Genomic DNA, 57,671 nt, shown 5'->3' with positions numbered 1-57,671 from the left:
CGCGTTACCGTATATTCAAATACTTCACTCAGTAATGGGCCCTGGCCTAATGAACTATTGTATTCATAACTGAAATTACCATTTTCATAGAGTTTGAGCTCACCATACGTCCCTTCGATAATGGTAAAGTTACCTCCCTCATCACTTAAATCGAAAGTTACTGGCTGCCCATTAATCTCAGTTAATACGCCACCCGCCCAATTATCCGCTTGTGTGCCGTCGGCTGAAGTTTCCTGAATATTGCCTGTTGCACGGTAGATTTCTCCATTGACTTCGTAGACTTCAGCAGTGGTTCCACCAAATAGCGTTAATGGATTACTTAAGGCTTCTTGAGCGATCAGGTCTATCAAGCCATCAACAGCTGGTAAAACATCATCCAGTCCTAAAGTACTCAGCAATGTATTTAATGATCCGAGTAAGGTATTTAAACCAGTCGTTAGGCCAGTTTCTTCAAGCACGGTATCTAGCAAAATATCGCTAACTAGTGGTTCAACCAGGTTATCGAATAATGCCTGGCCTGCACCATCTACCCCTTCTAAAATTCCATTTAGAAGCGCATCTAATGCTGTACCCAATCCTAAAGTAGTTAATAGGAATCCTAATGCCCCGCCTCCATTTCCTGCAAGTAAACTCCCTACGGAGGTATTGTATACATCACCTAATATTGGGCGAACTAGTATATTATCCAGAGCCAATGACAAAACTGAATCAACTGCTGTGGTTAAAGTATTTATAATTGGTACAGAAGAACCTGTAGTTAAATCCAATAACTCACGAAGTGTCAATTGCTCCAGAATTCCACGAGGATCAGCGTTTTGGCCAGTCAAGGTAGCTTCGAGTAAACCTAATACAGTTTCTGACACCAGATTGTTAACCGTGTTATCGCCTAAATTCGCTAAATCTATAGTGGTCAGGATATCTGCTAATTGTGAAGAATCACCATATACCGAGACTTCATAGTTTCCAGCAGGCAAGTCATTAATATCCAGTCTCAATCCTTGAGCATCTGCTACTCCACCCAGCAGCTCCAGTCCCAATGCACCAGCAACTAAGCCGCCTTGACTGGTATTTGCTGAAGCGACCTCAAATTCTTCGCCAGTGGTTGTATTACGTACCACGAAAGTAAAGGCATTCGCCAAGCTAACCAGATTTTCTTGCTGTACTGCAATCACCACGCTAGAAATATTTTCCTCAATCGTAAAATCGACCACGGCAACTTCCGAAGTGCCATTGAGCACGTCGATACCACTACTATCACTATATGTTTCCAATACAGTTGCATCTTGTGATCCTTCCAAAATTGCGGACACATTATCATCGGCAAGATTCAGTAAACGTTCTGAATTATTTACAACTCCATTTGGTAGATCCGCTGTAGTAAAGCTTGCGGCATCATTCCCTGCCAAGTCCTGAATTGCATTGTCATCATTTCCAGTAGTTGGATCAGTATATTCGACACTAACGGTCTGCCCAGCTGTAATCACTGGATTGGTAATCATCGTGAGGATATTTCCATCGGCAGCAATATTGATCACATCGACTGTAGTCTGATCTGGAGCTGTACCGATTGTAACGACTAGACTATCTAAAGGTGGTAAATTGTCTGCATCTAGAGTTTCATTAAAACTGAGTTCGATGTTACCGTCAGCATTGACTTCAGCATCAATTAATACAGGGGCTACAGTATCTTCTGCTGGTTGCTCTGAGTTATTGTCAACGCCACCTACTTCTACCGCATCGAAGCCATCCAGTACATTGCCACTGACATCACGGATTCCCTGACCCTCTCCCGGAGTACTGTCAGCGTAAGTGACTGCAACTTCCTGACCTTCAGTAATAACAGGATTGGTTACCAAGATAATTTCATTGCCGTTATAAACAATATCGGTCACCGGAATTTCTGTTCCATCTACGACTACTGTGAAATCAGCAGGTAAAGGATTCGAGGTCGAAACATCTTCATTAAAGCTGAGTTCGATATTACCGTCAGCGTTGACTTCAGCCTCGATTAATACAGGAGCAACGGTATCTTCTGTTGGCTGTTCTGAATTATTTTCAACGCCACCCACTTCTGCCGCATCGAACCCATCCAGCACATTGCCGCTGCCATCACGGATGCCCTGACCGTCTCCCGGAGTGCTGTCAGCATAAGTGACTTCTATTTCCTGACCTTCGGTAATGACTGGATCGGTTACCAGAATGATTTCATTGCCGCCATAGACAATGTCAGTTACCGGAATTTCTGTTCCATCTACGACTACTGTGAAATCAGCAGACAAAGGATTCGAGGTCGAAACGTCTTCATTAAAGCTGAGTTCGATGTTACCGTCAGCGTTGACTTCGGCATCAATTAATACGGGAGCAACAGTATCTTCTGCTGGTTGCTCTGAGTTATTGTCAACGCCACCCACTTCTACCGCATCAAATCCATCCAGCACATTGCCACTGCCATCACGGATTCCCTGTCCGTCTCCCGGTGTACTGTCGGCATAAGTGACTTCTACTTCTTGACCTTCAGTAATGACTGGATTAGTCACCAGAATAATTTCATTGCCATCATAGACAATGTCAGTTACTGGAATTTCACTTCCATCGACTATGACGGTGAAATCAGCAGGTAAAGGATTCGAGGTCGATACATCTTCATTGAAGTTGAGTTCGATATTACCGTCTGCATTGACTTCGGCATCAATTAATACAGGAGCAACGGTATCTTCTGCTGGCTGTTCTGAGTTATTGTCAACGCCACCTACTTCTATTGCATCGAACCCATCCAGCACATTACCACTGCCATCACGGATGCCCTGACCATCCCCCGGCGTACTGTCGGCATAAGTGACTTCTACTTCCTGACCTTCAGTAATAACAGGATCGGTTACCAGAATGATTTTATTGCCGTCATAGACAATGTCAGTTACCGGAATTTCTGCTCCATCGACCACTACTGTGAAATCAGCAGGCAACGGATTCGAGGTTGATACATCTTCATTGAAGCTAAGTTCAATATTACCGTCTGCATTGACTTCAGCATCGATTAATACTGGAGCAACAGTATCTTCTGCTGGCTGTTCTGAGTTATTGTCAACCCCGCCAATTTCTACCGCGTCGAAACCGTCCAGCACATTACCACTGCCATCACGGATGCCCTGACCATCCCCCGGCGTACTATCGGCATAAGTGACTTCTACTTCCTGACCTTCAGTAATAACAGGATCGGTTACCAGAATGATTTCATTGCCATCATAGACAATGTCAGTCACGGGAATTTCTTCTCCGTCAACTACCACCGTGAAATCGGCAGGCAGCGGATTTGAGGTCGAAACGTCTTCATTGAAGCTGAGTTCGATATTACCGTCAGCGTTGACTTCGGCATCAAGGAGAACCGGTGCATCAGTATTTTCTGCTGGCTGTTCTGAGTTATTTGCAACGCCACCCACTTCTACCGCATCAAAGCCATCCAGCACATTGCCACTGCCATCACGGATGCCCTGACCATCTCCCGGAGTGCTGTCGGTATAAGTGACTTCAACTTCCTGACCTTCAGTAATGACTGGATCAGTTACCAGAATAATTTCATTGCCGTCATAGATAATGTCAGATACTGGAATTTCTGTTCCATCTACGACTACTGTGAAATCAGCAGGCAGCGGATTCGAGGTCGAAACATCTTCATTGAAGCTGAGTTCGATGTTACCCTCAGTATTGACTTCGGCATCGATTAATACAGGAGCAACAGTATCTTCTGCTGGCTGTTCTGAATCATTGACCACCCCATTGGGTAGATCCACTGTGCTAAAGCTTGCCGCATCGTTCCCTGCCAAGTCCTGAATGGCATTCTCATCATTTCCAGCAGTTGGATCGGTATATTCCACACTGACAGTCTGACCTGCTGCAATCACCGGACTGGTAATCAGCGTTAAGGTATTTCCATCGGCAACAATATTAATCACATCGACCGTAGTTTGATCTGGGGCGGTACCCACTGTAACGACCAGACTATCTAAAGGAGGTAAATTGTCTGCATCCAGCGCTTCATTAAAGCTAAGCTCGATATTGCCATTGGCATTAACTTCGGCAGCTAAAAGTACGGGCCCACTAATATCCGGATTCTGCACTCCACCCACATCATCTGAATCCAGATCTTCTAATACATTCCCTTCTGAATCCTTAATTCCCTGATTATCATCAGGTGTACTATCCTGATATTCAACCGTAACTTCTTGTCCGTCCCGGATCTCTGGCTCTGTAATCAGGATAATCTTGTCATCTTGTACAATAATATCGGTAATGGGAATTTCTTCTCCATCCACAACCACTGTGAAATCTTCAGCGCGTGGATTTGAACCATTTATATTTTCATCAAAACTCAGTTCAAGCTGGCCTTCTTCATTCACAATGACGCCGGTTAACTTCGGCGGACTCGTATCCCGATTATCCGAACTATTTCCTGAAGATGAGCCTCCACCTGCCGCTGCCGCAATAGCTCCTAAAGCCAGTGCCCCACCCAACCAAGGTAAAACGCCCGCAGCTACGGTTCCACTCTCAGCCAGATCTCCTGTAAGCGGGTGATATCGAATCGTATCGAGCATTACCCCATTTTCATCAGTAAATTCCGCCCAGTACAATTGACCTTCATGCTCAAAAACGATTCGATTATCATTGACTGCATAATCAAAATAATTTTCGATCGTAATGGTTTCACCATTTTTAAAATAGATAACAGCCGAATTACCTTGACGCGTAATTTTTGCCACTTCATCAATCGTGGCATTTACCTTGATCACTGATTTTTCGGTTAAATTCACAATATTAGTATTAATATCTTGAATTAATTCTCCATTCTCTGCCGATAATATCTGTATATTCGCCATATTATTCCCATCCTTTTTTATAATTTATTTATTGCTTAATTAAACGTGAAATACATAGCATCAAAATCAAGAGATGAGAATCTGAAAAATGTTATCTTTAACTTGTTACTAAATATTGGAAACATAGTGAAATGAATGGATAAAAAATTTTATATGAAATTAAGATATTGAATTTTAATATTTTAATCAGATTTAAATAAATAGATATTAAAATATGGTAAATATGTTTTTGTGAATTATAATCAAATAGGTTCATTAAAATATGACATTGATCACATAAAATGCATTATTATATTTATGTAAGCATGAAAAATATTAGAACAAAAGTATACAAACAATTAATCAAGTTAACGCAATAAAACAGACTTCTATTCAAAAGGTGAAGTTAAAAATTATTGTTAATAATGAATATAAAAAATGCTCCTAAACATAGAAGCATTTTATTTTTAATGAAAATAAAAAATTATTTTAAATAGTCTAATAAATGACTAAAGTTCTCAATCGTATATTTAGGCTGTGCCTGCTGTAATTCAATTTCTGAACCATAGCCGTATTTGACTGCAATCGACTCAATCCCATTATGGCGGGCACCAAAAATATCATGCTCACGGTCACCCACCATAATGCATTGGTCAGCCTGTATGCCTTGTTGTTCCAGGATATACTGAATCAGTTCCCCTTTATTGGTCCGATCACCATTCAGCTCACTGCCATAAATCTCAGTAAAATACTGGGCCAGATTAAAATGTTCCAGAATCTGTTTGGCATAAACGGTTGGTTTTGCTGTTGCGAGAAACAGGCGATAACCACGGCGTTTAAGTTCTGCCAGAGTTTCAGCTACGCCTTCAAAAACATGATTTTCATATAAGCCAGTCACTGCAAAACGCTCGCGATATGCCATTAGTGCCTGTTCAGCCAAGGTATCATCCGCATCTACATTCAAAATTTTTGCTAGCGAAGCTTTTAGAGGAGGCCCGATAATCCAGTCAATATTCGTGTCTTCACTGATCGGATGACCCACCTTTTCCAGACCATAGCGGGCAGAAGTCGTAATCCCCACTTTTGGGTCGGTTAATGTACCATCCAGGTCAATTAAAATATTCTGAATCACACCTTGTCTCCTATGTTTGCAGCCGACATCAATTCATATCGTGAGTATAGCCAGATTTGTCTACGCTAAAGCAATTGTTGGGCCATAAAAACAAACCAAGAATACCCATTTCTAGGGTAATTAATCCTGTATTTTCATCAGATAAAACAGTCGAAATTTTGCCTGACAGACAGTTCTTGCAAGTGATAGAAATTAATATCGAGAGTTTGAATAAATTTGCCTATACTAAGGCAATTTTAGTGAATGAAGGACATCATTTTGCGACCTACCGTACTTTGCTTTTCAGGTTTAGATCCTTCAGGTGGAGCAGGCCTTCAAGCAGATATTGAAGCCATCGGTCAAAGTGGTGCTCATGCTGCAATTGCCTGTACAGCCCTGACCATTCAGAACTCGCAACAGGTTTTTGGTTTTGAAGCAACTTCAAAGGAATTACTGCTGGCTCAGGCCAATGCCGTGGTAAAGGATCTGCCGATCCGCTGTGTTAAATCAGGCATGCTGGGAACGACTGAAAATATTGAGGTGCTGGCAGAATTTCTAACTGCGCATCCGGACTATCAGTATGTACTGGATCCGGTGCTGGTAGCCAACAGTGGTGGCTCACTCGGCAATCAGGCCACACTGGTCAAAGCGTTTAAACAACTGATTCCGCTAGCTACGATTTTAACTCCAAATACTGTTGAGTTGCGTGCCCTAACAGGTGAGCAGGATTTAGATCAAGCCACGCAGAAACTGTTTGAAATGGGTGCTCATGCGATTTTGGTCAAAGGCGGCCACGAAGATACTCCCGACTATATCCAGAACCGCCTATATATTCAGGGTGAATTAATCAACGAAACCCGCTGTCCGCGTCTGGAAGGTGAATATCACGGCTCAGGCTGTTCACTGGCGAGTTTCATTGCCGGACGTCTAGCCTTGGGTGATCAGTTAAAAACAGCTGTACAACATGCAGAAACCTGGTTATTTGGTGTATTAAAAAATGCGGAAATTCCGGTACCGAACGGCCAGCGCATTCCAAAACGCTTTTAATCTTCCCTAAATAAAAAAGCCTGAACGATTCAGGCTTTTTTATGGCGATTTTTTTCAAGAATGGACAAATAGATGTGATGATCTTGTTTCAATGAAATTTAAAACTTTTGCCTTAACCTGCCAGTTTCACAGGGCGCAGTTTTTCAGTCTTCTCCTGAACAGGGACAGAAATATGTTGATAATGCAATTGCCACTGATCTTGCTGCTTGCTCAAGACCATGCTGAAGCGGCACCATTGCAAAGGGAAATATCGTTCCATCGCCGCATAGGCAATCCGGACATAACCATATACGAAAGCCATGTCATTATTGACCTGAATGGTGACCTCCTTCCGTTCAACGCGCATACCATTGTTGCGCATATATGGGCGGTACTGTTGCCATGCAGCCTGATAAGCCTCGATCCCTTTCAGTTCGGAGCTAATATCAATCAGACAGACATCTGGTCGGCAAAGTTGACGAATTTCGCTGAATTCAAGTGAACAAATAGCTTGATCCCATTTTTGTAAAAATGTCCTGACTTCCTGAGCCAGACATTCTTCCCCTATTATTTTCATTGAATACCTCTCTATAAGGTTTTATTCAGACTTGAAAACCGAGATTTCAAGCATCTCATTACTTTCAGTCTTTCTTGTTTTTCATTATTTTTAATTATGTGAATGGGTCCTGGTTTTACCCATCCCCCATATATCAGGTCAAAAGTGTGACCTAATACCTAAAATTACACTATTTTTTTAATTATAGGCAAAATTTTCTGATCAACTGCAATAATCAGGTGAATTTTGACAGATTATTTAAATTTTCATGCTCTAGTTTTATTTATCGTTCTTTATATTTCAAAATCGCTTTGATACTTCTCAATTTTTTATTAAGTTCTGATGTATTCAAGATAAAGAGAGAAACTAAGAAAACTTCATTTCCTAGTCCTCACTTCAATCTAAAAAAAATCAAATAATAGCTTTAGTATAAGTCTCTTTGTCCATTTCCAGAATTTCAACACAGAGCTGAATCTTTAACCCCGGCTGCGAGACAATGTGCTGCTGCATGACCTGAAGTACCAGCTTGGAAATTGCCTGGCGGATGTCCAGACTACGACCAGTCAGGAGAGAAACTTTAGCATGCACATAAGCCTGATCTGTCTCCTGCTCTAGTCCAATCACAAAATCCTGCTGTACAATCGCCCTACTTTTTAAATCATTCGGGTCATTAATATAACCGGCGTTAAATAAGGCCTGGTGAATTGCCAACATTAAAGGTCGGGTTTCAAGCTGCTGAATATTATCTGAATATTCAAGATGAAGATGAGGCATAAAGCATAGATCCAGGCATGATATGGCAATCAGAAGAGATTGATCTTCGAGTTTGAGGAAGAAGCATAAACCTTCAAACCCGAAGACCGAAAGCACTCATTCGTATAAGAACGTATCAGGCTTTTTTCACATATTCAGATTTGAGCTTCATGGCGCCAATGCCATCAATTTTACAGTCAATATCATGTCCATCAGTTGCATCGGGCAATAGACGAATATTTTTGACTTTAGTCCCGACTTTAACCACTGAAGAAGATCCTTTAATTTTAAGATCCTTAATCACCGTAACTGTGTCGCCATCAGCCAGCAGATTGCCATGCGCATCCTTGATGACCACGGTTTCCTCAGTTGCTTCCCCTTCTTTCCACTCATATCCACATTCTGGGCAGATTAACAAGTCACCATCTTCATAAGTATATTCAGACTGGCATTTTGGGCATTGTGGTACAGCCATAGCAACCTCAACAAAATAAAAAATAAAAGAAAAAACAAAAAATTAAAGCTGAATTATAGCATCTTTGGGTGGGCTCATGCTCAAGCTTTAAAAGGATCTCCCGCTCAACTTAATTAACTGAACCTAACCATCCAAAATATGTGGATTGACCAGCCAGGACAAAAGTTGCAATGACTCCTGCCAGCTTAAGTGGCATGCAGATGGCGGTACCAGATCCGGATAACCCACCTGAATTATATGCAGACTGGTGCCTACAGACACTTTTTCAAAGATGAGCGTGACTTCAATTTCGCCTTTGACCTCAGGTGTAGAAAAGCAATCGGTATAACGCAGTAGCTGGTTGGGAATAACTTCATGATAGGTGCCATGTAAATGATGCTGGGTACCAGTAGCAAAATTGGTCAGGGTAATTTTATAGTTGCCTCCCGGTTTGACTTCGGCATGCTCAACTCTGGCAGTGAAGCCATGCGGTGCCAGCCATTTTGCAATGGCATCTGGATGAATAAAGGCCCGGTACACCCGTTCCGGTGGCGCACTGAATACACGATGCATTTTTAGGGTATAACTCATTTCAGCCTACCTTTTTTTCTTGTTCTTACTGAAAGATTATTTTTATTTATTATTCGGACGGATCATCCCGATCTCGTCGGCCTCAGTATTTAAATGTCTGCCCAATATACTGTACGGCCTAAATATAATTGTTATCTATCCATTTTATAGGATGTATAACAAAAAACTACAGTTAAGCCGGCCAATACCGCAGGCCATAAAAAACCCGGCTTAACCGGGCTTGAATAAGGAAATTTTGATTAGCTGCTACGCAGTTTGCTTTCGCCTTCTTCCGGGTCGCCCTCATCATCATAGACATAGGCCATACAGCCCCACCCATCGTATTCACCCTGAAATTCAGCAGCAATTCTGGTAAACCATTGTTCTAGATCGACAATATTTTCATAGGTAGGTTGCATATAAACATAAATGGTAATCGTCCATTCCAGTGTATCGCTCTCCTCATCCTGATATAGGCTTATCTTTTGTTCTTCTTTGAGTAAATGCAATGCACAGCGGTCAGCCTGTTCTTCACTATTAAAGGCTATCGAGAATTCAATTTCATGGTCGTCCTGCAGATCATCACCATCCTGATACATTTGCCACAGTACATGACCATTTTCATCGTCAGGGAATTTGTCATAATCGCGTGCCATAGAGATATCCTTATTATGATGTTTTATTATTCGATTCAGCTTAACTTATTTTATTTGAATTATCGAGTACAGAATATGAAAAAAAATTAACTTTCTCTAAATAACCAACTGAATTTTATCAATATAAATTTAAGAATTTGAAAAAAAAAGCTGCATTTTCATCTAATTAAAAATACCTGCATATCAATCTGCAGATTAAAAAATTTCATCGGTTGATCTGGATTTTTTAATTGTAGTTAGGAAGTGATCACTACAGGTGGCTCAGATACTTGATTCTGTCGTAACTGTAGTAAAACGGCGGCGAATTTAAGCTCTTCCAGACGTAAGTTCAGATAGGACTCCTGAATCATGGCCTGGCTCAAGCTTTGTCCTTTATAGTTCATCAGGCGATAATCATCTTTTAAGGATTGCAGCATTTCACCCAGATTATGAGTATTTAACTGGGACAAATACAATTCTGCCCTGCTATTAAATGCCAGACTCAAAATCGCAATGGTGCTCTTGCGACGGTCTTCATCAACATAGTTGCAGCTGGCCACCTGCTGCTGTTCTTTGGCCTGCTCAATCTGTGTTCTGATAGTCAGTAAATGCCGGGCTGCATCAGTATCGTTGTAGCCACTAATGAGCTGATCCAGAAGCTGCGTGACCGGCAGATCAAAACCATGTTGATAGCCCTTGATCTTATGCTCGAGAGCTTCAACTACTTCTTGCAGTCGCTGTTGTTCTTTAGCCTGCTGATAATAAGCCTGTAAAGCTTTTCGAGCCTGTCGCTCAATATCAGCTTCGGCCTGAGTCTGTAAATTCTGTAAATACGCTTTGACCTGAGCGATATAGGCTTTGAGATCATCCAGCATGATGGAAGCATCAAGCTTGGTTACTTCTACGAAATTTTCGGCCTGCAAGCTGCGGTTAATAATGTATTGTTCGATGTCACAGATATCCTGATATTGTTTATATTTATTCAGTTCAGTTCTGGCACTTCCCAGTTGCATCCGTAGCTGGGTCATTTCATAATTTAATTCATCAACTTGTGTTTCATAATCAGCCAATTTACTGCGTGAATGATCCAGATTTTCCTGTAAGGACTGAATATTGTTTCTTGATAATTTCAGGCTATTGAATACCCATAGTAATACAATGATTAAAACACTTGCGAGAACAAAGAGCGCACCACTTAGCATCATCCTGTCCCTTACCCCTTGCACCATATATAGGCACTAAAAAATTAAAAATTTATGATGTTTTAAAGTTATTCTGCATAATTTAATGATGAGAATCAAAGATAAAAAATGACCATAAACATTTAATATAATTGATCTTTTAAATGATTTTTTCACCTATAAAACCTTAATATTTTTATGCCTATCAATTTACTTAAAATGAATCTGTTGGTGATAATCAATTAAAGGGGTTTTTATTTTTATATCGAATGTTATAAGAACAAACCCCTGAGAGACTGCAAATCTTGATAAAAACTGAATAAAAATAGATAGATCAAACAGTTAAACTAAAGATAAAGTGATAAAGTCCCTTAAATGATTCCTGAAATTTTTCCGGATACACTTTTTAATTTCAAAATATCATTACTTGATAAGACATGATTCAGAACATAATTTTTCTAGAAAACTGCTTAAATTCAACTCTATAATTTTCCGATGACTGAAATAAATTCAGACATTTCTGTTGCAGCCTACTGAAATTTAAATATTTATCAGAATCCATATTCATTTTTTGAATGCTTAAATTTTACTAAAATGGTGCAGGTGCAAGAATTTCAACTTTATGACCACTCAAGGGTTGAGTAAAAGTCAGTTCACTGGCATGCAAGGCCATGCGATTAAGAGGACTACGCGTTGGTTCCGGATGATAGATTTTATCGCCCGTAATCGGATGACCAATATGCAGCATGTGGACTCTGAGCTGATGTGAACGTCCGGTAATTGGCGTTAGCAATACCCGGCTGATGTCTTGCTCAGGCAGATATTCCAGCCGTTGATAGAGTGTTTTGGCAGCTTTACCCAGTTCAAAATGCACTATTTGCCGTGGGCGATTTTCCCAGTCAGTAATCAAAGGTACATCGACACTGCCCTCGGTCTGAATTTCTCCCTGTACCAGCGCAATATAGTGCTTGCTGACTGTACGTGCCTGGAACATTTTACTGACTGCCACTTCAGCATCGCGATGTTTGGCAAACATCAGGATGCCAGACGTCGCCATATCCAGACGATGGGTAATTTTGGCATTCGGATAACGCTCTAGTACCCGTAAATAAGCACTGTCATGATGCTCAGGCAAACGTCCCGGAACAGACAACAAACCGGCCGGCTTCTCAATGACGACCAGATCATCATCTTCATACAGAATATGCAATGGGTCTTGAGGCGGCGCGTAGACAAAGTTGTCGTTAATAGGCATGTGCTTTAAGCATTCAGGAGAAAACGCGCAAAATAACAATGTCAGGGAATACTGTCAATCCAGCCCTGTTACAGAATCAGTGCCTGACTAAGCTTTGGACGCTGCACTGATGGGAGATACTGAATGACCCGACTGATACTGGGTTTTCAGACTGTCGAGATCTTCATTTAAAAATGCCATAAGATATTGCTGAACCTGTGACATAGTCAGACTACGGAATGACACATAGTCTTTGTTTTTCAGGCTAAACAATCCCAGAATTTTATGTTGAGCTTCGACTTCAATATCACTTTCCAGCCTGAACTCAAGCTGACCTGACGGCGCCAGTTCATTCAGTGTGATCTGAATCGACTGTTCAGCATCGGAGTCTGTTACGGTAAAAGTGGTAATGGCGGCTTGCATCTGTAATTGTAAAACCCGTAACTGTTGCCAGTTAATGGACTTGAAAGTAGAGAGAATTTCTTCTGCCGATAAGCTGCCTAGCTGCTCTGCTTCGTCTTCTTCTTGATGCGGATAACTGATTTCTAATTCATATTTTTTCATGGGACGTGCCCCTTTCTTATATGCAAAATTATCATAGCATTCTGTTTTATTTTTCAAGGATATAATTTGTGAGCAAATATTAAACATATTATACTTTAAATTATTTATATCAAATACTTATAAACAACCAGCGACATTAGAGTAGTATTTAAACATAAAATAGTCGAAAGCTATAGGCTGTAAATAAAATAGATTAGATATGTGATTAAAATAGTATTTATTTGAATCTCAAATGAATTTACAGCTATTTAGGAAGAATATAAGTGACTGGGTAAGGAAGGTATTCAACAGTTTGGAGGAGAAGATTGTTTTTATGAGAGGAGAAAATTTTGAGGGTGTTGGGAAAACATCTTGATGGTTTACTTCAACTATCACTCTTTGTAAGAAATGATCTTATAGCCTATAAACTTTTGGTCTATAGCGTCCTAAGCCGAATCGAGACCTTTTGGGTTCGTACTGCACTCGCGTTTTGCGCCACTCACAGCATGCTACTCTTTTCGATCCCATCACACCCTTGAGATCTATAGTAGCCAAGCTGCGGCAAAATTAATTTCCTAAGATTTTTTAATTTTCCCGATTTTTGAAAATATTTTTCTTTAAATATATTTGAAGAAGAATTTTTTACCTTTCACCTCAAAATAAAGATCTTTTATTGCAGAAAGAGCAGAATTACTGGAATTTATCTTCATGTAAAACCTCATTCTGCTCTAAATTTTTTAGACCCCTCTATTCAGCTTTCCAGCCATTTAATCAGCCAGATAATAATCCACTGTAGAAACCACACGAACTTTCTTTAGATAAGGCGTATTGCTGTCACGGTCCTCAATGCTAAACAAACCTTGATTGGCAGTCTTGATTTTCCCGAGACGGCTTTGAGAATCCGCGGCAAACTTTTCTGCCACACTGCGGGCATTTTGCGTGGCTTCTTCAATCATGGCTGGTTTGATGTCATTCAATTTGGTAAAGATATATTCCGTTCTTTGCCCGGAATCATCACCACCAAAAGCAATGCCCTTTTTACCCAGAGCGACCAGACGGGTTTGCGCTGCACGGACTGCATCAATATTGTGGGTATAAACCGTAATGGTCTGATGCGCGGTATAACGTAAGGCAACATTGGCATCACCGCCGTATTGCTGGGCATATTTATCTGTAGTGACTGGAGAACCGGTGGTAATTTCTTCTGCCTTAAAACCTTCACCTTTTAAGAAAGCCTGAATTTGCTGGGTTTGCAGCTCCATAGTGTCATACAGTTCTGTCAGATCCTGACTACCACCACTAAAACGGATGGGCCAGACTGCAACATCGGCTTTAACCTCACGTTCCGATAAACCTTTTACGGAAACAATCCGCTCATACTGTTTAATCTTGACCGCACTATTACCCAGAATGAATCCGGCAATAATCATTCCCAAGCCGATCAAAGCCCCTAAAATCAAGGCGGATTTAAACTGATTCATTGAGCTGAACTCCTTTTCCATATTGTTATTTTGTTTCGAGCATTTTAAGCGTTTAAACTGCTCTGTGTAATGCTGATGCGACTATCAGTTTTATTTATTCTTGGAACTTTGGAAAGTTTTATCTCCTAACTTTTCCCCATCAAATATAGGGCAATCAGCGGAACCAGATTGAACAGGAATATCCCGACTTTATAAATGGCCATGCCGCTATAGTGAATGGTATCAAAAGTCGAATCTGAAAGCTGAAACCATTGACCATGCAATCGTTTCACCCAGTCTCGTGCAAAGACAATCAGCAAAAACCAGAGCATTAAAATGCTGTAATTCAAAGCCAATGTATAAAGTAAAAACCGACACCAGAAATCGAGATCCATAGTGATTCCCTGCCTGTAGAGCCATCTATCCTTAAGTTAACAGATTGATCAAATCTTCAGGAACTACTGATTTGTATCTGTGATCTAAAGGGAAATGGTTTAAATATTTTCAGCTAAAAGTTTCAGTTCTAACTTCCAGCGATCACTTTTTAGCATACAAACAGATGACGGGTATGATGATTGATATAGGCATTTAAGCCATCACCATACTGGGCCAGCTGTTTCATATTTTCCACATGCTGATAGCCCGCACTGCTATAGCTATAGGTATACACTTTCGAAGTTTTCTTGAATTGAACCCGAATAAACTCATTGCCAATCTCATAATTGGCCACACCCGAGTCATGATTGAGATCAAGATAATGTTGCAATTGAGCAGCCCTAAACATGATAAATCTATAGTTTTATATGGGGTCAAATTGATCAATTCTCAAACAAAATAAATGATAAAACCCACTGTATAACGGGTTTTAAATGATGTCCAATATGTCTATAAATCTCATTCTGTACAGCACTTATGACAGCCCTCTACTTTCTCCCTCGGCCAGTTCATTCTTGCCCGTTTATAAGCCAGATCATAATTAGCAAAATATCCAATCAGAATCTGGTTATCAAATTCTGGCAGGTCTTCACAGCCTCGTGTTGCGTTATGAATATAGTGCACGCCTTGGGCAGACTCTTGTTCATCTACAATAAATTTAATCATTCACAGTTCCCCTAATATTATTTTTATAAAGTTCAACCACAAATAAAACCATACAAAAATTATGCCTTTTATAATCCCATAATAAAATTATGTCTTTTTTGAATAAAAATCAAGCAATTTAATGAACAAGATGAGGGCCTTTCTTTAAGCAAATATTTCATTAAGAATGAGTGATAAATATTTATTTATCTGATTCTTATAAGGCGGAATTTTCTAGCTTGTTTTTCTTTTTTTGATGTATCCAGCGAATCGCTAGGATGACTAGCATTACAACCAGCAAGGCAGCTAGCACTGGCAAAAGCAATGACAGGATGGATAACAGAATAGCCCCGATCCACTCTCCGGTTGAGAGTACGGGATTCGCAACACCGCCTGTGGTGGCAGTTGATAGTCCGCGTGCTGCAACACTGCTCAATTGCACGGCCCCTGCTGTTCCGCCACCGACAATGATCGCTGCGGCCCAAGTTGCAAACTGGGACATTTCTCCACTGCTCACAGCCATCGTGGTCAGAGTTCCGGCGAGCATGGCTGCAGGCGTTGCAATCATATCGATGGCATTGTCCACCCACGGAATATAATACGCAGCAATTTCACAGATAGTCGCGATGGCTAAAGCCAGACAGACTGCCGGCATGGCCAGCCATTTAAAACCGGTCATCGGTTCAAACCAGCCCATCAATGCGGCAATACTCATTACCAGCAAAGGCACAAAAACACGGAAACCGCAGGCTGCACTTAAGCCGATACCGATACATAAACCGAGGATTGTTTCCATGCTGTTTGCCCTTGAGATTTAAGCCATTTTTATGACCCAAATTATACGCTAACAAAAAAGCCCTATCGGGTGATAGGGCTTTTATTTAAAACAGGATCTTCTGTTTTGAATATCGTGTGCTTAGGCAACCTTATCGTTATATTGGGTGCCGAGGCATTTGGTACACGGTGGTAGTCGGTCTGTACCAATTTCTAAGAAGACGCGATGTCCGCATTGAACACAAAAATAGAAACCTGTTCCCGGTTTTGAGCCAGCTGTAACCATCTTTGTTCTCCGTTGTTTTAGAAAATGGTCTAAGCAGTATAACTCTGTTGTGATGAATGTCTATTGTCCATTTTTGTAAATGATAGTGTCGTTAAAGCTAAGTGTTATTTTTATTTGTGATCTAATGATATTTCGTCGCTGTGCCTAATCACTTTCACTTTCTATGATAAATAGCTTGATAGCATTGGAATAAATGGAGCTAAGAAAGTATATATAGTCACATGATTAGAGAGAAAACTCATTAGCTCACCATATTGGGAAGTATATTCTGGTGTTCCAATTGAGGTTCCTAATTTTTCAATTCTTAGTTCTAGATCGCTAACTAACTCTTCCTCGATTTCAGATTTTCTCAAAGTACTTAATAAATCTAGAAACTCTTGAGGAATTTGAGAGTTATTAATTTCTTGATGGATAGTGCTGTGATGATTTCCTGAAGCTAAGTTTTGAACATTGCCAGAAATATTAATATTAAAAATTTGACTAACTTGTTCTTGTGGGATTGGGCAAGAATTTAATAAAGCTTCACCTGCTTGCGGATTTAACAGCTCAATTTCTAAAGCAAAATTTAAGATTTTTGTTTTTACTGTATCTATTATTCCTACTACAGCTGAAGCAGGTATTACTTTCCAAGCTTGCATACAATTATAACCCTCATACATCTTAGAACCGTAATGAGCAATAATCGCTGGATTCCAATCTTGAGTTAAGACCTCACTTTCATTATTTGTTAAACTCTCAAGGGTTGCAATAGGACTAAAAAATATGCTTTTGATAAACTTTTTTGAAGTTGCTCTGGCAAACTGTAAGTCAACATATCTGCATTATTTAAAGCACTTCCAAAAGCACCTGCAAAATGGCCTTTTGAATTAACATTTAAGATTCTATAGTCAGGTACATTTTTTGGGTCTTGTGGATAGCCTTGCAATTCGAAGCTAATCCAATTCTTAAAATCTTCATTACCCAATCTATAAGCTAATATTTGACATTTTCTTAATAAATCTGAAATCTTAGCATTTGAGTTTATAGCATCAATTTATATCTCTCTTAAAAGTGACATTTTTTTCTCTAAACAATTTCAACAACTTTAATCCACCCCAACCCTCCTTTAAAAAAGGAGGGAGTTCCCCTCTTTAGAAAAGAGGGGTTAGGGGAGATTTTTACTAGTAACTAGAAAAATTAAGCCACATTCCCTTCCAAGAAATCCTGTGCAAAGCGCTGTAATACTCCACCCGCTTCATAGACAGAAACTTCTTCTTCAGTATCCAGACGGCAAGTTACCGGCACTTCAATGGTCTGTTTCTTACCCTCTTCAGTCGCACGCTCAATCACCAGAGTCAAAGTCGAACGTGGCGCAATATTACCGATCACGCTATATAGCTCAGTACCATCCAGCTTCAAAGTTTTACGATCTGTACCCGGCTTAAACTCAAGTGGAAGTACACCCATACCGACCAGATTCGTACGGTGAATACGTTCAAAGCCTTCAGCCACAATCGCTTCTACGCCTGCCAGACGCACACCTTTCGCAGCCCAGTCACGGCTTGAACCTTGACCATAATCTTTACCTGCAACAATGATGAGCGGCTGCTTACGGTTCATGTAGGTTTCAATCGCTTCCCACATACGCATCACTTCACCTTCCGGCTCGACACGTGCTTTAGAACCTTGCTTAATGGTACCGTCGGAACGCACCACCATTTCGTTATACAGCTTCGGATTCGCCAAGGTTGCACGCTGTGCAGTCAGGTGATCACCACGGTGCGTTGCATACGAGTTAAAGTCTTCCTCAGGCAAGCCCATTTTCGCCAGATATTGACCTGCTGCCGAATCCAACACAATCGCATTCGATGGAGATAAATGATCGGTAGTAATGTTATCGCCAAGGATGGCTAACGGACGCATATTTGCCAGAGTACGCGGTGCAGCCAATGCCCCTTCCCAGTATGGCGGACGGCGGATATAAGTACTTTGCGGACGCCAGTCATACAGCGGACTTGCTGCCTGCTCACGCTCACCCAGATCGAACATCGGAATATACACTTTCTTGAACTGTTCCGGCTTCACGGACTCTTTCACCAAAGCATCAATTTCTTCATCCGATGGCCAGATGTCTTTCAGGTAAATCGGATTGCCATCTTTGTCTGTGCCTAGTGCATCTTTCTCAATATCAAAACGAATGGTACCGGCAATCGCATAAGCCACGACAAGCGGTGGAGATGCCAGGAAAGCCTGTTTTGCATAAGGATGGATACGGCCATCAAAGTTACGGTTACCCGACAAGACTGCTGTCGCATACAGATCACGGTCGATAATTTCCTGCTGAATCTTCGGATCAAGCGCACCAGACATGCCGTTACAGGTGGTACAAGCATACGCCACAATACCAAAGCCCAGTTTTTCCAGATCTTTCAGTACACCGGCTTCTTCCAGATACAACGCTGCTGCTTTAGAACCCGGAGCAAATGATGATTTCACCCACGGTTTACGTACTAGACCAAGTTCATTAGCCTTGCGTGCCAACAAGCCTGCTGCCACGGTATTACGCGGGTTAGACGTATTGGTACACGAAGTAATCGCCGCGATGATGATTGCACCATCTGGCATTAAACCATCCGTACGGTTTTCTACCACACCCGCAATGCCTTTTTCTTTCAGGTCAGATGTTGATACACGCGCATGTGGATTGGATGGACCAGCGATGTTACGGGTGACAGTCGATAGGTCAAAACGCAATACACGTGGATATTCTGCCTGAGTCATTTCTGATGACCACAGACCAATCTCTTTCGCATAGGTTTCAACCAGTTTGACCTGTTCAGATTCACGACCAGTCAGCGTCAGATAATCAATGGTGTTCTGATCAATATAGAACATGGCTGCAGTTGCACCATATTCCGGGGTCATATTGGAAATCGTGGCACGATCACCGACTGACATGCTGTCTGCGCCTTCACCGAAGAATTCCAGATAAGCACCAACCACACGTTCTTTACGCAGGAATTCGGTTAGAGCTAAAACAATATCCGTTGCGGTAATGCCCGGCTGACGCTGTCCTACCAGTTCGACACCGATAATGTCTGGCAAACGCATCCATGATGCACGGCCCAGCATCACGTTCTCAGCTTCTAATCCACCAACACCGACTGAAATCACGCCTAGCGCATCCGTATGTGGAGTATGCGAGTCAGTCCCCACACAGGTATCCGGGAATGCCACGCCATCACGGTTCTGAATGACTGGTGACATTTTTTCCAGATTGATCTGGTGCATGATGCCGTTACCCGCAGGAATTACATCGACATTTTCAAACGCAGTTTTAGTCCATTCAATAAAATGGAAACGGTCTTCATTGCGGCGGTCTTCTACCGCACGGTTTTTCTCAAATGCATCTGGGTCAAAGCCGCCATATTCGACTGCCAGCGAGTGATCGACAATCAGCTGGGTCGGCACCACTGGATTGACTTTAGACGGATCACCGCCTTGATCGGCAATCGCATCACGCAGACCGGCAAGATCGACCAGTGCTGTTTGCCCTAAGATGTCATGACACACTACACGCGCCGGATACCAAGGAAAATCGTGTTCCTGTTTACGCTCAATCAACTGGCGTAAAGACTGTTCTAAAATCGCAGGGTCACAACGGCGTACCAGCTGCTCGGCCAGCACTTTAGATGTATAAGGAAGTTTGGCATATGCGCCTGGCTGAATATCTTCTACGGCTTGACGCACGTCATAATATTCCAGCTGGGTACCTTGCAACGGTTTCCGGTAGTTATTGTTCATAGCTTGCCTGCCCTCTTTCATTACTCTTTTTATTCATCAAAATATCTTGATGACTTGTTTTTTAATAAAGGCATTGTACGCTGTCGAAAGTCCATTTCCCAAATCTTATAATTTTCAAAAGCTTAAATACTAAAAATGGTATTTTTACCAAAATTACTGGCCCATACTTTAGAATTTTGACTCTAAATTGCATTTTTTCTGAAAAATAGACCTAAATCTCTCTCATTCTTTAGTATGAGATGTTGATAACAGCATAAAAAATAATCGATTTCTTGGAATCAGTTTAAGTATAAATTTCATATGAAATCAAAGCTTAGAATTTTTTAATTTTAGAAATAGCTCATTTAATAAAAAACTGAATCTATATTTTTTTATTTCAGTGTTAAGCATAACTCTTAACCGAAAATGGTAAATTTCATTGCAGATATGGCTCGATGAGTGTAGGCGAAAAAATCATTTTTCAGGTTAGACATACCCCGAAATAAGTTACATTCTCAATTCCATATATTTTTTAAGACTTTCTTACAATTTTAGAAATACGTTAAATATTTATAGGACAATGATTCATAAACATGAGCTTATAAAACACATCCCTATCTAAAATACTTTACACACGTCATTTTAGCTTACCGTCTGTCGCCCTCCCCCTAATTTGGTGATAACAGTCTGTATCTCAACTTTGTAAATCTACTCTCGAATTACTTCACAACAACAACATTCATCACAAAAGCACATAAGGGTGATTACAATGATACAACTCGCCATTCTTGGTATCGTTGCTGCAGTGATCGCTGTACTGGCAGCAAGCTGGAATGGAGGTAAAAATCCCTCCAATCCTAAACCGCCAACTCCCCACAACCCTAACCCACCTACCACTCCCAATAATCCCAACAATCCACAACCTACTCCAACAGCACCCGATACTTTGATTAGCAATCCGCCCCTATTGCAAAAAAATTCCAAGGGCACCCATGAACTGATCGTCGCTTATAAAACCGGCAAGATTTACAATCCGAGAAATAGTACCTGGGATCAACTGTTCGTCAGAGGTTATCTCACTAATGCAAGCTTGTTTAACAAGAAAAAAGCTGGAGAGTCTGTTGAAGACCTTTTAATTGGTCCGCAGATCCGGGTCAAACAAGGTGAAACCCTGAAAATTAACCTCAATAACCAGCTTCCACCTGAACAGAAAGCCACCTGTCCAGACAAAGTGGATAATGTGAACGATCCACATTGCTTTAATACCACCAACTTACATACCCATGGTTTCTGGGTAAGCCCTCAAGGCAATAGCGATAACGTTTTCCTGAAATTTAAACCTCAGGAAAAATTTGACTATCAGTACAAAATGGAGCCGAATCATCCGGCAGGAACCTACTGGTATCATGCCCATCTGCATGGCTCAACAGCTATTCAGGTATCGAGTGGTATGGCAGGCCCATTAATTGTAGAAGGCTCAAGAACACCAAAAGTGAAAAATGGCAAAGTCACTGAAACAGGCGATATGGACATTTTATGGAAAGAAAAAAATAGCTATCCAAATGAAAACATCCTGCTATTCCAGCAAATTCAATATCGATGCTCTAACCCTGACCCGGATGTAAAATTTGACCCTCCCAATAATTGCGAAGGTAAAGGCTTAGGATTACTTGAAGATTATACAGATATCGCTAATCCTGGCTCTTGGGCCGGCCAGAACTTTTATACGTCTATCAATGGTAAAGTTTTAGGGGAGATCAAAGTTAAACAGAATGCTTTTAATCGCTGGCGCATGATTCATGGTGGTGTACGCGACACCATTGGTTTGATTATTAAAGAACTGCCAAACTCCAGTAAATTTAGCACCGCAGACACCCTTAAAGCCTGTCTGGCATATCAGGAAGCAGATCCAAAAGAGTTTAATGAGAGTTTAAAAAGCTTACCTGTTTATACGATTGCTCAAGATGGTTTGACCATGACTCAGGTACAGCGCAGAACACTGTCTGTGTTCCAGCCTGGTTATCGTCATGATGCAATGGTTACCTTCCCAACCACCAATAAATACTGTATTTATGACTCCAAATTAAATATTGAGGATGAAGTGAATGCACCGATCCCAACGGGTCAAATTACTCCTCAACTAGCTCCAAACCACCCTTTCAATGCCCAACTACTGGGATGGGTCAATGTACAGGCAAGCAAAACAAAAGCGCAGACTCCTGCCCAGTTCCTGCAAGAGCGCGCGAAAAAAATTGGTTTAAGCAAAGAGATTCAGACTCAGTTATCCAAACTTGATCTTACTGCCTTTACTGATCATCCATCCCTGATGACTCCAGCAATTAACAAGCTGGTCGCTTCCAGACCAAAACAGTACAGTAAATTTGAACTGGCTTTCGCAAATGGTCTTAAATTTGGCTTCCGCCATAAAGAAAATGGTGACTTACTCAGTTTTGGAGATGCATTTGATGGCGAAGGATCAGTCGGTCGGACACATGCCAAAGATCCGGATCGTGAATATGTACGTCAGTTACAAATTGGACAAACGGATGAATGGGAACTGACAACCGAAGCTTTTGGTGGCCACCCTTTCCATATTCATGTTAATCCATTCCAGATTGTTAAAATCTTAAAAACTGTCACTGGTCCTAATGGCGAATCTAAAGAAGTTGATGTGAGTGAATTAGCGCCTGACGATAATGATACAGATGATGTGCAATATCGTGGTATGAAAGGACAATTCAAGGATACCCTGTTTATCAAGGCGAACTATAAATTTATTCTTCGAAGTCATTACAAGAAATTTGAAGGTGATTTTGTACAGCACTGTCATATCCTCGATCATGAAGATCAGGGCATGATGGAAACAGTAAGGGTCTGTGGGGGCAAATTCCCTTGTGATTCACCTTTGCCAACCTCGTCGCATCATCACTAATTAGACACTCCTGAAAAGGCCAACGATCCCGATTGTTGGCTTTTTTGTTTGCCTCTATTAAATGCTTGCTGCACAATAGCTTGATTGATTTTTAGTATTCAAACTGAGGCTGATCATGGCAACATCTCCTGCTTTTACCTTATTTACGCTGAATGGAGTAGATGCGCAAAAATTCCTTCAGGGTCAAGTTACTTTAAATGTCGAAACTCTGGCTGAAAACCTGACTCGCTATACAGCGATCTGTAGCTTGAAGGGACGTATCCAGTTCGGCATCTGGCTGAAAAAAATTAATCCGGAAAGCTTTGAAATTGTCAGCCCTGAAAATCAGGCAGCAGAACTGGCCAGCCACATTAAAAAGTTTGGTGCATTTTCAAAAATGAAACTGGAACAGGTTGGCCCGGTTTATCCAGTTATTAATGATATCCAGACTGATTTTGTTGAAACTGAAACGGATATTACCCTTTGGCAACAGCAAGCTATTGCTTCAGGTCAGGCTTGGATTCAAGCAACTACTGCGACCCTGTTCCAGCCACAGGAATTGCGTCTGCATCAACGTGAAGGCATTCACTATGACAAAGGCTGTTATCTGGGTCAGGAAGTGATTGCTCGCTTATGGTTCAAAGCCAAGCCAAAACACTGGTTGCATTTGATTCAAGGTACAGGTGAAGCACCTGCTGTTGCGACCAAGCTGCACAATGACGTCGAAGTGGTCAATAGCATTGGTACAGATGAGGGTTATCAGGCTTTGGTAGTTGCCAAACCTGAAGCATTGGCTGAGCTGGATGTACAAGTTCTGGAATTGCCTGAAGCTTTAAGTGGTGATGTGGCACGTCCACAATAATAACCTGTTATCTTGATGCAAAAGCCAGAATTCAATTCTGGCTTTTTTATTTTTATTAGGCTAAACAATTAAATAGACAAAGATTGACTGAATAAAACACACCTTAAACCGAGCACGCTTTTATTGATTCATCTCCTATATGATTCTCAAATAATTTGTAATTAGTCACATATTCAGTATTTACAAAGCCTGAAATCGTCTTATGATGTAGATGAAAACGACAAAAATCGCACCATGGAATTAGGTGTTAGAAAAATTAAGGTTATCGGAACAATGAAAAAATTAGTACTTGCTGCAATTCTTGCAGTGTCCAGCCAATTTGCCCTAGCAAACACTTCAAATGCCCCAGTTGACCCTCAATTTGCCAAAATTGAAGAGATGGTGAATGCCAAGAATTTCAAGGGTGCCTACGATGCTTTAAGCAAACTGGCCAGCCAGGGAAATGCACAGGCTATCTATAACTTAGGCTATTTAACGCAAACTGGCCAAGGCACTGCCAAGGACGAAAAAAAGGCTATTCAGCTATATGAACAGGCCGCCAGCAAAGGTTATCCAGTGGCCAACTATGTACTGGGCAAGAATTATACCGGTGGTACTTTAGGCCTTAAGCAGGATTTGGGCAAAGCCAAGCAATACCTTGAACGCGCATCGGCAGCCAATTTCGATGAAGCAACCGTAGATCTAGCTATACTTTTATTTGCTGAAGGTACAACAGCTTCTGACCAGCAGGCTTTGAAAAAATTACAGCCTCTGATTAGCAAGGGTAATATGCCGGCCATTCATGCCAAAGCCTTATATGACATCAGCAACGGCTTTAAAACCAAGAATGAAAAGCCGATCCAGCAAGGCTTGAGCAGTATTCAGGATCTGGCGAAAAAAGGCTATATCCCCGCCCTGATGGCGATTGGCAATATGTTTGCCAACGGTAGTATTGTTCCGCAAAACCTGCCTGAAGCGAAAAAGATCTTTGCGGCCCTGGCACAGGAAAATATTCCTAAGGCCAGAGAATCTCTAGCAGCAGTGGATAAAATGATTGCTGAACAGAAAAAAGCACCTGCCAAAAAAAGTTGATCAGACTTAATCAAAATAAAAAAGCTCCTATTGGAGCTTTTTTATGGGCTATAGATTTATAAGCCAGCTTGTTTAACTCCACCACAAAGTAATAAGTCCACTCGCAACCACGAAACCTGCGATAGTACTCATCAATAAAGGGGTTAAGGTTCGCTCATTAAGGCCGCATGCTTGTCCTAACATACCGAAAATCGTTGGCATAGGCAGTGCTGCAATCAAAGTCCCAGCATAGATCATTTCCTGACTCAGCTGAGTCAGTCGACTAAGACCTAGATACATCAGGATCGGCATCAGGATATTGCTGGAAAATACCAAATAGAAACTTTGCAGATTCACATATTTCAGGCTCATGCCCACGATTCCGCCACCAATCGCAAACAGCGCCAAAGGTGAGGCAGTCTGTCCAATCATGGCAAAGACCTGGTCCAGATAAATTGGCAAGCGAATTTCAAAAATCGCACAGGCCATACCCAGCATCACCCCCATAAATAAAGGGTTCTTGAACAGCATGAGAATGGTACTTTTCACAAGACTACCCAGATTGGCTTGATGTTGGGTACCGAGTGCAGCCAGGATCAAGACCATCGGTATCAGAATCATGCTTTCAATAATGACCACCAATGAGGTATAGGTCATTGCATGCTGTCCCACCAATAAAGTGAGTACTGCTGTACCGATCAATCCGGTATTGGACATCGCTGCCCCTAAGGACAGAACAGCACTATGCGAAGACGTGTTCTTGAACTGACGGCGCATCAGCCAGAAGCTGAAACCATAAAGTAATAAAGTGACAGAGGTATAGACCGCAAAGTATTCAAAATACCAGATTTCATGCAGATCTTTAGAGGCTAGAAACTGGAAGAACAGTAATGGTAAGGCCAATTTGATGACAAAGGCCCCTACCATTTCAACCTGTTCTTTTTTTAGAATTTGACATTTCACACTCAGGTAACCTAGTGCCAATAATAAAAATATAGGCACAATTACCGCAATAATCATATGAAATGTCCTGTTGTATGAGATGCGTTATTATAAGCCTTTCTAAGAAAAAATGGCCTTAAAACGATTCAAACAACTGATTTAAGCCATGCGGTGCAGAACGTAAATATTGTGGAGAAATGGCTATTTTCTCATCCAGCGTTACTGCGGCATGCCAAGGCCAGCGTGGATCATAAAGCAAGGCACGTGCAATCGCGATCGCATCAGCCTGTTTATATTCCAGTATGCCTTCTGCCTGCTGTGCATCGGTAATCAGACCCACAGCAATGACTGGAATATTCACGTCCTTTTTAATCGCTTCAGCAAAAGGGACCTGATAATTCGGATGTACATCAATTTTCTGATCGACGTGTAAACCTGCACTCGAAACATGAATATAGACTGCACCTAGCTTCTCTAGTGCTTTGGATAGTTCGACTGAAGATTCTACATCCCAACTTTCTACACTATCCATCCAGTCCGTTGCTGAGATACGAACACCAATTGGAAAACCTTCTGGTACGGCGGCTTTTATTGCTTCAAATACTTCAAGCGTCAGACGAATACGGTTTTCAAATGAACCGCCATATTGATCCTGACGATGATTCGATAACGGTGACATGAACTGATGCAATAGATAACCATGTGCTGCATGTAGTTCAATCAATTCAAAGCCTGCTTCAACCGCTCGCTTGGCACTGGCTGCAAAATCCTGAATCACTTGCTGGATTTCATCAACACTTAAAGACTTGGGTGGATGTTCATGAGCCTGGAAAGGAATATCACTGGCAGAGACAGTTTGCCAGCCGAGTGAATGATCTGGGGCGAACTGCCCTTTGCCACCCCAAGGTTTATCTGTAGAGGCTTTACGGCCTGCATGTGCAAGCTGTATGGCAAAAGGCATAGGAGAAATTGATTTGACCTTTTGCAATAAGGTTTTGATCTGGCTGGCCTGCTGGTCATTCCAAAGCCCTAAATCGGCATAACTGATACGCCCTTCAGGCTGTACAGCGGTGGCTTCCACAATGCAAAGACCTGCACCGGATAAGGCATAATTGGCCCATTGTTGTTTATGCCAGTAAGTGATTTCACCTTGCTCGGTTGCAGAGTACTGACACATCGGGGCAATCACAATTTTATTTTTAAGTTGCAATGATCCAAACTGAACCGGCTGAAATAGTAGTGACACGCGGTATTCCCTCTTTTTGTGAAGTGGCTTTTCAGAACTTTTTACCAAAAAATAAAAAACAGGCTCTGATGAGCCTGTTTATTTATAACGTGATTAAATTCTTTTTAGAAGATCACTCGTGTAGTCAAACCTACCACCAATGCATTATCTACTTGGTTGCTAGACCCCGGATTTATAACGTATTGCAGGTTTGGACGTAGCATCAGCCATTTTGTTGCGTTATAGCTGTAGTTGAGTTCGATATTGTATTCGGCACTCGCATCATAAGCTGTATTATCAACAGATTCTTGATACTCAACAAAACGATCATTCACATGCACACGGTTCACTGCTAGACCTAAAATGTCATTTGGCTGGCTATCCACCAGACCAATATATTTCAGACCCAACTGTTGTGAATTGTCCACTTTATTGGTATCACGATCATGCCAGGTAAAGTTAGCGAATGAGTGTAAACCCTGACGACCACTGTCGGTTGAGGTCAACTGCTGCTCTACGGCTAACCAGCCAGCAAAAGTACGATTTTTAGCATCTGTTGGATTGGCTACGTCTTTCTGGTTGGCCACATCATCAGCAGTATTATACATACCACCTACACGATAGCTGCCAGGTAAACCATTTACTAATGATTTTGGTGTCCAGATTACTTCTGCAGGAATCGTCACGCCATCAGCATTGTCGGTATCCAGACTCCAGCCCTGACCTTCTTTAGTACCATTGCCGTTATCAGAATTAAATTCATAAACACCGACTTGTACAGCAACGTCAGGGTTTAGCTGCTGTTTCACACGTGCCCCCCATTGTGCAACCGGTGTATTCATCCAGATATTGCCCTGCCATTTACCCATCTGCGCAGCACAAAATGCTGTACTGGCAAAATCACAAGCCATCACGTTAAAGTCCATACCGAGACCCAGACGACCAGCTTTAATACTCAGTCCTTGATCCTTATAGTTCTTTTCAATTGAAAGTTCGGTTAAACGGCTGTCCTGGTTACCACGGCCAAATGTCCCTTGCACATTAGCCATATGCGGTACTGATTGAGATACTTGTAAATCACGTACCGATGTACTTTGTCCCTGACGTGCAGTCGCAACTGCACGAACAGTTACGCCATCCCAGCCAGCCAGTTTTTCCATGTCTAACTGTGTACCCAACCATAACTGTGCAGAAGTTAGAGGATCAGCCCCTTCATTACGTCCGCCATCAGCCAGATACGCTGTATCTGTCAGTAAGTTTGCTTCAAACTTGACACCTTGTTGAGCAAGTTCAGTACGTTTTCCATTCCAGTCACCTAATAGGTACTGTCCCTGAGGATCAAATGCAGATTCAGCCTGAGCAGAGGTCATGGCTGCCATCAATGGCAATAAAGCTAGACTTAACTTTTTCATATAAAACCTAAACATATGGAGAGAGTAAAGGCAGCCTGATGCATGCCCTATATGACTTGATACAGAACGTTACATAACTTTTCACTTAAAAACGCAGCATTTTTTTTATTATTAGTAAAACTTTAAGTTATAAGAAAAGATATTTTATATAACAATAAATTCTGCATAATTTATATTTTTCAGTAAGTTAAATACTAAAAATCAACCCATATATTTCCTATTTTTATTATTCGGATCTGAAACCTACTTAATATTAAAGTTTATTTTTTAACCAATTGTTAAAATATTTTTGAATATCCTGCCTATAACTTCTATTCAAATAGGGCTTGCATTCAGGCTTAAAACGCCCAATATTAGCTTCATGATATTAGCTGCTAAGTGTTATGCCCGAATTACCTGAAGTTGAAACCACCAAAACCAGCCTCCTTCCCCTTCTTAATCAGCAAGTGTTAAAAGTTGAAGTGCGTCAGCCTAGTTTACGTTGGCCGATTCCTGATGATCTCGCGCGCCTGCAAGGACAACGCCTGATTCAGCTTACGCGTCGCTCTAAATATATTCTGGCGCAATTTGAACAGGATACAATGCTCTGGCATCTGGGTATGTCAGGCAGCTTTCGCTTGTGTGAAGCCAATGAAGAATTACGCAAGCATGATCATCTGATTATTCAGTTTGAAGAGATTCAGCTGCGTTATCATGATCCGCGCCGTTTCGGCTGTATTCTCTGGTTAGATGCTCAATCACAAAGCAAACTGATTGATACGCTTGGGCCGGAGCCATTAAGCGATGTTTTTAATGCCGAATATCTATTTGAAAAACTAAAAAATAAAAATGTTGGCACCAAAGTTGCAATCATGGATAACCATGTCGTGGTCGGCGTAGGCAATATCTATGCAACTGAAAGCCTGTTCAATATGGGCATTCATCCAGCACAGTCAGCCTCAAGTTTAAGTTTCGAACAGATTGAAAAACTGGTGGTTGAGATCAAGCGTATTTTAAAACAGGCGATTGACTTAGGTGGTTCTACCTTACGCGACTATACCAATGCCATGGGAGAAAATGGTTATTTCCAGCAGACGCTGCTGGCTTATGGCCGTGCAGGCGAAATGTGCGTGAACTGCGAAACTACACTAGAAAATATCAAACTCGGCCAACGCGCATCCGTCTATTGTCCTGAATGCCAGCCGCTAAAAAAGGTAAAGCTTTCACCTAAGCGTGTGGCTGCTGTACGAGGTAAGAAATCATGAAGACTGCGATTGTCCGTCATATTCTGGTGAAGGATAAAGATACTGCGGAACAGCTTAAAAAGAAGATTCTGGCAGGTGCAGATTTTTCCAAAATTGCCAAACAATACTCAACCTGTAACTCTGCCAAACGCGGTGGTGAACTTGGTGAAGTAAAAAAAGGCCAACTGGTTCCAGTGATTGATAAACTGGTCTTTACTGCTGCAGAACATGTTCTGCATGGCCCAGTCAAAAGTCAGTTCGGTTTTCATTTGGTCGAAATTAAGTTTCGGATGGATTTTTAATTTTATAAATCCCTCCCAACCTCCCTTTAAGAAAGGGAGAAGTCCCCCTTTTTTCAAAGGGTGAGAAGCACTGCTTCGCAAGGAGGGATTCAATAAAAAACGGCACACTCAGCGCCGTTTTTTTATTTACTCCAAAAGCTTAAGCTTCCGGACGTTTTTTTAGCTCATCACGAATTTCACGCAGTAATTCGATATCTTCCGGAGTCGCTTCAGGTTCAGGCGCTGCTTCTTCTGCTTTATCACGGCGCAGTTTGTTCATCAGTTTCACCAACCAGAATACAACCCATGCCAATAACAGGAAGTTAATGAGAATGGTCAAGAAATTACCATAAGCAAAGACATTCAGACCGGCTGCCTGTGCTTCAGCCAGATTGGTCACATTATTTGGATTATCGCCTAACACGACAAACCAGTTAGAGTAATCAACATCACCACCTAAGATCCAGCTCACGACAGGCATGATGATATCTTTCACCATAGAATCGATAATTTTACCAAAAGCACCGCCAATGATCACACCCACTGCGAGATCCATGACATTGCCTTTTACCGCAAATTCTTTAAATTCTTGAATAATGCTCATAAAGTCACCAGTATTTTTATGCAATTTTGTGATGGATTATACATTAGTTAGGGATTTCTATTTAAAACTAATTTATTAAGTGTATGTAATTTCTACTCAATAAAAAAGCCGCTGAACTGATTCAGCGGCTTTTTTCGTACCAGTGACCGGTCTTATTTAGAACGGTTACGTTTACGTTCGTTTTCAGTCAGGTAACGCTTACGGATACGGATTGACTTAGGTGTTACTTCAACTAGCTCGTCATCTTCAATGAATTCAAGCGCTTGTTCTAGCGTGTATTCAAGGTTTGGAACAAGAGTCAATGCTTCATCAGTACCAGACGCACGTACGTTAGTTAACTGTTTCGCTTTAGTTGGGTTAACAACCATATCGTCAGAACGTGAGTTAATACCTACGATCATACCTTCATAAACTTCTAACTGTGGTTTAGCAAATAGACGACCACGGTCTTGAAGTGTGAACAGTGCATAGCCCAGGCAAGTACCTTGAACCATAGAAATCAGTACACCGTTTTGACGTTTCGCAACAGTACCTTGTTTAGCAGGACCGTAGTGCGAGAAGCTTGAAGTCATGATACCAGTACCAGAAGTCATGGTCATGAATTCAGAACGGAAACCGATCAAGCCACGTGAAGGAACAGTTGCTTCAATACGGATACGGCCTTTACCGTCCACTTCCATATTAGTCATTTCGCCTTTACGGTGACCCATTTGTTCCATTACAGAACCTTGGTGCTGTTCTTCAACGTCAAACGTTACGTTTTCGTACGGTTCTTGCATTTGACCGTCGATTTCTTTCATGATCACTTGTGGACGTGATACACCAAGCTCGAAGCCTTCACGACGCATGTTTTCGATCAGTACAGAAAGGTGAAGCTCACCACGACCAGATACTTTGAAACGGTCAGGACTGTCAGTATCTTCAACACGAAGTGCTACGTTGTGGATCAATTCGCGGTCTAGACGTTCACGGATATTACGTGAAGTTACGAATTTACCTTCTTTACCAGCGAACGGAGAATTGTTCACCTGGAAAGTCATAGACACAGTCGGTTCATCGACAGAAAGTGCTGGAAGCGCTTCAACATTTTTAGGATCACAGATTGTATCTGAAATGTTCAGTGCATCGATACCAGTTACACAAACGATATCACCTGCAGAAGCTTCTTCAATGTCAACACGTTCTAGACCATGGTAACCCATGATTTTCAGGATACGGCCGTTACGGGTTTTGCCTTCTTTGTCGATCACAGTCACAGGAGTGTTTAATTTCACTGAACCGCGCTGGATACGACCAACACCGATTACACCTACGAAGCTGTTATAGTCCAAAGATGAAATTTGCATCTGGAATGGACCATCAACGTCAACTGCTGGTGGCTCAACGATGTCTACGATTGTTTGGAACAATGGAGTCATGTCGTCAGCAAGTTCTTCTGGAGAAGGACCAGCAACACCACGAAGACCAGAAGCATAAACTACTGGGAAGTCTAACTGTTCGTCAGTACCGCCAAGGTTGTCGAACAGGTCGAATACTTGGTCGATTACCCAGTCTGGACGCGCACTTGGTTTATCAACTTTATTGATAATTACGATTGGTTTCAAACCACGCGCGAACGCTTTTTGCGTTACGAAACGGGTTTGTGGCATAGGACCTTCTTGTGAATCTACAAGAAGCAGTACGCAGTCAACCATCGACATTACACGTTCAACTTCACCACCAAAGTCGGCGTGTCCCGGGGTGTCCACGATGTTAATACGGTATTCTGTATCTGTACGTTTATCTAACCACTTGATTGCAGTGTTTTTTGCAAGAATGGTAATACCACGTTCAGATTCTAACGCGTTCGAATCCATGACACGCTCGATCTCACCCGCGCGATCACCGAGAGCACCTGATTGTTGCAAAAGTTTGTCTACAAGAGTGGTTTTACCATGGTCGACGTGCGCGATAATGGCAATGTTACGGAGAGTTTTAATATCTGACATGTAAATTCGATACGTTTTAAATTTGAGGGCAAATTATACAGAAAAATACAAACTTTTGACAGTGACTGTTTGTAGAGAGCGTCAATTTTTTTTCCAATTACTTTTGTAATGACGTGTAACTCGATTAGAATAGCGCCACCCAGCCTTAATTTGCATTGACACATGTCTGATTTTAATCAATCTCCTCTTTCTAAAGATCAACTTGACCTTGTCTACGGCCTTGAAGATCGTCCTAAACCGTTTATCGCATTTTTAGCCGCATTCCAGCATTTATTGGCCATTATTGTCCCAATTGTAACGCCAGGTTTACTGATCTGTCTGGCATTGGGTGTGTCTAAAGAAGACACCAACATGATCTTGTCCATGTCTTTGGTGATCTCTGGTATCGCAACTTTCTTACAATCCAAGAAAGTGGGTCCCTTTGGCGCAGGCTTACTGATTGTTCAGGGTACAAGTTTTAACTTTATTGGCCCGATCATCGGGATCGGTTCAGCGATGGTCGCCGCAGGCACGCCTGTAGAAGCGGTGATGGCTTCGATCTTTGGTGTAGTGATTGCAGGTTCATTTATTGAAATGGGCGTGTCACGCATTTTGCCATGGGTGAAAAAACTCATTACTCCACTAGTAACGGGTATTGTAGTTCTATTGATTGGTTTAACCTTGATTAAAGAAGGTCTGATCAGCATGGGTGGTGGTTATCAAGCCATGGGCGACAAAACTTTCGCCAATGCAGATAACCTGATCATGTCATGTACCGTTCTGGCATTAATTATCTTACTGAACCGTGTGCGTATTACTTGGGTAAAAAGCTCAGCAATTCTGATTGCACTGGTTGTGGGTTATATCCTTGCCGGCTTTATGGGTCATCTCAACTTTGATGGTTTAAAAGATGCACCTCTGGTTCAGATTCCAACCCCAATGCATTTTGGTTTAAGCTTCTCATGGAGTTTATTCATTCCAATGGCATTCATTTACCTGGTAACTTCACTAGAAGCGATTGGTGATATTACAGCTACATCAAAATTATCGAATCAGCCAGTCGATGGTCAAACCTGGATGAATCGCATTAAAGGTGGTGTATTGGTGAATGGTGCCAACTCCCTGCTTGCAGGCTTATTTAATACCTTCCCAAGTTCAGTTTTCGCACAAAATAATGGTGTCATTCAGCTGACTGGTGTAGCTAGCCGTTATGTCGGGATCTGGATCGCAGCACTCCTCGTGATTCTAGGTCTACTTCCAGCAGTGGCCGGTGTGATTCAGGCCGTTCCTCAAGCTGTGCTTGGTGGTGCAGTGATGGTGATGTTTGGTGCAGTCGCTGCATCTGGGATTAATATCCTGTCTGGTATTCACTTAGACCGTCGTGCCCTGCTGATCATTGCAATCTCGCTTGCACTTGGCTTAGGCGTTGCACAGGTACCTCAGATTCTGGAACATCTTCCTGAATTATTCCGTAACATCTTTAGTTCCGGTGTTGCGACAGGCGGTATTGCAGCCCTCATATTGAATATTGTACTTCCTGAAGTAAAGAAGTAATTTCATGTCCAAAGAACACTGTCTGAGTTGGACTCGGACAGTGTTTTTTCTATTGGAGAAAGATCTATGGATCCTAAAAGCGAAGTTTTATTAAGACAATATGATTATTTGTCTGGTCGCGTATTGCTGGTAAATGCCCCGACCGATGAGCTTCTTGCTGAATGTGGTGAATCTATCCAGCCCTTTGTTTGGACATGGAATTATAATGATTTTCAATATTTCCAGTCACAGCAGGCTCAGGTTCATTTCGGCGCAGAATTTCCTGATCAGGAATTTGATCAGGCAGTTATTTTCGTACCTAAATCAAAAGAATTATTGAATTATCTGATTCACAATATTGCAGCCCGATTAAAACAAGGCAGCAGTGTCTTTCTTGTGGGTGAAAAGAAAGGTGGCGTAGAGCGTGCGGCAAAGCAGCTACAGGCTTATGGTAAACTCATCAAGCTCGACAGCGCACGACATTGCCAATTGTGGCAATTGACTCTAGACTGCACGGTCGAAGCAAAAGCGTTGGCAGATTGGGCACAGACCTATACAGTGGCCACACCAAAAGGTGATTTGCAGATTTGTGCACTTCCAGGTGTATTCAGTCAGGATCATCTGGATGTAGGAACAGCGGTGTTCTTACCCTATTTATCTCAGGTGACCTCAGGCAAGATTGCCGACTTTGGCTGTGGTGCAGGTGTGATCAGTGCTTATTTAGCCAAACTGAATCCTGAGAACCGTATTTTTGCTCTGGACGTGGATGCCTTTGCCTTGGCTTCTACTCAAATGACATTTGAGAAAAATCAGCTCAGTCCTCAGCAGCTGGAAATTAAAGCTGTGTCAGGTATTGAAGATGCACCGCTCTTTTTACATGCCATTGTCAGCAATCCTCCTTTCCATCAGGGAATCCAGACCAATTATGCGGCCAGCGAAACTTTATGCAAGACTTCGCGTCGTCATCTCAAGTCTGGCGGTGAATTATGGATTGTGGCAAACCGTTTCTTAAATTATCCAATTTTAATTGAACAAAGTTTTGGCCAATGTACAGTCAAAACTGATCAACAAGGTTTTAAAGTGCTCTTCGCCAGCACTCAAAAAAATGCTAAGGAATCATGATGAGCGAAACTCAGAACAGCGTGCAGCTGCAGCGTAAGCTTGGTGCTCGTCATCTTAATATGATCGCGATTGGCGGGTCTATCGGTACAGGTTTATTCCTGGCCTCAGGTGCGACCATTGCCAGCGCAGGCCCGGGTGGTGCACTTCTCGCCTATGCCCTGATTGGCGTAATGATTTATTTCTTGATGACCAGTCTGGGAGAACTTGCGACTCATAATCCGACCTCGGGCGCATTCTTTACCTACGGTACCAAATATGTCGAAGGTGGTTTCGGTTTCGCTTTAGGCTGGAACTACTGGTACAACTGGGCGATTACCGTTGCCTTTGAACTGGTTGCCGTACAGTTCATTATGAAATTCTGGTTCCCTGATATTCCGGGCTTTTACTGGAGTGCGATCTTCCTCGCTGTGATCTTTGGAATTAATGCTCTCACAGTAAAAGGTTTTGGTGAGTCAGAATTCTTCTTCTCATTGGTGAAAGTACTGGCGATTATTGCCTTTATCATCATCGGGATCTGGATGATTGCCAAGATCATGCTCACACCGGGTGTTTCGGCATTTGCAAACTGGAGCGTAGGTGAAGCGCCTTTTGTAGGCGGTTTCCAGGCCTTGATTGGTGTTGCCATGATTGCCGGATTCTCGTTCCAGGGTACCGAGATGGTTGGTGTAGCGGCTGGTGAATCTAAAGATCCGCAAAAAACCATTCCAGTCGCGATCAAGCAAATCTTCTGGCGAATCCTGCTGTTCTATATCGTATGTATTTTCATTATCGGTACATTGGTTGCTTATAATGATCCGCGTCTCTTACAGGCAGCTGCAACTGAAGATATTGCCCTTTCTCCATTCACTTTATTGTATGAGAAAGCAGGTTTTGCTTTTGCAGCCAGTATGATGAATGCGGTAATTCTGACTGCGATTCTGTCTGCAGGTAACTCAGGCATGTATTCTTCGACCCGTATGCTGTTCGATATGGCGCGTAAAGGCAGTGCGCCTAAACTGTTTGCCCATCTGGATCCACGTGGTGTACCGATGAATGCCCTGTATGCGACAACGGCGATTGCGGCGCTATGCTTCTTGACCACATTCTTTGGCGAGCAGGAAGTCTTTAACTGGCTGCTGAATATGTCAGGTATGTGTGGCTTCATTGTCTGGTTAGGGATTGCGATCTCACATTACCGCTTCCGTAAAGGTTATCTGGCTCAAGGCTATCAACTTGAAGGTCTGGCCTATAGAGCTAAATTTTTCCCGTTCGCACCTTGGTTTGCCTTCATTCTTTGTTCAATTGTCGTATTAGGTCAGAATTATCAAGCTGTCCTAGATGGTGAGTGGTTGGCTGTCCTTTCTACTTATATCGGTATTTTATTATTTCTAGTGATCTGGCTAGGTTATAAGTGGAAATATAAAACCAAACTGGTTTCTTATCAGGAGATGGATGTTCAACCGATGAATATTGAAAAAGACTAAGTTCTCACCTTTATTAAAAAAGCAGCTCAAGTAGCTGCTTTTTTATATTCTGAAATCAGCTATGACGCATGACAAAATTACGGTCATCAATCACGATGACTTGCTGACAAATACCTTCTACTCGACGCTGCTGTTCGAATACTTCTTTAGACATAGCATCAAAACTATCAAAGAAACTGATTTCTTTTTCATTGATTTCATAAATTAATGAATGGTTCCCCACCCCTTCAAGCGTATCGTAGAACACGATTACAAAAAGGCCTTTATCCACTGATTTTTGAATATCTGTATAAGAAAGTGGATATTCATGAACAGGCACTTTGAGTTCTTGTGCTTTTTGATAAAACTGGATTTCAAGTAGCTGTTTATTAGGATCAGTTTCTGTAAAAAACTCAACATCGAGTCCCAATGTCTTAAGGGCAACAGCGAGCGCAATACTGGAAGCTCCCATCTCATCATTATGCTGTGTCAATTGCACCAGATCAGGAATCTGCAGATCTATTCCATAATGATGAAAAACCATCCAGATCGCATAAATACCACTATTAGCTTCCAGACTTTGTAAGTCTTGAGGGAGTTCTATACTCATGCTTTAACTCCAAATCAGTTTCGAGCAGCAAGTGTATGCAAAAAACAGCCATAAAAAAAGCGACTCAAAGAGTCGCTTTTTTTAATCACTGTTCAATAACGAATTATTGAGCAGCTGGTTGTTCAGCTAGAACAGTACGGCTACCAGTGATTGTCGCGAATACACGACGGTTCATAGCACGACCTTCTTTAGTGTTGTTGTCAGCAATCGGTTGATCCCAAGCGAAACCTTGAGTAGACAAACGAGATGCATCTACGTTGTATTCGTTAACAAGTGCAGATTTAACAGAGTTAGCACGAGCTAGAGATAAACGTTCGTTCAATGCACGTGGACCAGTGCTGTCTGTGTGACCTTCGATACGAGCAGTTGCGTTTGGATATTCAACTAGCTTCTCAGCAACTTTCGCGATTTCTGGTTTGTATTGGTCTTTGATGTTTGATTTATTCGTATCAAAGAACACGCGAAGTTCCATGTTCAGGTCTTCAGTCAACTCTTGTGGAGCTGGAGCTACTGGAGCTACTGGCTCAACTGGAGCAACTTCTACAACGTCAGCAGCTGGTTTCAAACGACCACCTAAAACTACGTTAAGACCAGCAAGTGCTGTATAGTTCCAGAATTTTTCGTCAAAGTGATAAGTACCACGAGCTTCAGTACGTAGCGCTAAAGCATCGTTGATGTGCCAGAATGCACCGATACCAGCATTACCTAGTGTACCTTCTTCTTCATCACCACGAGTACCGCGATCTACACCATCAAATTCATATTTGTAATGACCAGCACCTAACAATGCATATGGCTTGATTTTGCTGTCATAGTTGCCAGTGAACACATCAGAAGTTGCATAGAAGTTACCTGCAATGTTCTGACCTTTGTATTCTGCACCTGGCTCTGCCCAATCAACATCACCTTTAACCTGGCTATATTCAGCTTCGAAACCTAACCATGGAGTTAGTTCAACACCAATCGCAGCACCAACGAATAAATCGTCTTGCATTTCACCTTGAGATGGAATTAATAACTCACCGTCATTACCGCCATTGTTGTGTTGGGTGTCTTGCCAAGTATAACCTAACATTAATGGAGTAACAGTTACGCCTGCGTTTGCAGCAGCAAAAGGAGCAGCTACAAGCATTGCTAAAGCAATACGACTCATTTTCATGGATTTATCCTCCAGAGATAACAATTGTTGTTCAAGCTCAAGCCTTCTAATAGGCCATTCTGAGATAGGCTTTTTTTACCCCAGTGTTATTTTTAAGCTATTCACTGCGCATCATACAAACACTTTATTATTTTTCCAAGTGCTTGATTAATCTAATCAAGTAAATTATTGACAAAATTACTTACAATTTCCGTTGTAATTCAGTAATTTTTTACTCAATTTTTTGTTGTGAATCGCCTATTGTCATTGCCAATTTATTTTTAAGCGCCTTTTTGAATTTTGAGTAAGGCATTTCTTACTCGCTCAATTAAGCATAAAAAACGTACAATTAATAGCATGTTTCAAATAAAAATAATATATAAATCAGGTAACTCTATGTATAAAAAGATAACAAGAGCGTTCACTATTGTTGAGTTAATTATCTGTATTGCCCTTATCGCAATTGTGGTCACAATTGCCTTGCCTTACTTTCATGATTATTTATCCAAGCAGGAAGCCAAAAATATTCCGATGAAACTTACAGCAACCAATCGTTATGCACGCAGCCAGGCAGCTGTGTTTCACCAGAATATTGTGATTTGTCCCAGTCAAGATTCATTAACCTGCCAAGCAAACCAATGGAATAAAAATTTGCTGGTATTTATTGATAAAAACCGTAATCGTCAAGTCGACAATGACGAACAAATTTTACACATTGAACAACTTAATCTTAAATACGGTAACTTGAGTTGGCGAGGTGCTTTAAGTATGCCGAACGTAACTTATCAAGCCCAGACGGCTTTACCAATTGGATCGAATGGCAGCTTTTATTATTGTTCTACTCACCTTTCGTCCCAGCAACGTATTGTCTTGAATAAAATGGGACATATCCGGATCGAACATATGGCCTCCTGTTAATAAAACCCTAGAGTCTATGATTTATCCAGATTAGGACTTTAATCCTGTACTTTTTTCAATATACTGCTTAGGTTCGAGAAAAAAATGATCAAAACTTATAGGGAGATATAACAATGACTGACATCGTAATTGTCAATGGCGCACGTACAGCGATGGGCGGCTTTCAAGGTAGCCTGGCTAGCGTTACTGCACCTGAACTGGGCGCTGCCACCATCAAAGAAGCGATTGCACGTTCAGGCTTGCAGCCGACCGATATTGAAGAAGTCATTATGGGTTGTGTACTCCCAGCAGGTTTAAAACAAGGCCCTGCTCGTCAAGCGATGCGCAAAGCAGGTCTGCCTGATTCTACTGGGGCAGTAACCATCAACAAATTATGTGGTTCAGGCATGAAAGCAGTCATGCAAGCGGCAGATATGATTAAGGCAGGTTCTGCAACTTATGTAGTTGCTGGTGGTATGGAATCCATGACCAATGCGCCATATGTATTGCCAAAAGCGCGTGGCGGTTTCCGTATGGGTCATGGTGAAATCAAGGATCATATGTTCCTCGATGGCCTGGAAGATGCCGAAACTGGTCGCCTGATGGGTTCATTTGCTCAAGATATGGCAAATAGCAAAGGTTATACACGTGAACAGATGGATGAATTTGCAATCCGTTCACTGAAACGTGCTCAAACTGCAGTCAATGAAGGCTACTTTGCTGATGAAATCGTGCCAGTCACTGTTTCCACCCGTAAAGGTGATGTAGTCATTGATAAGGATGAGCAACCATTCAATGCCAATATTGACAAGATTCCAACTCTACGCCCTGCTTTTGCAAAAGACGGGACCATTACGGCAGCAAATGCCAGCTCTATTTCAGACGGTGCCTCTGCCCTTGTGCTGACTTCAAGCGACAATGCAGCAGCTAAAGGTTTAGCGCCTTTGGCTAAAATCATTGCTTATGCTTCAAACTCCCAGCATCCATCTGAATTCACGATTGCGCCAGTGGGTGCGATTCAGAAAGTTCTGGATAAAACTGGCTGGAAAGCTGAGGAAGTTGACCTTTGGGAAATCAATGAAGCGTTTGCTATGGTCACCATGTGCCCAATGGATGAGTTCAAGCTTGATCCTGAAAAAGTCAACATCAATGGTGGTGCATGTGCGCTCGGTCACCCGGTTGGTTCTACAGGTTCACGTATTATCCTGACCTTGATTCATGCATTGAAACGTACAGGCGGTAAACGTGGTATCGCTGCGCTATGTATTGGCGGTGGTGAAGCAACTGCGGTCGCAATCGAACTGATCTAACTCTTTTATAATCAAGTAACAGAGAGGGCTTTTATAGCCCTCTTTTTATTTTATAAATATTTCATTTTTTATAATCCATCTATAAAGTAAATTCTTTTACTTACATTTTCATAAAGCTTCTTTATCAATCAAATTCAATTCAAGGCGTAAATTAAAGGGATTCAAAACAAGAAAAGGAAGCCTGCATGCGACTTAATCACTATCTTAATTTTCAGGGTGAAACCGAAGCTGCCTTTACCTTTTATCGTTCGGTATTTGGTGGCGAATTTTCCAGTCTAACCCGTTATGGAGATACGCCTGGACAGCAAGGAATTGATTTATCAGATGAAGAAAAAAATCTGATTTTGCATATCTCACTTCCAATTAATGAATACACAGAGCTCATGGGCTCTGATATCAATAACAAACTCTGTACTGAAAACACACCAGCATTTAGTAAAGGCACTAACCACTATATTGCGATTATTTTAGGTGCCAATGAACAGGATGAAGCCAAACGACTCTATGAAGCTTTATCGGTGAATGGTCAAATCGAAATGCCTTTAGAAAAAACCTTTTGGGGTGCGCTTTATAGTGCCTTTACGGATCAATTCGGAGTGCAATGGATGATTAACTGCCTACTTGAAGAACGTGCACCCTAAGGTTTAAATACAAAAAAGCCTCCAGATGGAGGCTTTTTTAGTTGAAGGCGAATTAAGCCCCAGTTTGATAATTCGGTGTTGGCACTGCTGTTGAAGCTTGGTACGGATTAGTGAAATCACCCAAACCTGCAGCGGCTTCCTGAATATCCTTACCTTCTTTAATGACAAAAGTATCGAAACCAGAACGCTTCATGTAGTTCAAGACATCTTTGAACACATCACCAGTCGCTCGCAGCTCACCCTGGAAGCCTTGACGGCGAAGCAATGCAGCAAATGAATAACCACGGCCATCATTAAAACCAGCAAACTCAATAAAAATCGCATCAAGTTGGTCAAGCGGAAATTCATTGGTTTCAGGTGAAGCATCAACCGTTAAGTACAATGCTTTTTTACCAGAAATATTGGCAATCTGGTCTAACTGCTCTACAGTCAGAACTACATCACCCTGTGGCAATATACCATCTTCACCAATTAGCTGGTAAGTGTTATCTGCAATTGTGCCATCTTTAGAGAGCACTTGTAGTGCGGTATTAAGCATATGCGCGCTCCTTGAATGGTTGAATGCCGACACGACGATAAGTATCGATAAACTCTTCACCGTCCTGACGCAAGTCAAGATAAGTATTCAGAATTTCTTCTACGATATCCGGCACCACTTCTGCAGCAAATGATGGCCCAAGAATGTCACCAATAGAGGCATCATGATCCGCATTACCACCTAAAGTGATCTGATAGAATTCAGCGCCTTTTTTATCTACACCCAGTATTCCGATGTTACCTACATGGTGATGACCACAGGCATTCATACAACCTGAAATGTTCAGGTCCAGTTTACCCAAGTTGTAAATGGTATCCAGATCATCAAAACGGCGTGAAATCGCTTCAGAAATTGGAATGGATTTCGCATTCGCTAGTGAGCAGAAGTCACCACCTGGGCAGCAGATAATGTCAGTCAAGAAACCGATATGCGCACGTGCCAGGTTATGCTGATCCAGCGTCTGCCACAATTCGAACAGGTCTTTTTGTGGTACATCTACCAGCGCAATATTTTGCTCGTGAGTCGTACGCAGTTCACCGAAGGTGTACTTGTCTGCAAGATCTGCAATCAGGTTCATTTCCTCAGTGGTCACATCACCCGGTGCAATGCCTGCACGTTTCAGTGAAATCGTGACAATACGATAACCTTTCACTTTATGTGCATTGGTATTGATGTTGAACCATTGCTTAAACTTCGGATACTGGGCAAACAGCTCTGTGAAATCTTCATCTGCATAATCCTGGTAATCAAATGGAGTAAAGTTTTCATCCATTTTCGCCAGCGTTTCAGCATCAATCTTTAACGTTTTAACAGTATGCGCAAATTCAGCTTCAACTTTCTCAGCAAAGACTTCAGGCGTCAGAGCTTTTACCAAGATTTTGATACGCGCCTTATATTTGTTGTCGCGACGGCCGTGCAGGTTATAGACACGTAGTACTGCTTCAAGATAAGCAATCAGGTCTTCACGTGGTAGGAAGTCACGAATAAAACTACCAATTACTGGCGTACGGCCCAAGCCACCACCGACTTTAATTTTATAACCGATTTCTCCAGCTTCATTTTTTACGATATAGACACCGATATCGTGGAATGAAGTTGCTGCACGGTCAATCTCTTCCAGCGCAGATACCGCAATCTTGAACTTACGTGGCAGGAAAGCAAATTCCGGGTGGAAAGTTGACCATTGACGGATCAATTCACAGGTCGGACGTGGATCTGCAATTTCACCTGCCACCACACCTGCATACTGGTCAGTGGTAGTATTACGGATACAGTTCCCTGAAGTCTGGATCGCATGCATTTGCACGGTTGCCAGTTCAGCCAGCATATCAGGCACGTTTTCTAGTGCAGGCCAGTTAAACTGGATATTCTGACGGGTTGAAACGTGTGCATAGCCACGATCATACTCTTTCGCCAGATCAGCTACTTTACGAAGTTGTTTAGAATTCATCAGGCCATAAGGTACCGCAATACGCAACATAGGCGCATAACGTTGTACATAAAGACCATTTTGAAGGCGGAGCGGACGGTATTCATCTTCCGTCAATTTGCCCGCTAAATAACGTTCCGTCTGGTCACGGAACTGTGCAACACGTTCATTAATCAGTTGCTGATCGAAATCAGTATATAAATACATGGCGTACAGCTAGTAGTTTCTATTATATCGTCGGCAAGGATAACGACATTGAATCTATCAATAAAATGCTTTTTATACATATTTCATAGCGATTTTATTGATAAGCCTAGCAAACTTTCAATGATATAAAGCTTTAGATCAGCTTCTTCTGATTTTTAACGTGAATGATTTATTTTTTAAATCTTTAGCAGTTTTTTTCATAAACCAAAATGAGAAAGTCGCTCAATTACCACTCTTTGGTTTCGCCTAAAGCCTGACCAATAAATTGATATCGCATAGTTGATCTTGAAAACTTGATCGGGCAAGCCAGTTGAGCTTCGGTTTGCTCCCGCTGATCTACTTTAACTGGTACCTGCACCACCCATTCGCGTTGCTGTGCCAACTCAGAATGCAGGGCTTCATCAAGCTTTAATACAGGCTCGACACAGAAATCCGCCTGAGAAAATAAGGCTTGCCAGTGAGATAGAGGTTGGAAAATGATTTTATCGCGAATCGCCTGTTTCACTAAAGCATGATCTTCAGGTGCAAAAGAAGCACCTTTTTCCAGAAGAATCGGCAAATCCAGCAATTGTGCCAGACCTTGCATGAATTGAGGCTCCAGACTGCCTATTGATAGATAGCGATTATCCTGAGTTTGATAATAGTCATAAAAGGTACCACCATTTAAGTAACCGGATTCTATCTGCTGATGCTGATTACCCGCCAGACTGGCAGAAGCTGCCATATTATTTAATGTCGCCGCGCAATCGGTCATGGAAATATCAATATATTGTCCCTGACCACTGCTCTGCCGCTCAATCACCGCTGCCAGAATGGCAACCAGCGCATGCATGGAGCCACCCGCGACATCGGCAATCTGGATCCCCATTGCCGGTGGTCCGCTTTCGATCCGGCCACTATGCCCAGCAATCCCAGATAAAGCCAAATAGTTAATGTCATGCCCTGCCCGATCTTTATATAGACCCGTTTGGCCATAACCGGTAATCGAGCAATAAATTAAGCGTGGGTTGAGCGCACTGAGCGTTGGATAATCCAGACCAAGCCGTTGCATCACACCTGGACGAAATTGTTCTACAATAATGTCATAATCTGCAATTCGGGATTTAATCTGTTCAATATGTTCGGGATTCTTTAAATCCAGTGCGACAGAATGTTTGTTTCGATTCAGATAATTATGCGTTGTGGCCTGTCCATGTGCAAAAGGTGGCATTAAACGCACCAGATCAGGACGTGTGGGTGATTCAATATGCACAACTTCTGCACCCATGTCTGCAAGATATAATGTAGCAAATGGACCGGGTAATAATGTAGAAAAATCTAATATTTTCAAACCTTTTAATGCATATGACATTGGAGTTATTACTCTATTTATATCGCTTTTTGCCTCATCATAAGAACATAAATGCCCAAAAACAATGTCATGTTCAGCCATTTACCTTGATAGTTTCGGCAATTTAACATGTAAGAAAATGGTAATTGGATTCTTGTAAATTGCCATTGATTTTTTATTTTTTGTCATTTAGGTCAAATATTAGTGAACATTAAAGAGACTGAAGGATTAAACATGAGTCGTGATACGATCAGTATCCATTTCGTCAATGCAGCCTTATACGGCGTTAAGCGCCTGGGCATGGATGTCGATACTTTATTGTCTCACGTTGGGATTGAAGCCGAGCTTCTGCATCAGCCGAAGGCCCGTATTTCGCCTGAACAATATACCCGTTTTATCAAGATGCTCTGGATGGTGACACAGGACGAACATGTCGGTTTTGACAAGCAGCCGCGTCGTCTGGGCACTTTCGCGATTATGTGTCAGCTGATTATCCATGCCAAAACGCTGGGCGATGCACTCGAGCTTTCTTCACAATTTTACAAACTCTTTGGTGATGACTGGTCTGTAACCCTGGAACGTGACAAGCATGAAGCGCGTCTGGTCCCCCTGATTCCAAATTCGATGGATCCGGAACACTTTATTACCGAAAGCATGCTGATGATCTGGCATGGCTTGGCATCTTGGTTAATTGAACGTCGTCTGCCGCTGGAACGTGTACATTTCAGTTACCCTCGCCCTGCGCATGCAGATGAATACGATGCGCTGTTCTTTGCACCTGTGATGCAGTTCGATATGCCGCGTACTGAAATTACCTTTGCAGCGGATTATCTGGATTTGCCAATTCGCCAGAATGAAGAAACGCTGGAAGAATTCCTGAAAGCAGCTCCGGCTCAACTTCTAGTCAAATTTAAAAATACCAACTCGCTGACTTCTCGTATCCGTGATGTATTGAAGAGCCAGATCGGTGAAGAAATGCCGACTTTGAACGATGTCGCATCAATGCTCTATCTGTCTCCACAAACCCTGCGTCGCCGTCTGGCTGCCGAAGGCAAGAGCTATCAGGGCGTGAAAGATGCACTGCGCCGTGATGCCGCAATTCACTTATTGCTTAATCCGGATCTGACTCTGGAAGATGTTGCGCAACAGGTCGGCTTTAGTGAAACCAGTACTTTCCACCGTGCTTTCAAAAAATGGACAGGGGTAACACCAGGCCTATACCGTCAGTTACACGGTTACCATTAAAAACCTTGCTCTAAAAATGTATACTTGAAAAGTATCGTTTATTAAGCGCTACAAGCCCCTAGCCCAAGCTCCAGACTTGGGCTTTTTTATGCCCGCTTTTTAATCCATCAAGACTGACCAAATTGCTCAAATGATCTGGTCCGTTCTCGTCATTGCACTTCAAGATTTAATCATTACACTCGAAGCATTAGAACAATTTCAGTAAAGCAAGAAAAGGATATTGTATGAGCGAGGCCTATATTATTGATGCCATTCGCACGCCACGCGGAAAGGGAAAAAAAGACGGATCATTACATGAAGTTAAACCAATTAGTTTACTGACTACGCTCTTAAATGAACTGAAAGAACGCCATAACCTGGATACATCTCAGGTGGATGATATTGTGCTGGGCTGTGTGACTCCAATCGGTGATCAGGGTGCAGACATTGCCAAAACTGCTGCAATTGCCGCAGGCTGGGACAATGATGTGGCTGGCGTTCAGATCAACCGTTTCTGTGCTTCGGGTCTGGAAGCTGTAAATCTGGCAGCACAAAAAGTTCGTTCAGGCTGGGAAGATCTGGTCGTTGCGGGTGGTGTTGAATCCATGTCTCGCGTTCCGATGGGTTCTGATGGCGGCCCGTGGGCATTAGATCCTGAAACCAATATGGCTTGCGATTTTATTCCACAAGGCATAGGGGCTGACCTGATCGCGACCATTGATGGTTATAGTCGTGCAGATGTAGATCAATTCGCCGAGCAATCACAAAAGAAAGCGGCAGCAGCCCAAGCGAATGGTTATTTTGATAAATCTATTATTCCAGTGAAAGATAAAGCTGGCGTCGTGATTCTAGACAAAGATGAATTCATTAAACCGACAACAACTGCAGAAGGCTTAAGTGCATTAAAGCCAAGTTTTGCAACGATGGGCCAGATAGGCTTTGATGCCATCGCTCTACAGAAATATCCGGAAGTAGGCTCTGTAAACCATGTCCACCATGCGGGTAATTCTTCAGGCATTGTGGATGGTGCAGCAATCGTATTACTTGCCTCCGAACAGGCAGTGCAACAGCAAAATCTCAAGCCACGCGCCAAAGTACTGGCAACGGCACTGGTTGGTGCCGATCCAACCATTATGCTGACCGGCCCTGCCCCGGCTGCACGTAAGGCTTTAGCCAAAGCCGGACTCACTATTGATGATATTGATCTGTTTGAAGTCAATGAAGCTTTCGCTGCTGTGGTAATGCGCTTTATTAATGAAATGAAAGTTGATCCTGCCAAAGTCAATGTCAATGGTGGTGCCATTGCCATGGGACATCCACTCGGTGCGACCGGCGCCATGATTCTAGGCACTTTACTGGATGAACTGGAACGTCAAGGTAAGAAACGTGGACTGGCTACCCTGTGTGTGGGTGGTGGTATGGGCATCGCAACCATTATTGAGTTGGTATAAGGGGATCAGCATGAGCGCAATTCAATATCAAAAAACTGAAGATCATATTGTCATTCTGACCTTTGATTCTCCGAACCAGTCCGCCAATACCATGAATGCCGACTTTCGTACGGCTCTGGAAGAAGTCGTTGCCCAGTTACAGGCTGATGAACAGATTGCCGGAATTATTTTCCGATCAGCTAAAAAAACGTTCTTTGCTGGCGGTGATCTGGATGAGTTAATTCAGGCGACGCCTGAACATGCCACGGAATTCTTCAATATGATTGAAGATATGAAAGCCAAACTGCGTTATATAGAAACGCGTGGCATTCCAGTAGTGGCAGCTTTAAATGGCACCGCACTCGGTGGTGGCTGGGAAATCGCTTTATGTGCCCATCATCGTATTGCGCTGAATGATGCCAAAACCAAGTTTGGTTTGCCTGAAGTCACTTTAGGCTTGCTGCCAGGCGGTGGTGGTATTGTCCGTATGGTTCGTCTGCTAGGCCTGCAAAATGCCTTACCTTTGCTGACGGAAGGCAAACAGTTCGGTGTAGAAAAAGCCAAGTCTTTGGGGCTGGTACATGACACCGCTGAATCGCTAGATGAATTACTTGAAAAATCTGTAGCCTGGATTAAACAACATCCGCACTCCCAACAGCCTTTTGATGTAAAAGGTTACAAAATTCCGGGAGGCTCTCCTTCTTCGCCTGCCGTCGCACAGATGCTTGCCATTGCTCCTGCGATGCTGCGTGATAAAACCAAGGGCTGCTATCCAGCTCCTGAAGCCATTTTATCCGCTGCGGTTGAAGGCGCTCAGGTTGATGTTGATACTGCATTGAGAATTGAGTCGCGTTATTTCACCTATCTCGCCACTGGCCAGATTTCCAAGAACATGATCGGTACATTCTGGCATGGCATGAATGCCATCAAGTCGGGTGCCAGCCGTCCTAAAGACTTTGCGCCATGGAAAGCTACTAAAGTAGGTATTTTGGGCGCAGGCATGATGGGTGCAGGTATTGCCTATGTCACTGCCAGCAAAGGCATTCAGGTGGTACTGAAAGATATTTCGGTCGAAGCTGCGGAAAAAGGCAAAGCGTATAGCCAGAAATTACTGGATAAAAAAGTGGCTCAAGGCCGTTTAACAGCCGAAAAACGTGACCAGATTTTAGCTCTGATCCATGCTACTGCGAGCATGGCAGATTTAGCAGGTTGTGACCTGATTATTGAAGCAGTATTTGAAAATCAGGAACTCAAAGCCAAAGTTACTCAGGAAGCAGAGCAATATTTATCAGCCAACGGTGTAATGGCATCCAATACCTCAACTCTACCCATCAGTGACCTAGCTCAAGCCTCTCAGAATCAGGCAAATTTTATCGGTCTGCATTTCTTTAGCCCAGTCGACAAAATGCAACTGGTCGAGATCATTAAGGGGAAAAATACTTCAGCAGAAACACTAGCCAAGGCATTTGACTATGTGCAGCAAATTGGCAAGCTACCGATTGTAGTGAATGACAGCCGTGGCTTCTTTACTAGCCGTGTCTTTGGCACCTTTGTACAGGAAGGATTACGTTTGCTTGCCGAAGGTGTGCATCCAGCTCGTATTGAAATGGCTGCGCTGAAAGCCGGTATGCCAGTCGGACCACTTGCTATTCAGGATGAAGTCTCTCTGACGCTTTCTGAGCATGTAGCTGCAGAAAGCCGTAAGGCTCTGGCTACACAAGGCAAAGAACGTCCAAGCACCGATGCGGATGCCGTGATTCAAACCATGATTCATGAGTTTAACCGTAAAGGCAAAGCTGCTGGTGCAGGTTTTTATGACTATCCTGAAGAGGGCAAAAAGCAGCTATGGTCTGGCTTGGAGCATTGGTATAAAGAAGTGGATATTTCTGAACAGGAAATGATAGACCGCTTCCTGTTTGTTCAAGCCCTCGATACTGTGCGCTGTCTGGAAGAAGGTGTGCTGGAGTCAGTGGTCGATGCGAATATCGGGTCAATCTTTGGAATTGGTTTTGCCGCCTGGACGGGAGGTGCTGTGCAGTTCTTGAACCAGTATGGTTTAACCAAAGCCTTGAATCGTGCTGAAATCTTGGAACGTAAATATGGCGAACGTTTCAAAGCGCCACAGTTACTCAAACAGAAAGTTGCTGAAGGTCAGCGCTTTTAAAAACTGAGTCTAAAAAGAGGAGCTTAGCTCCTCTTTTTTTATTTCAACGCCATAGAATTTCTAAGTTTGATATTCTCTCTAAATGACACATTTTGATCTGCTTTCCAGGCAATTTATGTTATAAAGTTACATGAGTTAGACATCCACGATGGGTACATGCATATGACTGATCACAGTTCACCTGAAAAATCACCTTGGGGTTGGAAAGCACTGATTATCTTCTGTATTTTAGGTGGATTATTCATGTTGTTTTTCTGGCTTGCGGTCAGCAATGAACCAGACTACATGCCAAGCCAGCAAAAGAAAGAAAATACCCAGCAGCATGCATTTAAGAATGCACCTGCGATGTCTCCAGAAGCTTTAGCCAAAGCACAGGCTGACCGTGAAGCTCGTCAGGCGACCTCTTCATCTCATCAGACTCATGAGATGAGTGCGGAAGAGCACAATATGTCTGCTGAAGAACATGCACAGATGGACAATGCTAGTCATGATGAAAATACCACTCATGGTCACTAAGCAGTTCCAAGATCAAATTTAAAAAAGCGAGGTTTTCCTCGCTTTTTTATTTTCTAGCTTTTTAAGCTGAGATACATATCTATATGTGGAATGCCGCAATCCAGATATTCTTCACCCTGCACTTCAAAACCCAAGTTCTGATAAAAGCCAATCGCATGTACCTGTGAAGAAAGCTTTAGGAATTCACGTTGCTCTGCCTTGGCATGATCAATCACAGCCTGCATGATCTTTTGGCCAATACCCGTACCACGTGCCGACTGTAATACAGCTACGCGACCAATACTGTGATTCTTTAATAAGCGTGCAGTCGCCACGGCTTGATCCTGTAAATAAGCTACAAAATGCGTAGAGATTGCATCCTCAGCATCCCATTCATCTTCGGGAGCAATTTGCTGTTCCTGAATAAAAACGGCTTCACGTATCACTCTGGCATCTTGGGCTAACTCCTCCCAGCTACCTGACATGATTTTAAGATTTTTATTGTTTAGCATTTAGAACCAATTCCCTGCTGATCCCACTGGTTATTCAATAACAATTCCAGTGAATGTTTTTGAATCCCATACATCTCTTTCAATGCCTGAATCTGGGCGAGAACAGCCTGATCGGGCTGTCCATAATCCTTCCGTTTGGTCGCCAGAATCATTTTATTTTTACTGGTGTGTTCTAGGGCCACAAATTCAAAGACCTTGGTTTCATACCCATACGCCTTAAGCAATAAGGCACGAATGGTATCCGTCAGCATTTCGGCTTGCTGCCCAGCATGGATGCCAAACTGCAACATTGGTGACAGCACTTTCGGACTCTGTAATTGCGGTCTTAACTCTTTATGACAGCATGGAGCACACATGATGATCTGTGCATTCAAGCGAATACCGCTATGGATTGCAAAATCGGTCGCCACATCACAGGCATGCAGAGCGATCATCACATCGAGACGTTCCGGTTCATAGGTACGCACATCGCCCTGGAAGAAATCCAGCTGGCTAAAACCAGATTGCTGCGCGACATTCTGACAGAACTCGACCATTTTCGGATTCAGCTCTACGCCGGTGACATACGGCGTCTGACCATGTTTTTGCATATAATCATATAGCGCACAGGTTAAATATCCCTTACCTGAACCGAAATCGACGATACGTAATCCTTGTTCCTGCGGCTGGATTTGAGCCAGTGCGCCTGAGAAAATCTCGACAAATTTATTAATCTGTTTCCACTTACGCGCCATGCTCGGAATGATCTGGCCTTGCTGATCGGTGATTCCTAAATGCTGTAGGAATACACTGTCCTGATCGACATAACGCTGTTTAACCCGGTCATGGCCCTGCTCGGCTTTTGTCTTTGTAGAGGTAGGTTTAGCTTTACTTCGTGTCAGCATGGCCTTTTTCTTGTTTTTCTTCAGCTGCAATTCTTCCTGATCGGTAAACAGGTTAGCTTGCTTGCAACAGGCCAATAATTCCGTTACTTGAGTCAAGGCTTCATTCAAAGGATAGTTTTTGGTGACATCCTGAGTCTTGTATCGATAGACACAGCTCAAAACCTTCTGTTCATTGAGCGAAATGACTCTAAAGGTCATTTTCTCCAATTGTTCAAGTTCACCTTTATACTGACTTAAGATCAGACGATCAAAATGATCAGTTTCAAAGGCTTGCTGAAAAGCCTCCAAGAACTGTTGTTCCTGAACCGAGAGACAAGTCGATGTCGACATAAGAAAAACCTGATATGAATTGCTGCTCAAGTTTAATTGTTCTTAACTTAAAAGCAAAATTGAATTATTATACAAGTGTATATTTAAAAAGAATGACAACCATGCAGAATGCTCCCCTAGTTCCAGATTATGATCACAATGAGGAACGGATTAATTATATTAGTCACGGCCTCGGTGCTGCACTGGCTTTAATTGCCGGTATTTTATTGATTATTAAAGGCTCTTATTTGAGTACCGGACAATGGATTGGCCTTTGGGTCTATGCTTTCAGCATGATTCTGCTGTTTTCCGCTTCGATGCTCTACCATATGTCTACTGCTGCTGACCGACGCTATTTTTACAAAAAAGTTGATCATACGGCAATTTACTACCTGATTGCAGGTACCTATACCCCGTTTCTATCGATTGCGATTCCAACAGCCAAAGCCCAGTATTTACTGATTGCCTTATGGGTGATTGCTGTACTGGGAACACTATTCAAGTTCATTTTCATCAACCGTTTCCAGAAACTTTCTTTGGTCGCTTATCTGGTCATGGGATGGTTGGCACTACTGGTTATGGACGATATGCAGCAGTACTTAAGTGCTCAATCTTTAACCTTTCTGATCATTGGTGGCTTAGCATACACTGTAGGTGCATTGTTTTACGCTTTGAAAAGAGTAAGATATACCCACGCTATCTGGCACATTTTTGTATTGATAGGCGCAGGATCACATTTTCTGTCTATCTATCTTTACGTGATTTAATCATCTCATTTCTTCATTTCAGTGACCCTGAGCGAGTTGAAACGAGAAGATTGCAGTTGTTTTTTTAAAAAATTACGCCTTTTTTAAAAAGATTACGCTTTTAAAACTAAGTTTTTTATTTTTAGTAAGTGTAAGGTTATTCATGGCGTCTTCAGATTCTATCGCTGTAACAGAAACTACAGCAACCAATTCAAAATTTCGTGTTTTAACAGCAAGTTTAGTAGGCACTACAATCGAGTTCTTTGATTTCTATATTTATGCCACAGCTGCCGTTATTATTTTCCCTTATCTGTTCTTCCCTACAAGTACAGATCCTATGACTGCGACTATTCAGTCGCTGGCAACCTTTGCGATTGCCTTTATTGCCCGTCCAATCGGCGCTGCACTTTTTGGTCATCTGGGAGACCGGATCGGACGTAAAGCGACACTGGTCGCGGCCTTGTTGACCATGGGTCTTTCTACCGTTGCCATTGGTTTATTGCCAACTTATGCACAAATCGGTATTGCTGCGCCACTATTGCTGGCCCTTTGCCGTTTAGGCCAAGGTCTTGGTTTGGGTGGTGAATGGTCAGGTGCGGTTCTACTGGCAACTGAAAATGCGCCAGAAGGCAAACGTGCCTGGTATGGTATGTTCCCGCAACTTGGTGCACCAATTGGCTTCATTCTGGCAACAGGTTCATTCTTGACGCTTGGCGCATTCATGTCTGAAGCAGAGTTCATGCAATGGGGCTGGCGTATTCCATTTATCTCTAGTGCGCTACTGGTGATTATGGGTTTATGGATTCGCTTGAAATTGCATGAAACCCCTGCATTCCAGAACGTGTTGAAAAAGCAGAAAGAAGTGAATGTACCCTTCTTCGAAGTATTCAAAAAGCATTCTAAAATGCTGGTATTGGGTACCATCGCTGCGATCTGTACATTCGTGGTGTTCTACCTGACGACTGTATTCGCATTGCAATGGGGTACCAAACAGCTCGGCTATACACGTGAAGAATTCCTTCAATTGCAATTAGTTGCAACTTTGTGCTTTGCTGCATTTATTCCACTTTCAGCAGTTCTTGCAGAAAAATTCGGTCGTAAGACAACTTCAATCGCGGTATGTGTGGTCTCTGCTATTTTCGGTATCTTCTTTGCCGATATGCTTGAATCAGGCAGTACGCTGGTTGTGTTCTTCTTTTTATGTATTGGCCTAGCGATCATGGGTCTGACTTATGGTCCGATTGGTACCGTATTGTCTGAAATCTTCCCGACTTCAGTACGTTATACCGGTTCTGCCCTGACCTTTAACCTGGCAGGTATTTTTGGTGCATCTTTTGCGCCACTGATTGCAACCAAACTGGCAACAACGTATGGCTTGTCTGCAGTAGGTTATTACCTCACAGCAGCCTCTATCCTGTCATTACTTGCATTCTTGCTGATCCGTGAAACTAAAAATGATGATGTAAACAATCAGATCTAAGGATCTTGACAGATTAAATCATCTCAATCAAAGCCAGCAGTTCATGCTGGCTTTTTTTATGATTTCACAACAAAAACTTGCTACTTCTTTGCGGATATTTCGGGAACAATCAAATAAATAAAGCCAGAGAATAATGAGGCAGAGTGATGCAGGATCTTATTGAGCAACTTACTCAAGAACAGCTGGTAGATATTGTGATTCTGCTAGAGGATGATAAAAAACTGGACGCCATTCGCTATATCCGGACGCATACAGCTTTAGATGAATCACAGGCGATACAGGTCATTGATGAAATTGTCCGCGAGCATGATCTGGCGCTGAATCGGAACAATAAAGGCAACATTGGCCCACGCTTTACTGATGATGCTGATGAAAATATTCCGGTGGTAACTACATCTTTGGAAGTTCCAGATCATCCCAACCTTAGCATCGCTAAAGATACTGAGGTGGCTGCACAGCAAGTCGGCAAACGTGTGCCCGGCCGTGAGATTGAAAAGAAAATCTGGATCACCGCAGCCGTTATTTTACTGATTATTATTGTGCTCTGGCTACTGCTTTAACAGCAGCGAATGAATCAGTTTTTTTTAGACCAATTCGATAATATCAATGGTTGGTGGTACGCGAAAACGAAATGGTACCCCTACCATGCCCGTTCCCACGGTCACAAATACATCTGCATGCTCATGCCGATACAAGCCTTTTTTATGGCCCAGAATGGAAACCTTTTTCATCACATAATCCGTCAGCCAGGGTAACTCGACCTGCCCACCATGCGTATGTCCAGAAAGCATCAATGGTCGTGTTGGCAATTTCGGCACCATATCCACGGTATCTGGATTATGCGACAGAATCACCCAAGGCTTGTCTTGAGGCAGATCCGGCATTGCGCGCATATCGGTTTTTCCAGCCCACAAATCCCCTACCCCGAGCAGACGAAATTCATCAAACTCGACAATCTGCCCTTCAATGTCCATAACCTGATTCACTTCCAGCGCATAACGAAGCAATTCCTGAATCGGAGGGCCAGGATACTGTTCATCATGATTCCCTGTCACCGAATATACCGGCGCATGAATTTCTTTTAAGACCGCCAGCTCCTGTGCCAGTTTATTTTCCGGTTCATAAGTCCAGTCTCCTGCGACCACTACCAAGTCAGGTTTCAGATGATTCAACTTATGTACAATCTGTCTTAACTGGCGTTCATGTCCGGAAAACAGGCCAATATGTAAATCTGCAATCAGGGCAATCCGTACCGGTTTTTTAAGTTTCTGTTGAGGATTGATTTGATAAGGCGTGGTTTCGACCCGAATCAAATGCGGCTCGATAAACCGTGCATAACTGAGTACGGCACTAATCACGAAAATAAAAATAGACTCATGAATCGAATAGTAGCCCATCCATCCTGCATAAATACTGAAGAACACCAGCGGAATCAGTAAATAGGCCAGATAGAAAGCCAGCAGGTGACAAAATGCTTTAAAGGGATGAATGGTTTCTGTACGCGACTGACTCGACCAGGCCTGATACACTGCCCAAACGGCAAGAATGGCCATGCCTAGATAAAAATAAAAAAGTACGGAACTGGTATCCCACATAGATTTGCCTTGTCGAGTCGAGGAGCTGATTAGTGGCTTTATATTTATCTTTTCATAGCTGGCAATTATACTCAATCCAAATTTTTCAGTCTTTGATGTTTATGGTAAATGCTCCCCACGCTTCCGCTCATTCAAAACCCTCTGGCTTATCAAAAGCTTACCGCTATAAAGCTGGCATTTTACTGAGCTGCAGCCTGGTACTCGGCATTCCTGCTTGCAGTACGCTGCCTCCGCAAACTGAACAGCCTAGCCGGATGGCATTTGAAACGGATACATCGCAAACCAGTCTGGCCCAGATTGTTGAACCTTTACGTCGGCAGAATATTGGCCTGACCGGTTATCACGTGTTACCAGATCCGCTCGAAGCACTCGCTGCACGTATCCAGCTGATTAATAAAGCGGAACGCAGTCTGGATCTGCAATATTATATCTGGGATAACGACCGTATTGGTGCACTGGCTCTGCATGCCCTCATTCAGGCAGCAGACCGTGGCGTAAAAGTCCGTCTACTAATGGATGATAACAATGCCAAGAAAATGGAAGGTATTTATCTGGCGCTGGACCAGCACCAGAATATTGAGGTCAAACTGTATAACCCCTACCGTTTCCGTAAATACCGTGCCATGGATATGCTGCTGGATCTAAAACGGATCAACCGCCGCATGCACAACAAAAGCTTTATTGCCGATAACCAGATTGCCCTGATTGGTGGCCGTAATATGAGTAACCAGTATTATAACGTCAGTGACAGTTATCAGTTCTCTGATGTAGATGTGATGTTGGTCGGTGCCGCTTCTGATGAAATCATTCATTCTTTTGATGAATACTGGAATGATGATTATGCCTACCCGGTGCGGCAGATTGTTAATCCTCGTCATCATACGCTACGCTACCCGAGCCTGAAACAGCAGCTGGAAGAATATAGCCATGATACTGCAATCCAGAATTACCTGAATCTGGCCAATCGTTCACAGGCTTTCGATAAATGGCTGGAACACAACATTCAACTTGATTGGGTAGAAGCTGAAGTCGTCAAAGATCCACCAAGTAAAATCAAGTCAAAGGCTAAGACTGAAGATCACTTGAACTTCCAGTTATTACAGCATCTGGAAAAACCGGAAGAAAGTGTGGATATCGTGTCGGCCTATTTTGTACCGGAAAAACAGGGTGCAGAACGTCTCAAGAAATTGGCTTCAGAAGATGTCAAAGTTCGAGTACTGACCAATTCTTATAAGGCCAATGACGTGCCGCTGGTCCATGCCTTTTATGCTAAATATCGTCAGGAATTGCTAGAAAATGATGTAAAACTTTACGAGTTTTTGGCCGCGCCAGATGCCGACAACCTGAATGCCAATACTGAAGAGCTGGCACAAAAAGCGAAGGTCAGCTTAAAAGGCCTGAGCCGTTCCAGCCTGCATGCCAAATTGATGGCCATTGACCAGAAACAGGTATTTATTGGTTCTTTTAATTTCGATCCACGCTCAGCTTATTTGAATACTGAAATTGGCGTATTGCTAAATAGTCCTAATCTGGCCCGTGCGGTACACGAAACCATGGACAAAAACTTAAGCAAGTATGCCTATAAGCTGGTTCTGGATGCCAACCAGAACATTAACTGGAAAATCCGCAATGCCAAAGGTGAAACAAAGACCTTTAAAAAAGAGCCAGGAATGAAGTGGTATCAAAAAGCCTCAATAAAATTCCTGTCAATCCTCCCGATCGAAGGTTTTATGTAATGAATATCTCTGAGTATTTCTAGGGTGTGTTGACACTTTTAGCTTAAAAAAATAGCGAAGTAGTAAAATCAAATCGCCAAACCCAATTTTACTATTCGCTATGCCTCGTACCATGCTGACAGATCAACACTGGCAAAAGTTGAAAGT

50 protein-coding genes and 1 pseudogene (1 of these 51 running past the window's edge) are annotated in these 57,671 nt (G+C 42.4%); 20 read left to right on the top strand and 31 right to left on the bottom strand.

What is annotated here, in order from left to right; all coding sequences use genetic code 11:
• A protein-coding gene (locus FTU46_RS12385; protein ID WP_180105096.1) for a SwmB domain-containing protein crosses the window boundary here: on the bottom strand, positions 1–4,871 show its 5' portion. 469 nt of this gene lie to the left of the window's left edge; only the first 4,871 of its 5,340 coding nucleotides appear in the window; its start codon is at positions 4,869–4,871; the stop codon falls past the left edge of the window.
• A gap of 463 nt (positions 4,872–5,334) precedes the next feature.
• Positions 5,335–5,982 carry an HAD family hydrolase gene (locus tag FTU46_RS12380; protein ID WP_180004020.1) on the bottom strand — a complete coding sequence of 216 codons (648 nt, stop codon included), beginning with the start codon at positions 5,980–5,982 and terminating at the stop codon, positions 5,335–5,337.
• 258 nt (positions 5,983–6,240) lie between these two features.
• Between FTU46_RS12380 and FTU46_RS12375 the strand changes: the two genes are divergently transcribed.
• Positions 6,241–7,008: a hydroxymethylpyrimidine/phosphomethylpyrimidine kinase gene (locus FTU46_RS12375; RefSeq protein ID WP_180105099.1), complete on the top strand. Its 768-nt coding sequence runs from the start codon at positions 6,241–6,243 to the stop codon at positions 7,006–7,008.
• 112 nt (positions 7,009–7,120) lie between these two features.
• Here FTU46_RS12375 and FTU46_RS12370 read toward each other — a convergent pair whose 3' ends face one another.
• The 16 genes and pseudogenes from FTU46_RS12370 to acnD form a co-directional block, all read right to left on the bottom strand.
• Positions 7,121–7,564, bottom strand: a complete 444-nt coding sequence (locus FTU46_RS12370; RefSeq protein WP_159123697.1) for a nuclear transport factor 2 family protein — start codon at positions 7,562–7,564, stop codon at positions 7,121–7,123.
• A gap of 390 nt (positions 7,565–7,954) precedes the next feature.
• Positions 7,955–8,317, bottom strand: coding sequence for a 5-carboxymethyl-2-hydroxymuconate Delta-isomerase (locus FTU46_RS12365; protein ID WP_004785128.1), 363 nt, complete (start codon positions 8,315–8,317; stop codon positions 7,955–7,957).
• Positions 8,318–8,432: 115 nt separating this feature from the next.
• The gene (locus FTU46_RS12360) at positions 8,433–8,771 is read right to left on the bottom strand and encodes a zinc ribbon domain-containing protein YjdM (RefSeq protein ID WP_180105095.1); all 339 of its coding nucleotides are present in this window, start codon (positions 8,769–8,771) and stop codon (positions 8,433–8,435) included.
• Positions 8,772–8,894: 123 nt separating this feature from the next.
• Positions 8,895–9,341: an SRPBCC domain-containing protein gene (locus FTU46_RS12355; protein WP_180105094.1), complete on the bottom strand. Its 447-nt coding sequence runs from the start codon at positions 9,339–9,341 to the stop codon at positions 8,895–8,897.
• 239 nt (positions 9,342–9,580) lie between these two features.
• Positions 9,581–9,976: a ribonuclease E inhibitor RraB gene (locus FTU46_RS12350; RefSeq protein ID WP_180105093.1), complete on the bottom strand. Its 396-nt coding sequence runs from the start codon at positions 9,974–9,976 to the stop codon at positions 9,581–9,583.
• Between the two features lie 236 nt (positions 9,977–10,212).
• Positions 10,213–11,157, bottom strand: coding sequence for a DUF4041 domain-containing protein (locus tag FTU46_RS12345; RefSeq protein WP_180105098.1), 945 nt, complete (start codon positions 11,155–11,157; stop codon positions 10,213–10,215).
• Between the two features lie 568 nt (positions 11,158–11,725).
• Positions 11,726–12,391 (bottom strand): pseudouridine synthase, encoded by a 666-nt coding sequence (locus FTU46_RS12340; protein ID WP_180052868.1) that lies wholly within the window; start codon positions 12,389–12,391, stop codon positions 11,726–11,728.
• A gap of 87 nt (positions 12,392–12,478) precedes the next feature.
• Positions 12,479–12,934 (bottom strand): hypothetical protein, encoded by a 456-nt coding sequence (locus FTU46_RS12335; RefSeq protein ID WP_034705275.1) that lies wholly within the window; start codon positions 12,932–12,934, stop codon positions 12,479–12,481.
• A gap of 746 nt (positions 12,935–13,680) precedes the next feature.
• A complete protein-coding gene (locus tag FTU46_RS12330; RefSeq protein ID WP_034705273.1) occupies positions 13,681–14,394 on the bottom strand; it encodes an SIMPL domain-containing protein in 714 nt (237 codons plus the stop codon).
• Between the two features lie 125 nt (positions 14,395–14,519).
• Positions 14,520–14,768, bottom strand: a complete 249-nt coding sequence (locus tag FTU46_RS12325) for a DUF6868 family protein (RefSeq protein ID WP_180105092.1) — start codon at positions 14,766–14,768, stop codon at positions 14,520–14,522.
• 149 nt (positions 14,769–14,917) lie between these two features.
• Positions 14,918–15,139, bottom strand: a complete 222-nt coding sequence (locus tag FTU46_RS12320; RefSeq protein WP_180105091.1) for a hypothetical protein — start codon at positions 15,137–15,139, stop codon at positions 14,918–14,920.
• 128 nt (positions 15,140–15,267) lie between these two features.
• Positions 15,268–15,474, bottom strand: a complete 207-nt coding sequence (locus FTU46_RS12315) for a hypothetical protein (RefSeq protein WP_005237115.1) — start codon at positions 15,472–15,474, stop codon at positions 15,268–15,270.
• A 196-nt stretch (positions 15,475–15,670) separates the two neighbouring features.
• Complete coding sequence (locus FTU46_RS12310) at positions 15,671–16,249, bottom strand: DUF4126 domain-containing protein (RefSeq protein WP_180105090.1); 579 nt, start codon at positions 16,247–16,249, stop codon at positions 15,671–15,673.
• Positions 16,250–16,369: 120 nt separating this feature from the next.
• A complete protein-coding gene (locus FTU46_RS12305) occupies positions 16,370–16,567 on the bottom strand; it encodes a zinc ribbon-containing protein (RefSeq protein ID WP_257229525.1) in 198 nt (65 codons plus the stop codon).
• A 107-nt stretch (positions 16,568–16,674) separates the two neighbouring features.
• Positions 16,675–17,492 (bottom strand): annotated as a pseudogene (locus tag FTU46_RS12300) (hypothetical protein).
• Positions 17,493–17,689: 197 nt separating this feature from the next.
• Positions 17,690–20,296, bottom strand: coding sequence for a Fe/S-dependent 2-methylisocitrate dehydratase AcnD (gene acnD / locus FTU46_RS12295; protein ID WP_159123692.1), 2,607 nt, complete (start codon positions 20,294–20,296; stop codon positions 17,690–17,692).
• A gap of 748 nt (positions 20,297–21,044) precedes the next feature.
• Between acnD and FTU46_RS12290 the strand changes: the two genes are divergently transcribed.
• The 3 genes from FTU46_RS12290 to FTU46_RS12280 all read left to right on the top strand — a co-directional run bounded on the left by FTU46_RS12290 (position 21,045) and on the right by FTU46_RS12280 (position 25,119).
• On the top strand, positions 21,045–23,207 hold the full coding sequence (locus FTU46_RS12290; protein ID WP_180105089.1) for a multicopper oxidase family protein: 2,163 nt from the start codon (positions 21,045–21,047) through the stop codon (positions 23,205–23,207).
• A 115-nt stretch (positions 23,208–23,322) separates the two neighbouring features.
• Positions 23,323–24,048 (top strand): folate-binding protein YgfZ, encoded by a 726-nt coding sequence (locus FTU46_RS12285; RefSeq protein ID WP_180105088.1) that lies wholly within the window; start codon positions 23,323–23,325, stop codon positions 24,046–24,048.
• Positions 24,049–24,321: 273 nt separating this feature from the next.
• Positions 24,322–25,119, top strand: a complete 798-nt coding sequence (locus FTU46_RS12280) for a tetratricopeptide repeat protein (protein WP_180105087.1) — start codon at positions 24,322–24,324, stop codon at positions 25,117–25,119.
• 72 nt (positions 25,120–25,191) lie between these two features.
• On the opposite strand, the gene FTU46_RS12275 is transcribed toward FTU46_RS12280, so the two are convergent.
• The 3 genes from FTU46_RS12275 to FTU46_RS12265 form a co-directional block, all read right to left on the bottom strand.
• Complete coding sequence (locus FTU46_RS12275; RefSeq protein WP_180105086.1) at positions 25,192–26,118, bottom strand: AEC family transporter; 927 nt, start codon at positions 26,116–26,118, stop codon at positions 25,192–25,194.
• Positions 26,119–26,176: 58 nt separating this feature from the next.
• Entirely contained in the window at positions 26,177–27,286 is a 1,110-nt protein-coding gene (locus FTU46_RS12270; protein WP_180105085.1) for an NADH:flavin oxidoreductase/NADH oxidase, read from the bottom strand.
• Positions 27,287–27,390: 104 nt separating this feature from the next.
• Entirely contained in the window at positions 27,391–28,677 is a 1,287-nt protein-coding gene (locus tag FTU46_RS12265) for a carbohydrate porin (protein WP_180105084.1), read from the bottom strand.
• A 383-nt stretch (positions 28,678–29,060) separates the two neighbouring features.
• Between FTU46_RS12265 and mutM the strand changes: the two genes are divergently transcribed.
• Together mutM and FTU46_RS12255 are read left to right on the top strand one after the other, a co-directional pair.
• Positions 29,061–29,921 carry a bifunctional DNA-formamidopyrimidine glycosylase/DNA-(apurinic or apyrimidinic site) lyase gene (mutM, locus tag FTU46_RS12260; protein ID WP_180105083.1) on the top strand — a complete coding sequence of 287 codons (861 nt, stop codon included), beginning with the start codon at positions 29,061–29,063 and terminating at the stop codon, positions 29,919–29,921.
• Positions 29,918–30,202 carry a peptidylprolyl isomerase gene (locus FTU46_RS12255; RefSeq protein ID WP_005237136.1) on the top strand — a complete coding sequence of 95 codons (285 nt, stop codon included), beginning with the start codon at positions 29,918–29,920 and terminating at the stop codon, positions 30,200–30,202. The genes mutM and FTU46_RS12255 overlap by 4 nt, the downstream gene beginning before the upstream one ends.
• Before the next feature lie 139 nt (positions 30,203–30,341).
• On the opposite strand, the gene mscL is transcribed toward FTU46_RS12255, so the two are convergent.
• Both mscL and typA read right to left on the bottom strand, forming a co-directional pair.
• Entirely contained in the window at positions 30,342–30,785 is a 444-nt protein-coding gene (gene mscL / locus FTU46_RS12250) for a large conductance mechanosensitive channel protein MscL (protein WP_180105082.1), read from the bottom strand.
• 152 nt (positions 30,786–30,937) lie between these two features.
• The gene (gene typA / locus FTU46_RS12245; protein ID WP_004785176.1) at positions 30,938–32,773 is read right to left on the bottom strand and encodes a translational GTPase TypA; all 1,836 of its coding nucleotides are present in this window, start codon (positions 32,771–32,773) and stop codon (positions 30,938–30,940) included.
• 162 nt (positions 32,774–32,935) lie between these two features.
• Here typA and FTU46_RS12240 point away from each other — a divergent pair, with 162 nt between their 5' ends.
• From FTU46_RS12240 to FTU46_RS12230, 3 genes are all read left to right on the top strand, one after another.
• Positions 32,936–34,306 carry a uracil-xanthine permease family protein gene (locus FTU46_RS12240; RefSeq protein ID WP_166139125.1) on the top strand — a complete coding sequence of 457 codons (1,371 nt, stop codon included), beginning with the start codon at positions 32,936–32,938 and terminating at the stop codon, positions 34,304–34,306.
• A 66-nt stretch (positions 34,307–34,372) separates the two neighbouring features.
• Positions 34,373–35,407 (top strand): methyltransferase, encoded by a 1,035-nt coding sequence (locus tag FTU46_RS12235; RefSeq protein WP_166139128.1) that lies wholly within the window; start codon positions 34,373–34,375, stop codon positions 35,405–35,407.
• Positions 35,407–36,870 (top strand): amino acid permease, encoded by a 1,464-nt coding sequence (locus FTU46_RS12230; RefSeq protein ID WP_180105081.1) that lies wholly within the window; start codon positions 35,407–35,409, stop codon positions 36,868–36,870. Before FTU46_RS12235 ends, FTU46_RS12230 begins: the two co-directional genes overlap by 1 nt.
• A 55-nt stretch (positions 36,871–36,925) precedes the next feature.
• On the opposite strand, the gene FTU46_RS12225 is transcribed toward FTU46_RS12230, so the two are convergent.
• Positions 36,926–37,459, bottom strand: coding sequence for a cysteine peptidase family C39 domain-containing protein (locus FTU46_RS12225; RefSeq protein WP_180105080.1), 534 nt, complete (start codon positions 37,457–37,459; stop codon positions 36,926–36,928).
• Positions 37,460–37,562: 103 nt separating this feature from the next.
• On the bottom strand, positions 37,563–38,618 hold the full coding sequence (omp38, locus tag FTU46_RS12220; RefSeq protein ID WP_180105079.1) for an outer membrane protein Omp38: 1,056 nt from the start codon (positions 38,616–38,618) through the stop codon (positions 37,563–37,565).
• Between the two features lie 375 nt (positions 38,619–38,993).
• Between omp38 and FTU46_RS12215 the strand changes: the two genes are divergently transcribed.
• The 3 genes from FTU46_RS12215 (at position 38,994) to FTU46_RS12205 (ending at position 41,445) form a co-directional block, all read left to right on the top strand.
• A complete protein-coding gene (locus FTU46_RS12215; RefSeq protein WP_180012175.1) occupies positions 38,994–39,515 on the top strand; it encodes a GspH/FimT family pseudopilin in 522 nt (173 codons plus the stop codon).
• 113 nt (positions 39,516–39,628) lie between these two features.
• Complete coding sequence (locus tag FTU46_RS12210; RefSeq protein ID WP_180105078.1) at positions 39,629–40,804, top strand: acetyl-CoA C-acyltransferase; 1,176 nt, start codon at positions 39,629–39,631, stop codon at positions 40,802–40,804.
• A gap of 185 nt (positions 40,805–40,989) precedes the next feature.
• The gene (locus FTU46_RS12205) at positions 40,990–41,445 is read left to right on the top strand and encodes a VOC family protein (RefSeq protein WP_180105077.1); all 456 of its coding nucleotides are present in this window, start codon (positions 40,990–40,992) and stop codon (positions 41,443–41,445) included.
• 52 nt (positions 41,446–41,497) lie between these two features.
• Here FTU46_RS12205 and FTU46_RS12200 read toward each other — a convergent pair whose 3' ends face one another.
• The 3 genes from FTU46_RS12200 to FTU46_RS12190 form a co-directional block, all read right to left on the bottom strand.
• Positions 41,498–41,983: a DUF934 domain-containing protein gene (locus FTU46_RS12200; protein ID WP_180105076.1), complete on the bottom strand. Its 486-nt coding sequence runs from the start codon at positions 41,981–41,983 to the stop codon at positions 41,498–41,500.
• Positions 41,976–43,619, bottom strand: a complete 1,644-nt coding sequence (locus FTU46_RS12195; RefSeq protein WP_180105075.1) for a nitrite/sulfite reductase — start codon at positions 43,617–43,619, stop codon at positions 41,976–41,978. The genes FTU46_RS12200 and FTU46_RS12195 overlap by 8 nt, the downstream gene beginning before the upstream one ends.
• A 226-nt stretch (positions 43,620–43,845) precedes the next feature.
• Positions 43,846–44,970 (bottom strand): CaiB/BaiF CoA-transferase family protein, encoded by a 1,125-nt coding sequence (locus FTU46_RS12190; protein WP_180105074.1) that lies wholly within the window; start codon positions 44,968–44,970, stop codon positions 43,846–43,848.
• A 213-nt stretch (positions 44,971–45,183) separates the two neighbouring features.
• Between FTU46_RS12190 and FTU46_RS12185 the strand changes: the two genes are divergently transcribed.
• The 4 genes from FTU46_RS12185 to FTU46_RS12170 all read left to right on the top strand — a co-directional run bounded on the left by FTU46_RS12185 (position 45,184) and on the right by FTU46_RS12170 (position 50,283).
• A complete protein-coding gene (locus FTU46_RS12185; protein ID WP_004785199.1) occupies positions 45,184–46,194 on the top strand; it encodes an AraC family transcriptional regulator in 1,011 nt (336 codons plus the stop codon).
• 224 nt (positions 46,195–46,418) lie between these two features.
• Positions 46,419–47,624 (top strand): acetyl-CoA C-acetyltransferase, encoded by a 1,206-nt coding sequence (locus FTU46_RS12180; protein WP_004785200.1) that lies wholly within the window; start codon positions 46,419–46,421, stop codon positions 47,622–47,624.
• A 10-nt stretch (positions 47,625–47,634) separates the two neighbouring features.
• Complete coding sequence (locus tag FTU46_RS12175) at positions 47,635–49,767, top strand: 3-hydroxyacyl-CoA dehydrogenase NAD-binding domain-containing protein (protein ID WP_180105073.1); 2,133 nt, start codon at positions 47,635–47,637, stop codon at positions 49,765–49,767.
• A 162-nt stretch (positions 49,768–49,929) separates the two neighbouring features.
• A complete protein-coding gene (locus FTU46_RS12170) occupies positions 49,930–50,283 on the top strand; it encodes a hypothetical protein (RefSeq protein WP_180105072.1) in 354 nt (117 codons plus the stop codon).
• A 53-nt stretch (positions 50,284–50,336) separates the two neighbouring features.
• Here FTU46_RS12170 and FTU46_RS12165 read toward each other — a convergent pair whose 3' ends face one another.
• Both FTU46_RS12165 and FTU46_RS12160 read right to left on the bottom strand, forming a co-directional pair.
• Positions 50,337–50,774: a GNAT family N-acetyltransferase gene (locus tag FTU46_RS12165; protein WP_180105071.1), complete on the bottom strand. Its 438-nt coding sequence runs from the start codon at positions 50,772–50,774 to the stop codon at positions 50,337–50,339.
• Complete coding sequence (locus tag FTU46_RS12160) at positions 50,768–51,988, bottom strand: SAM-dependent methyltransferase (RefSeq protein WP_180105070.1); 1,221 nt, start codon at positions 51,986–51,988, stop codon at positions 50,768–50,770. Before FTU46_RS12160 ends, FTU46_RS12165 begins: the two co-directional genes overlap by 7 nt.
• A 101-nt stretch (positions 51,989–52,089) precedes the next feature.
• On the opposite strand from FTU46_RS12160, the gene FTU46_RS12155 reads away from it, so the two are divergent.
• The 3 genes from FTU46_RS12155 to FTU46_RS12145 all read left to right on the top strand — a co-directional run bounded on the left by FTU46_RS12155 (position 52,090) and on the right by FTU46_RS12145 (position 54,753).
• On the top strand, positions 52,090–52,734 hold the full coding sequence (locus FTU46_RS12155) for a hemolysin III family protein (RefSeq protein WP_034704133.1): 645 nt from the start codon (positions 52,090–52,092) through the stop codon (positions 52,732–52,734).
• Between the two features lie 142 nt (positions 52,735–52,876).
• On the top strand, positions 52,877–54,193 hold the full coding sequence (locus tag FTU46_RS12150) for an MFS transporter (RefSeq protein WP_180003873.1): 1,317 nt from the start codon (positions 52,877–52,879) through the stop codon (positions 54,191–54,193).
• 146 nt (positions 54,194–54,339) lie between these two features.
• Positions 54,340–54,753, top strand: a complete 414-nt coding sequence (locus FTU46_RS12145; RefSeq protein WP_180018596.1) for a hypothetical protein — start codon at positions 54,340–54,342, stop codon at positions 54,751–54,753.
• Positions 54,754–54,777: 24 nt separating this feature from the next.
• On the opposite strand, the gene FTU46_RS12140 is transcribed toward FTU46_RS12145, so the two are convergent.
• The gene (locus tag FTU46_RS12140) at positions 54,778–55,788 is read right to left on the bottom strand and encodes a metallophosphoesterase (protein ID WP_034704127.1); all 1,011 of its coding nucleotides are present in this window, start codon (positions 55,786–55,788) and stop codon (positions 54,778–54,780) included.
• A gap of 101 nt (positions 55,789–55,889) precedes the next feature.
• Between FTU46_RS12140 and FTU46_RS12135 the strand changes: the two genes are divergently transcribed.
• On the top strand, positions 55,890–57,524 hold the full coding sequence (locus tag FTU46_RS12135; protein ID WP_171521878.1) for a phospholipase D family protein: 1,635 nt from the start codon (positions 55,890–55,892) through the stop codon (positions 57,522–57,524).
• Positions 57,525–57,671: the final 147 nt, after the last annotated feature.

Origin of the sequence: Acinetobacter sp. YH12108, from assembly GCF_013419055.1 — a bacterium.
Taxonomy (GTDB): Bacteria; Pseudomonadota; Gammaproteobacteria; order Pseudomonadales; family Moraxellaceae; genus Acinetobacter.
Note: the sequence above shows the minus strand (reverse complement) of the source record. Positions and strands in the feature narration are given on the sequence as shown.

Excerpts from the sequence above, each read along its gene's own strand:
- FTU46_RS12370 (WP_159123697.1), bottom strand. The coding sequence starts at position 7,564 with ATGAAAATAATAGGGGAAGAATGTCTGGCTCAGGAAGTCAGGACATTT.
- FTU46_RS12365 (WP_004785128.1), bottom strand. The coding sequence starts at position 8,317 with ATGCCTCATCTTCATCTTGAATATTCAGATAATATTCAGCAGCTTGAA.
- FTU46_RS12360 (WP_180105095.1), bottom strand. The coding sequence starts at position 8,771 with ATGGCTGTACCACAATGCCCAAAATGCCAGTCTGAATATACTTATGAA.
- FTU46_RS12355 (WP_180105094.1), bottom strand. The coding sequence starts at position 9,341 with ATGAGTTATACCCTAAAAATGCATCGTGTATTCAGTGCGCCACCGGAA.
- FTU46_RS12350 (WP_180105093.1), bottom strand. The coding sequence starts at position 9,976 with ATGGCACGCGATTATGACAAATTCCCTGACGATGAAAATGGTCATGTA.
- FTU46_RS12345 (WP_180105098.1), bottom strand. The coding sequence starts at position 11,157 with ATGCTAAGTGGTGCGCTCTTTGTTCTCGCAAGTGTTTTAATCATTGTA.
- FTU46_RS12340 (WP_180052868.1), bottom strand. The coding sequence starts at position 12,391 with ATGCCTATTAACGACAACTTTGTCTACGCGCCGCCTCAAGACCCATTG.
- FTU46_RS12335 (WP_034705275.1), bottom strand. The coding sequence starts at position 12,934 with ATGAAAAAATATGAATTAGAAATCAGTTATCCGCATCAAGAAGAAGAC.
- FTU46_RS12330 (WP_034705273.1), bottom strand. The coding sequence starts at position 14,394 with ATGAATCAGTTTAAATCCGCCTTGATTTTAGGGGCTTTGATCGGCTTG.
- FTU46_RS12325 (WP_180105092.1), bottom strand. The coding sequence starts at position 14,768 with ATGGATCTCGATTTCTGGTGTCGGTTTTTACTTTATACATTGGCTTTG.
- FTU46_RS12315 (WP_005237115.1), bottom strand. The coding sequence starts at position 15,474 with ATGATTAAATTTATTGTAGATGAACAAGAGTCTGCCCAAGGCGTGCAC.
- FTU46_RS12310 (WP_180105090.1), bottom strand. The coding sequence starts at position 16,249 with ATGGAAACAATCCTCGGTTTATGTATCGGTATCGGCTTAAGTGCAGCC.
- acnD (WP_159123692.1), bottom strand. The coding sequence starts at position 20,296 with ATGAACAATAACTACCGGAAACCGTTGCAAGGTACCCAGCTGGAATAT.
- FTU46_RS12290 (WP_180105089.1), top strand. The coding sequence starts at position 21,045 with ATGATACAACTCGCCATTCTTGGTATCGTTGCTGCAGTGATCGCTGTA.
- FTU46_RS12285 (WP_180105088.1), top strand. The coding sequence starts at position 23,323 with ATGGCAACATCTCCTGCTTTTACCTTATTTACGCTGAATGGAGTAGAT.
- FTU46_RS12280 (WP_180105087.1), top strand. The coding sequence starts at position 24,322 with ATGAAAAAATTAGTACTTGCTGCAATTCTTGCAGTGTCCAGCCAATTT.
- FTU46_RS12275 (WP_180105086.1), bottom strand. The coding sequence starts at position 26,118 with ATGATTATTGCGGTAATTGTGCCTATATTTTTATTATTGGCACTAGGT.
- FTU46_RS12265 (WP_180105084.1), bottom strand. The coding sequence starts at position 28,677 with ATGAAAAAGTTAAGTCTAGCTTTATTGCCATTGATGGCAGCCATGACC.
- mutM (WP_180105083.1), top strand. The coding sequence starts at position 29,061 with ATGCCCGAATTACCTGAAGTTGAAACCACCAAAACCAGCCTCCTTCCC.
- FTU46_RS12255 (WP_005237136.1), top strand. The coding sequence starts at position 29,918 with ATGAAGACTGCGATTGTCCGTCATATTCTGGTGAAGGATAAAGATACT.
- mscL (WP_180105082.1), bottom strand. The coding sequence starts at position 30,785 with ATGAGCATTATTCAAGAATTTAAAGAATTTGCGGTAAAAGGCAATGTC.
- typA (WP_004785176.1), bottom strand. The coding sequence starts at position 32,773 with ATGTCAGATATTAAAACTCTCCGTAACATTGCCATTATCGCGCACGTC.
- FTU46_RS12240 (WP_166139125.1), top strand. The coding sequence starts at position 32,936 with ATGTCTGATTTTAATCAATCTCCTCTTTCTAAAGATCAACTTGACCTT.
- FTU46_RS12235 (WP_166139128.1), top strand. The coding sequence starts at position 34,373 with ATGGATCCTAAAAGCGAAGTTTTATTAAGACAATATGATTATTTGTCT.
- FTU46_RS12230 (WP_180105081.1), top strand. The coding sequence starts at position 35,407 with ATGAGCGAAACTCAGAACAGCGTGCAGCTGCAGCGTAAGCTTGGTGCT.
- FTU46_RS12225 (WP_180105080.1), bottom strand. The coding sequence starts at position 37,459 with ATGAGTATAGAACTCCCTCAAGACTTACAAAGTCTGGAAGCTAATAGT.
- omp38 (WP_180105079.1), bottom strand. The coding sequence starts at position 38,618 with ATGAAAATGAGTCGTATTGCTTTAGCAATGCTTGTAGCTGCTCCTTTT.
- FTU46_RS12215 (WP_180012175.1), top strand. The coding sequence starts at position 38,994 with ATGTATAAAAAGATAACAAGAGCGTTCACTATTGTTGAGTTAATTATC.
- FTU46_RS12210 (WP_180105078.1), top strand. The coding sequence starts at position 39,629 with ATGACTGACATCGTAATTGTCAATGGCGCACGTACAGCGATGGGCGGC.
- FTU46_RS12205 (WP_180105077.1), top strand. The coding sequence starts at position 40,990 with ATGCGACTTAATCACTATCTTAATTTTCAGGGTGAAACCGAAGCTGCC.
- FTU46_RS12200 (WP_180105076.1), bottom strand. The coding sequence starts at position 41,983 with ATGCTTAATACCGCACTACAAGTGCTCTCTAAAGATGGCACAATTGCA.
- FTU46_RS12195 (WP_180105075.1), bottom strand. The coding sequence starts at position 43,619 with ATGTATTTATATACTGATTTCGATCAGCAACTGATTAATGAACGTGTT.
- FTU46_RS12190 (WP_180105074.1), bottom strand. The coding sequence starts at position 44,970 with ATGTCATATGCATTAAAAGGTTTGAAAATATTAGATTTTTCTACATTA.
- FTU46_RS12185 (WP_004785199.1), top strand. The coding sequence starts at position 45,184 with ATGAGTCGTGATACGATCAGTATCCATTTCGTCAATGCAGCCTTATAC.
- FTU46_RS12180 (WP_004785200.1), top strand. The coding sequence starts at position 46,419 with ATGAGCGAGGCCTATATTATTGATGCCATTCGCACGCCACGCGGAAAG.
- FTU46_RS12175 (WP_180105073.1), top strand. The coding sequence starts at position 47,635 with ATGAGCGCAATTCAATATCAAAAAACTGAAGATCATATTGTCATTCTG.
- FTU46_RS12170 (WP_180105072.1), top strand. The coding sequence starts at position 49,930 with ATGACTGATCACAGTTCACCTGAAAAATCACCTTGGGGTTGGAAAGCA.
- FTU46_RS12165 (WP_180105071.1), bottom strand. The coding sequence starts at position 50,774 with ATGCTAAACAATAAAAATCTTAAAATCATGTCAGGTAGCTGGGAGGAG.
- FTU46_RS12160 (WP_180105070.1), bottom strand. The coding sequence starts at position 51,988 with ATGTCGACATCGACTTGTCTCTCGGTTCAGGAACAACAGTTCTTGGAG.
- FTU46_RS12155 (WP_034704133.1), top strand. The coding sequence starts at position 52,090 with ATGCAGAATGCTCCCCTAGTTCCAGATTATGATCACAATGAGGAACGG.
- FTU46_RS12150 (WP_180003873.1), top strand. The coding sequence starts at position 52,877 with ATGGCGTCTTCAGATTCTATCGCTGTAACAGAAACTACAGCAACCAAT.
- FTU46_RS12145 (WP_180018596.1), top strand. The coding sequence starts at position 54,340 with ATGCAGGATCTTATTGAGCAACTTACTCAAGAACAGCTGGTAGATATT.
- FTU46_RS12140 (WP_034704127.1), bottom strand. The coding sequence starts at position 55,788 with ATGTGGGATACCAGTTCCGTACTTTTTTATTTTTATCTAGGCATGGCC.
- FTU46_RS12135 (WP_171521878.1), top strand. The coding sequence starts at position 55,890 with ATGGTAAATGCTCCCCACGCTTCCGCTCATTCAAAACCCTCTGGCTTA.